The 57,671-nt window shown below is 60.0% G+C and carries 48 protein-coding genes and 2 tRNA genes (2 of these 50 cut by a window edge); 34 read left to right on the top strand and 16 right to left on the bottom strand.

Translation table 11 applies throughout. From position 1 onward, the window contains the following. From hpnA to DTI93_RS02055, 12 genes are all read left to right on the top strand, one after another. On the top strand, positions 1–902 hold the 3' portion of the coding sequence (gene hpnA, locus DTI93_RS02000) for a hopanoid-associated sugar epimerase (RefSeq protein WP_043560468.1). It extends 106 nt beyond the left edge of the window; only the last 902 of its 1,008 coding nucleotides appear in the window; the start codon falls outside the window, past its left edge; its stop codon occupies positions 900–902. A 25-nt stretch (positions 903–927) separates the two neighbouring features. Beyond that, complete coding sequence (locus DTI93_RS02005; protein ID WP_249079730.1) at positions 928–2,082, top strand: glycosyltransferase; 1,155 nt, start codon at positions 928–930, stop codon at positions 2,080–2,082. Further along, the gene (gene hpnC / locus DTI93_RS02010; protein ID WP_232317223.1) at positions 2,079–2,969 is read left to right on the top strand and encodes a squalene synthase HpnC; all 891 of its coding nucleotides are present in this window, start codon (positions 2,079–2,081) and stop codon (positions 2,967–2,969) included. Before DTI93_RS02005 ends, hpnC begins: the two co-directional genes overlap by 4 nt. A gap of 117 nt (positions 2,970–3,086) precedes the next feature. Then, positions 3,087–3,971 carry a presqualene diphosphate synthase HpnD gene (hpnD, locus tag DTI93_RS02015; protein WP_081563073.1) on the top strand — a complete coding sequence of 295 codons (885 nt, stop codon included), beginning with the start codon at positions 3,087–3,089 and terminating at the stop codon, positions 3,969–3,971. Then, on the top strand, positions 3,968–5,272 hold the full coding sequence (gene hpnE / locus DTI93_RS02020) for a hydroxysqualene dehydroxylase HpnE (RefSeq protein WP_249079494.1): 1,305 nt from the start codon (positions 3,968–3,970) through the stop codon (positions 5,270–5,272). Before hpnD ends, hpnE begins: the two co-directional genes overlap by 4 nt. Before the next feature lie 101 nt (positions 5,273–5,373). Beyond that, entirely contained in the window at positions 5,374–7,302 is a 1,929-nt protein-coding gene (shc, locus tag DTI93_RS02025; protein ID WP_249079732.1) for a squalene--hopene cyclase, read from the top strand. Then, positions 7,302–7,940 carry a hypothetical protein gene (locus DTI93_RS02030; protein ID WP_154981556.1) on the top strand — a complete coding sequence of 213 codons (639 nt, stop codon included), beginning with the start codon at positions 7,302–7,304 and terminating at the stop codon, positions 7,938–7,940. Before shc ends, DTI93_RS02030 begins: the two co-directional genes overlap by 1 nt. A gap of 179 nt (positions 7,941–8,119) precedes the next feature. Continuing rightward, entirely contained in the window at positions 8,120–8,887 is a 768-nt protein-coding gene (gene rpsB, locus DTI93_RS02035; protein ID WP_043560449.1) for a 30S ribosomal protein S2, read from the top strand. A gap of 148 nt (positions 8,888–9,035) precedes the next feature. Further along, a complete protein-coding gene (gene tsf, locus DTI93_RS02040; protein ID WP_043560447.1) occupies positions 9,036–9,947 on the top strand; it encodes a translation elongation factor Ts in 912 nt (303 codons plus the stop codon). Between the two features lie 42 nt (positions 9,948–9,989). Continuing rightward, positions 9,990–10,796 (top strand): DNA repair protein RecO, encoded by an 807-nt coding sequence (gene recO, locus DTI93_RS02045; RefSeq protein ID WP_249079496.1) that lies wholly within the window; start codon positions 9,990–9,992, stop codon positions 10,794–10,796. 41 nt (positions 10,797–10,837) lie between these two features. Continuing rightward, complete coding sequence (parC, locus tag DTI93_RS02050) at positions 10,838–13,048, top strand: DNA topoisomerase IV subunit A (RefSeq protein WP_249079498.1); 2,211 nt, start codon at positions 10,838–10,840, stop codon at positions 13,046–13,048. Positions 13,049–13,133: 85 nt separating this feature from the next. Next, complete coding sequence (locus DTI93_RS02055) at positions 13,134–14,555, top strand: phospholipase D-like domain-containing protein (RefSeq protein WP_249079500.1); 1,422 nt, start codon at positions 13,134–13,136, stop codon at positions 14,553–14,555. Here the strand turns inward: DTI93_RS02055 and DTI93_RS02060 are convergent. Further along, positions 14,546–15,265 (bottom strand): endonuclease/exonuclease/phosphatase family protein, encoded by a 720-nt coding sequence (locus tag DTI93_RS02060; RefSeq protein ID WP_227431353.1) that lies wholly within the window; start codon positions 15,263–15,265, stop codon positions 14,546–14,548. The two genes, DTI93_RS02055 and DTI93_RS02060, sit on opposite strands and share 10 nt — an antisense overlap. A 196-nt stretch (positions 15,266–15,461) precedes the next feature. Here DTI93_RS02060 and metC point away from each other — a divergent pair, with 196 nt between their 5' ends. After that, complete coding sequence (gene metC / locus DTI93_RS02065; protein WP_086431046.1) at positions 15,462–16,688, top strand: cystathionine beta-lyase; 1,227 nt, start codon at positions 15,462–15,464, stop codon at positions 16,686–16,688. Positions 16,689–16,691: 3 nt separating this feature from the next. Here the strand turns inward: metC and DTI93_RS02070 are convergent, their stop codons facing one another. From DTI93_RS02070 to DTI93_RS02080, 3 genes are all read right to left on the bottom strand, one after another. Then, on the bottom strand, positions 16,692–18,188 hold the full coding sequence (locus DTI93_RS02070; RefSeq protein WP_249079501.1) for a YifB family Mg chelatase-like AAA ATPase: 1,497 nt from the start codon (positions 18,186–18,188) through the stop codon (positions 16,692–16,694). A 94-nt stretch (positions 18,189–18,282) separates the two neighbouring features. Further along, positions 18,283–19,548, bottom strand: coding sequence for a phosphoglycerate dehydrogenase (gene serA, locus DTI93_RS02075; RefSeq protein ID WP_043560435.1), 1,266 nt, complete (start codon positions 19,546–19,548; stop codon positions 18,283–18,285). A gap of 82 nt (positions 19,549–19,630) precedes the next feature. Continuing rightward, the gene (locus tag DTI93_RS02080) at positions 19,631–20,425 is read right to left on the bottom strand and encodes an inositol monophosphatase family protein (RefSeq protein ID WP_249079503.1); all 795 of its coding nucleotides are present in this window, start codon (positions 20,423–20,425) and stop codon (positions 19,631–19,633) included. Between the two features lie 65 nt (positions 20,426–20,490). On the opposite strand from DTI93_RS02080, the gene DTI93_RS02085 reads away from it, so the two are divergent. The 4 genes from DTI93_RS02085 (at position 20,491) to smpB (ending at position 23,586) form a co-directional block, all read left to right on the top strand. Continuing rightward, entirely contained in the window at positions 20,491–21,240 is a 750-nt protein-coding gene (locus tag DTI93_RS02085; protein ID WP_249079505.1) for a 3-deoxy-manno-octulosonate cytidylyltransferase, read from the top strand. Then, the gene (locus DTI93_RS02090) at positions 21,231–22,070 is read left to right on the top strand and encodes a prephenate dehydratase (protein ID WP_043560427.1); all 840 of its coding nucleotides are present in this window, start codon (positions 21,231–21,233) and stop codon (positions 22,068–22,070) included. Before DTI93_RS02085 ends, DTI93_RS02090 begins: the two co-directional genes overlap by 10 nt. Positions 22,071–22,174: 104 nt before the next feature. Further along, complete coding sequence (dapA, locus tag DTI93_RS02095) at positions 22,175–23,074, top strand: 4-hydroxy-tetrahydrodipicolinate synthase (protein WP_043560424.1); 900 nt, start codon at positions 22,175–22,177, stop codon at positions 23,072–23,074. Between the two features lie 8 nt (positions 23,075–23,082). Further along, entirely contained in the window at positions 23,083–23,586 is a 504-nt protein-coding gene (gene smpB, locus DTI93_RS02100) for an SsrA-binding protein SmpB (protein ID WP_081563081.1), read from the top strand. 143 nt (positions 23,587–23,729) lie between these two features. On the opposite strand, the gene DTI93_RS09480 is transcribed toward smpB, so the two are convergent. Both DTI93_RS09480 and recG read right to left on the bottom strand, forming a co-directional pair. Continuing rightward, positions 23,730–24,416 carry a cold-shock protein gene (locus tag DTI93_RS09480; RefSeq protein ID WP_081563082.1) on the bottom strand — a complete coding sequence of 229 codons (687 nt, stop codon included), beginning with the start codon at positions 24,414–24,416 and terminating at the stop codon, positions 23,730–23,732. Positions 24,417–24,695: 279 nt separating this feature from the next. Then, positions 24,696–26,798: an ATP-dependent DNA helicase RecG gene (gene recG / locus DTI93_RS02115; RefSeq protein WP_249079507.1), complete on the bottom strand. Its 2,103-nt coding sequence runs from the start codon at positions 26,796–26,798 to the stop codon at positions 24,696–24,698. A 106-nt stretch (positions 26,799–26,904) separates the two neighbouring features. Between recG and mfd the strand changes: the two genes are divergently transcribed. Next, complete coding sequence (mfd, locus tag DTI93_RS02120; protein WP_249079508.1) at positions 26,905–30,399, top strand: transcription-repair coupling factor; 3,495 nt, start codon at positions 26,905–26,907, stop codon at positions 30,397–30,399. Positions 30,400–30,484: 85 nt separating this feature from the next. Here the strand turns inward: mfd and hmpA are convergent, their stop codons facing one another. Beyond that, positions 30,485–31,699, bottom strand: coding sequence for an NO-inducible flavohemoprotein (gene hmpA / locus DTI93_RS02125; protein WP_249079510.1), 1,215 nt, complete (start codon positions 31,697–31,699; stop codon positions 30,485–30,487). Positions 31,700–31,919: 220 nt separating this feature from the next. Between hmpA and DTI93_RS02130 the strand changes: the two genes are divergently transcribed. After that, a complete protein-coding gene (locus DTI93_RS02130; protein WP_081563464.1) occupies positions 31,920–32,384 on the top strand; it encodes an Rrf2 family transcriptional regulator in 465 nt (154 codons plus the stop codon). 19 nt (positions 32,385–32,403) lie between these two features. On the opposite strand, the gene DTI93_RS02135 is transcribed toward DTI93_RS02130, so the two are convergent. Together DTI93_RS02135 and DTI93_RS02140 are read right to left on the bottom strand one after the other, a co-directional pair. After that, positions 32,404–33,267: a glycosyltransferase gene (locus DTI93_RS02135; RefSeq protein WP_249079513.1), complete on the bottom strand. Its 864-nt coding sequence runs from the start codon at positions 33,265–33,267 to the stop codon at positions 32,404–32,406. Then, entirely contained in the window at positions 33,257–34,048 is a 792-nt protein-coding gene (locus DTI93_RS02140; RefSeq protein ID WP_043560413.1) for an RlmE family RNA methyltransferase, read from the bottom strand. The genes DTI93_RS02135 and DTI93_RS02140 overlap by 11 nt, the downstream gene beginning before the upstream one ends. Before the next feature lie 85 nt (positions 34,049–34,133). Here DTI93_RS02140 and DTI93_RS02145 point away from each other — a divergent pair, with 85 nt between their 5' ends. The 8 genes from DTI93_RS02145 to DTI93_RS02180 all read left to right on the top strand — a co-directional run bounded on the left by DTI93_RS02145 (position 34,134) and on the right by DTI93_RS02180 (position 42,793). After that, positions 34,134–35,198: a DUF475 domain-containing protein gene (locus DTI93_RS02145; protein WP_249079515.1), complete on the top strand. Its 1,065-nt coding sequence runs from the start codon at positions 34,134–34,136 to the stop codon at positions 35,196–35,198. Between the two features lie 69 nt (positions 35,199–35,267). Further along, a tRNA-Gln gene (locus DTI93_RS02150) sits at positions 35,268–35,341 on the top strand. Positions 35,342–35,382: 41 nt separating this feature from the next. Continuing rightward, positions 35,383–35,456, top strand: a tRNA-Gln gene (locus DTI93_RS02155). A 115-nt stretch (positions 35,457–35,571) separates the two neighbouring features. Further along, positions 35,572–36,960, top strand: coding sequence for an oxygen-independent coproporphyrinogen III oxidase (gene hemN, locus DTI93_RS02160; RefSeq protein ID WP_086431037.1), 1,389 nt, complete (start codon positions 35,572–35,574; stop codon positions 36,958–36,960). Positions 36,961–37,104: 144 nt separating this feature from the next. Next, positions 37,105–38,589, top strand: coding sequence for an IMP dehydrogenase (gene guaB / locus DTI93_RS02165; protein ID WP_081563087.1), 1,485 nt, complete (start codon positions 37,105–37,107; stop codon positions 38,587–38,589). Positions 38,590–38,649: 60 nt separating this feature from the next. Continuing rightward, positions 38,650–39,963, top strand: coding sequence for an RsmB/NOP family class I SAM-dependent RNA methyltransferase (locus DTI93_RS02170; protein ID WP_249079517.1), 1,314 nt, complete (start codon positions 38,650–38,652; stop codon positions 39,961–39,963). Between the two features lie 152 nt (positions 39,964–40,115). Beyond that, positions 40,116–41,966 carry a sodium:proton antiporter gene (locus tag DTI93_RS02175; protein WP_086431035.1) on the top strand — a complete coding sequence of 617 codons (1,851 nt, stop codon included), beginning with the start codon at positions 40,116–40,118 and terminating at the stop codon, positions 41,964–41,966. A 122-nt stretch (positions 41,967–42,088) separates the two neighbouring features. Then, positions 42,089–42,793, top strand: coding sequence for a response regulator transcription factor (locus DTI93_RS02180; protein WP_043560399.1), 705 nt, complete (start codon positions 42,089–42,091; stop codon positions 42,791–42,793). A gap of 82 nt (positions 42,794–42,875) precedes the next feature. On the opposite strand, the gene DTI93_RS02185 is transcribed toward DTI93_RS02180, so the two are convergent. Next, the gene (locus DTI93_RS02185; RefSeq protein WP_081563089.1) at positions 42,876–43,670 is read right to left on the bottom strand and encodes an exodeoxyribonuclease III; all 795 of its coding nucleotides are present in this window, start codon (positions 43,668–43,670) and stop codon (positions 42,876–42,878) included. A 102-nt stretch (positions 43,671–43,772) separates the two neighbouring features. On the opposite strand from DTI93_RS02185, the gene DTI93_RS02190 reads away from it, so the two are divergent. The 5 genes from DTI93_RS02190 (at position 43,773) to rpmG (ending at position 49,490) form a co-directional block, all read left to right on the top strand. Beyond that, positions 43,773–44,801 (top strand): dipeptidase, encoded by a 1,029-nt coding sequence (locus tag DTI93_RS02190; RefSeq protein WP_249079519.1) that lies wholly within the window; start codon positions 43,773–43,775, stop codon positions 44,799–44,801. Positions 44,802–45,107: 306 nt separating this feature from the next. Then, positions 45,108–46,985, top strand: a complete 1,878-nt coding sequence (uvrC, locus tag DTI93_RS02195) for an excinuclease ABC subunit UvrC (protein ID WP_103765482.1) — start codon at positions 45,108–45,110, stop codon at positions 46,983–46,985. A gap of 44 nt (positions 46,986–47,029) precedes the next feature. Continuing rightward, positions 47,030–47,593 (top strand): CDP-diacylglycerol--glycerol-3-phosphate 3-phosphatidyltransferase, encoded by a 564-nt coding sequence (gene pgsA / locus DTI93_RS02200; RefSeq protein ID WP_043560391.1) that lies wholly within the window; start codon positions 47,030–47,032, stop codon positions 47,591–47,593. Between the two features lie 138 nt (positions 47,594–47,731). Then, positions 47,732–49,150 (top strand): hypothetical protein, encoded by a 1,419-nt coding sequence (locus tag DTI93_RS02205; RefSeq protein WP_249079521.1) that lies wholly within the window; start codon positions 47,732–47,734, stop codon positions 49,148–49,150. Positions 49,151–49,322: 172 nt separating this feature from the next. Further along, positions 49,323–49,490: a 50S ribosomal protein L33 gene (gene rpmG, locus DTI93_RS02210; RefSeq protein ID WP_043561310.1), complete on the top strand. Its 168-nt coding sequence runs from the start codon at positions 49,323–49,325 to the stop codon at positions 49,488–49,490. Between the two features lie 144 nt (positions 49,491–49,634). Here rpmG and DTI93_RS02215 read toward each other — a convergent pair whose 3' ends face one another. Beyond that, positions 49,635–49,958, bottom strand: coding sequence for a septum formation initiator family protein (locus DTI93_RS02215; protein WP_043560387.1), 324 nt, complete (start codon positions 49,956–49,958; stop codon positions 49,635–49,637). Between the two features lie 198 nt (positions 49,959–50,156). Then, a complete protein-coding gene (gene eno / locus DTI93_RS02220) occupies positions 50,157–51,443 on the bottom strand; it encodes a phosphopyruvate hydratase (protein ID WP_043560384.1) in 1,287 nt (428 codons plus the stop codon). A 113-nt stretch (positions 51,444–51,556) separates the two neighbouring features. Here eno and DTI93_RS02225 point away from each other — a divergent pair, with 113 nt between their 5' ends. Next, a complete protein-coding gene (locus tag DTI93_RS02225) occupies positions 51,557–52,039 on the top strand; it encodes a DUF3429 domain-containing protein (RefSeq protein ID WP_086431032.1) in 483 nt (160 codons plus the stop codon). A gap of 20 nt (positions 52,040–52,059) precedes the next feature. On the opposite strand, the gene kdsA is transcribed toward DTI93_RS02225, so the two are convergent. The 4 genes from kdsA to tpiA form a co-directional block, all read right to left on the bottom strand. After that, positions 52,060–52,884 carry a 3-deoxy-8-phosphooctulonate synthase gene (gene kdsA / locus DTI93_RS02230; protein ID WP_103765486.1) on the bottom strand — a complete coding sequence of 275 codons (825 nt, stop codon included), beginning with the start codon at positions 52,882–52,884 and terminating at the stop codon, positions 52,060–52,062. Continuing rightward, a complete protein-coding gene (locus DTI93_RS02235; RefSeq protein WP_043560366.1) occupies positions 52,881–54,524 on the bottom strand; it encodes a CTP synthase in 1,644 nt (547 codons plus the stop codon). The genes kdsA and DTI93_RS02235 overlap by 4 nt, the downstream gene beginning before the upstream one ends. A 73-nt stretch (positions 54,525–54,597) precedes the next feature. Then, the gene (gene secG, locus DTI93_RS02240; protein WP_043560365.1) at positions 54,598–54,927 is read right to left on the bottom strand and encodes a preprotein translocase subunit SecG; all 330 of its coding nucleotides are present in this window, start codon (positions 54,925–54,927) and stop codon (positions 54,598–54,600) included. Between the two features lie 18 nt (positions 54,928–54,945). Beyond that, on the bottom strand, positions 54,946–55,740 hold the full coding sequence (gene tpiA, locus DTI93_RS02245; RefSeq protein ID WP_043560363.1) for a triose-phosphate isomerase: 795 nt from the start codon (positions 55,738–55,740) through the stop codon (positions 54,946–54,948). A 158-nt stretch (positions 55,741–55,898) separates the two neighbouring features. Here tpiA and DTI93_RS02250 point away from each other — a divergent pair, with 158 nt between their 5' ends. After that, positions 55,899–57,671, top strand: the 5' portion of a protein-coding gene (locus DTI93_RS02250) for a peptidylprolyl isomerase (RefSeq protein ID WP_283162702.1). It continues 195 nt past the right edge of the window; only the first 1,773 of its 1,968 coding nucleotides appear in the window; its start codon is at positions 55,899–55,901; its stop codon lies off the right edge, out of view.

The raw sequence follows: 57,671 nt of genomic DNA on the forward strand, positions 1-57,671 counted from the left end.
AGACATCGGATCGCCGCAACGTGGCCGACCTGCCCGTGGAATTTGTTGTCGGAGATCTGGCAGACCCTCAGAGCCTGGCTGAGGCGCTGGAGGGCGTGACCTATCTTTTCCATGTAGCGGCGGATTATCGCCTTTGGGTACCAAACCCTGAAGTGATGATGAAGGCCAATGTCGAGGGAACCCGGCGCCTGATGCTCGCCGCCATGAAGGCGGGTGTAAAGCGTATCGTGTATTGTTCCTCCGTTGCGGCATTGGCCACGGCCCATGATGGCATTCCGGCCACGGAGTCTTCCCCCGTGACGGAGGATCAGATCGTGGGCGTTTACAAGCGGTCCAAATATCGGGCGGAGCAGGAAGTTCTGCGCCTTGTCCGGGAGGAGGGCCTGCCGGCTGTCATTGTGAATCCATCGACTCCGGTGGGACCACGGGACATCAAGCCGACACCGACCGGGCAGATGATTCTGGACTGTGCGACAGGCCGTATGCCGGCTTATGTCGAGACTGGGCTGAATATTGTCCATGTTGATGATGTGGCAGAAGGCCATGTGCTTGCTTTTGAGCATGGTACGATTGGCGAAAAATATATTCTGGGCGGCGAAAATCTCATGCTGGGTGATCTTTTTCGCATGGTGGCGGAGGTCGCCCATCGCCGTCCGCCCCGTATCCAGCTCAGGCAGTCATGGCTTTATCCGGTAGCCTATCTTTCCGAACTGTTGGCAAAAGGCTTTGGAATTCAGCCTCGTGTCACGAAAGAGATGCTGGACATGTCCAAAAAGTTGATGTTTTTTTCTTCGGCCAAGGCGGAGCAGGAGCTGGGGTACCGCCCCCGTCCGGCCCGTCAGGCCGTTGCCGATTCCGTGGCCTGGTTCCGCCAGCATGGGCGGGGACATTTTTTATCTTGAGAGGTAGTAGCAGGCTGGCACGGTGATGGTTTTTGTGATGGCGTTGTTTTCCTTGTTGGCCTGGCTGGGGCTGACATTTTTTCATGGTCAGTTCTGGATTGGTGGCCCCTGGCTCAGGAGGGGGCTGAAGGCCAGACGTTGGAAGAATGGCCTTCCAGCCGTGGCTGTCATCGTTCCAGCCCGTGATGAAGCAGCCTCCATCAGTGCCTGCCTGTCTTCCCTGCTGGGGCAGGATTATCAGGGGCGCTATCATGTTTTCCTTGTGGATGATGAAAGTACTGATGGTACGGGGGATATTGCCCGCCGTGTGCCAGACCCGCAAGGACGCCTGACCGTTCTGGATGGGAAGCCCCACCCGGCGGGGTGGAGCGGCAAACTCTGGGCCGTTGGGCAGGGGCAGGAAGAGGCTCTGGAGTTCCTTCCTGCTGATGGCTATGTCCTTCTGACAGATGCCGATATTGTCCATAAGGAAGACCATGTTTCCTCTCTGGTGGAGAGAGCCCAGAGCGAAAATATCGACATGGTTTCCGAGATGGTGAAGCTGAACTGCGCCTGTTTCTGGGAAAAGGTTTTTGTTCCGGCCTTCGTCTATTTCTTTGCCATGCTCTATCCTTTTCGAAGGATCGCTGACCCGCAGTCTCCAGTGGCTGGAGCTGCCGGGGGGACGGTGCTGATCCGCCGCAAGATGCTGGAGATGATAGGGGGAATACAGACCCTCAGGGATGCCTTGATCGACGACTGTACGCTCGGTGCCCGTGTCAAGGAGGCCGGAGGGCGGCTTTATCTTGGGTGCAGCGAACAGGCATGGTCCATCCGCACCTATCAGACCTTGGGCGAGATATGGCACATGATCGCCCGCAACGCTTATGTCCAGCTCGAATTCTCCCCCTGGAACCTTCTGAAAGCCTTGGCCGGCATGGTTCTGATATGGTTTCTGCCGGTTCGCCTTCTTCTGTTCGGCCGTGGTAAAAACCGCGTGGTGGGTGGCTGTGCATATGCGCTCAGCTGCATTACGTTCATGCCGACCCTGCGCTGGTTCAACCTGTCATGGTGGCGCATCCTCTCATTGCCGCTGGTGGCTGCCTTCTACATGATGGCAACCGTCGGCTCCGCAGTGAATCATTATCGGGGCAAAGGTGTCAGCTGGCGCGGGCGGTCGTATGAAGGAGCAGAATCATGATGCCACAGTCTGGTGGGGCCATGGCGCAGGAGGATGCCCAGATCTGGGGAAAACAGGACGTTTCTTCCAGCAAGGGCATGAAGGATGAGAACTTCCCCGTCGGGTCTTTCCTGATATCTCCGGGACACAGGCCCGCCGTCCATGCCTATTACAGGTTTGCCCGTGTGGCGGACGACATGGTGGACAATACCCGGCTGTCTCCCGCTCAGAAGGTGGTCCGGCTGAAAGCCCTGCGTGAGGTCCTGCACGGCGAGCGGAAGCCCCCGCCTGGCCGGGCTGATGCCTGGAGTGCGGTCATCCTCCGGACGGTTCTTCAGGAGCGCAACCTGCCGTTGGAGCTGGGAAGCGACCTGATAACGGCCTTCATCATGGATGCGGAAAAGACACGCTATGAACACTGGTCGGAGCTGCTGCATTACTGCCGCTATTCGGCCAATCCAGTAGGGCGCTTCCTGCTGATGTTGCATGGTGAAGGGGAAGAGACCTTCGGTCCGTCGGATGCGCTCTGCACGGCATTGCAGATTGTCAATCACATGCAGGATGTCAGCAGTGATCTGAAGCAGCTGAACCGCTGTTATGTGCCTCTCCCGTGGTTGCAGGAAGAGAATGTCCGCCTGAAGGACCTCATCCTTGCCCGCAGCAAGCCGGGTGTACGGCGCGTGTTCGATCGCATGCTGGCTCATGTTGATGCCCTGAATGAGGAGGCCGCACGTCTTCCCGCACTTGTGAAAGACCGTCGCATGAGGCTGGAGGCCGCCGTGATCGTGGCACTCTGCCGCCGCCTGACAGAGCGTCTGCACCGGCAGGACCCGATAGCCGAACGGGTGGCGCTGACAAAGTCTGATGGTCTGCGGGCGTTGGGCTGGGCCATGCGTTACCTGCGCTGAGGCGGGTTTCATGCTGGCCCTTTGCCACGGCAGACTTTGCCGCTAGAAGAGGGCAGGCTGTGATCGGCCTGTGGTTACGGTTCTGGCTGCGGCCATTGAAGGGATATGAGGAAGGTTATGGTCTCTGTTCGTCACAATACGTCTCAGGGTCTGCCATGTGCTCCGTCTGACCTGAGACAGGTGGAAGAGATCGTCAACCGGTCAGGGACGTCGTTTGGACGGGGGATGAAAATCCTGCCTCCCGGGCGGCGGGATGGCATGTTTGCCATTTATGCCTTCTGTCGTGTCGTGGATGACATCGCCGATGGCGACACCCCTCATGATGACCCTGCTTCCGCCCTGGAGAGCTGGAAAGGTCGTATCGCCGCCCTGTATGAGGGGCAGGCCGATACGGCGCTGGAGCGTGTCCTGCTTGAGGCCATCAGGCAGTTCGGGCTCAGGCAGGATGATTTCATCGCCATCATTGATGGGATGCTCATGGATTGTGGTGAACCGGTCGTGGCTCCTGATGAGGCTACGCTGGACCTGTACTGCGACCGGGTGGCGTCTGCTGTGGGCAGGTTGTCCGTGCGCATCTTCGGCACGCCGGAGGAGCAGGGAGACAGGCTTGCCTACCATCTGGGCCGTGCCCTTCAGTTGACGAACATCCTGCGTGACATTGCCGAAGATGCAGCCCGTGGACGGCTGTACCTGCCAGCCGAACTGCTGCGGCGTTACAGCGTGCCGGCTGATCCCGCCGAGGCTCTCTATGCCGTTGGGCTGGATGGGCTGTGCCGTATCCTCGCAGGACGGGCAAAAGATCATTTCCGCCGGGCTACGGCCCTGATGAAACAGTGCCCGGCAGCCACGGTGCGCCCGGCCCGGATCATGGCGGCCTCCTATCGGGTCACGCTGGCCGCTCTCTGCCGCCGTGGCTGGCGCAACCCGGAGGCCCCCCTGCGGGTTTGTTCCGTCCGCAAGAAGCTGGCCATGCTGCTGGCGGCGGCTGGAGTGTCATTGTGAGCCATGTTCATGTCATTGGTGGAGGACTTGCGGGTCTTTCCGCTGCTGTGGAGCTGGCACCCCAGGCGCAGGTGACCGTCTATGAGGCTGGTCCGGCCTGTGGGGGGCGGGCCCGGTCCTTTCATGACAGGGCGCTGGACACGGTCATCGATAACGGCAATCATCTGCTCCTTTCCGCCAATCCTGCCACGTTCCGCTATCTCGACCGTCTGGGTGCCCGGGATACGTTGCAGGGGCCGGGGGCTCCCGTTTTTCCGTGGCATGATCTGGAGGCGGGCCTTTCCTGGACGTTGCGCCTCTCGCCGGGGCGTCTGCCTTTCTGGCTGCTGCGGCGGGGCAGCCGTGTGCCCGGTATGCGCCTTGGGGAGGTGAGGGCTCTGTTCCGCCTGATGAAGGCTGGTGATCAGGCCAGCGTGGCAGACTGTCTCCTGCCGGGGCAGTTTGCCCGGCGCCTGCTGGAGCCGCTGGCTGTCTCCGGCCTCAATACGGGCATAGACCGGGGAAGTGCCCGTCTGCTGGGTAACATCGTACGGCGGACGCTGGCCAAAGGGGGACAGGCCTGTTGCCCGTGGATGGCCGCCAGAGGGCTTTCGGAAAGTTTTGTGACCCCCGCACTGCATTACTTGGAGCAGTTTCATGCTCAGGTGCTTACGGGTACGCGCGTCTCTGCCCTTGCGTTTGAGGATGGATCAGGGCGTGTGAGTGCGCTGGAGACATCCAGTGGCCCTGTGAGACTGGGGGCAGAAGATGCGGTCATCCTGGCCGTTCCGTCACCGGTGGCGGTCGGGCTGCTGCCGGGGCTGGAAGGGCCGGATGAGTTCGAGAGCATTGCCAATGCCCATTATCGCCTCCAGCAGCCTCTGCGGCCTCGTAGTGCTCTGAAGCAGACTGGTTTTCTTGGGCTTGTTGGTGGTGTGGCGGAGTGGGTCTTCCTGCATGATGAGGTCCTGTCCGTCACGGTCAGTGCGGCCAACCGCTATGCGGACTGGCGCCAGGACGAGATGCTGGCGCACATATGGGCGGAACTGCATCAGGCCCTGGACCCGCTGGTTGAGACCCCGCTGCCGCAGGACATGCCGGCTGCCCGGTTGATCCGGGAGAAGCGGGCCACCTTTGCAGCCACACCGGAACAGGATAAAAAGCGGCCGGGAGCAAAAACGGCTCATCCCAATCTTGCTCTTGCCGGGGACTGGACGGATACTGGTCTGCCTTCCACGATCGAGGGTGCCATACAGTCCGGGCTGGTGGCGGTGGGAGCGCTTGGTTTTCGCACGGCGTCTGCCGGAGCGGCGTGTACCTGAAGAACTGGTTTATGGTCTCCGCACATGTGGACAGGCACAAGCCCTGCTGTGCGAGGATTTTGGAGGAGAGGTCAGTGAACAAGACGTTGTTCCGTCATAACATGGATGCCACGGTGGTGGAGCAGGCTGTCAGGGCTTCCCATACTGCCTTGGGCAAGCGTCAGAAGAGTGACGGTCATTGGGTCTTTGAACTGGAAGCCGATGCAACCATCCCGTCGGAATATGTTCTGCTGCGCCATTTCCTTGACTGCATTGATGTGGAGCTTGAGCAGAAGATCGGAGTCTATCTGCGACGGACACAGGGTGAGCATGGGGGCTGGTCTCTCTATACGGATGGCCGGTTTGATCTTTCCGCCAGCGTGAAGGCCTATTTCGCCCTGAAGATGATCGGGGATGATCCGGAAGCCCCCCACATGCGCAAGGCCCGTGCGGCCATCCTGCATCATGGCGGGGCAGAGCGGAGCAACGTCTTCACCCGCATCCAGCTGGCCCTGTACGGGGAAGTTCCGTGGGATGCCGTGCCCGTCATGCCAGTGGAGCTCATGCTGCTGCCCCGCAAGGCGTTTTTCTCGGTCTGGAACATGTCCTACTGGTCCAGGGCGGTCATAGCGCCGCTGCTCATTCTGGCAGCTTACAGGCCGTTGGCCCTGAATCCCCGTGGCGTGCGGGTGCAGGAGCTGTTCAGGAGACCGCCAGCCACCATCAGGGACTGGATACGCGGTCCGTACCGGTCGGTCTGGGGGCGGGTATTTACCGGTCTGGACAAGCTCATCCGGCCGCTGGTTCCATTCATTCCCCGTTCCGTTCATGAGAAGGCCATCCGTGTCACGATCGATTTTATCGAGAAGCGGCTGAGTGGCGGTGGACTGGGTGCCATTTATCCTGCCATGGCGAATGTGATCATGATGTACCGGACCCTGGGGGTGCCGGATGATGATCCACGGGTTGTCCAGGCATGGGAGGCGGTACAGGGCCTGCTGGTAGTGAAGGATGATGAGGCCTATTGCCAGCCCTGCGTGTCGCCTGTGTGGGATACGGGGCTTTCCGGTCTTGCCATGCTGGAGGCTTCGACCGGTGCCAGGGGCGTGATGCCGGCCGAGACGGCGATTGCCCTGAAGAAGGCCGCTGCCTGGCTCAGGGAGCGCCAGATTCTGGATGTCAGAGGGGACTGGGCCATCAATGCGCCGACCCTGCGTCCGGGAGGTTGGGCTTTCCAGTACGAGAATGATTATTATCCGGACGTGGATGATACGGCTGTTGTCGGCATGTTGCTGCACAGGATCGACCCTGAAGAGAACCGTACGGCCATTGAGCGTGCCCGGGAATGGATCATTGGCATGCAGAGCAGCAATGGTGGTTGGGGTGCCTTCGACATCGATAACAACATGGAGGTGCTGAACCACATTCCATTCTCCGACCACGGTGCGTTGCTGGACCCACCGACGGTGGATGTCTCCGCACGCTGCATTTCGTTCCTCTCCCAGTTGGGTCATCCGGAAGATCGTGAGGTGATCCGCAAGGGGCTGGATTATATCCGCTCCGAGCAGGAAAAATCCGGCAGCTGGTTCGGCCGCTGGGGGACGAATTACATTTACGGCACGTGGTCCGTTCTCTGTGCCCTGAACATTGCTGGCATCAGTCATGATGACCCGATGGTGCGTCGGGCCGTTGCCTGGCTGGAGAGCGTACAGAATGATGATGGCGGCTGGGGTGAGGACTGCGCCAGCTATGAGGGGGCCCCACAGGGCCTCTACAAGGAGAGCCTGCCGACCCAGACGGCCTGGGCAACGTTGGGGCTGATGGCTGTTGGTCGCCACGATAGTGAGGCTGTCCGCCGTGGCATGGCCTATCTGATGCAGGCGCAGGATGATCAGGGTGAATGGCACGAGGCGCCGTATAATGCCGTTGGTTTCCCCAAGGTTTTTTACCTGCGCTATCATGGCTACAAGCAGTTCTTCCCGCTCATGGCGCTGTCCCGGTACCGCAATCTGGCTGATAGCAATTCCGGGCAGGTGGAGTTCGGTTTCTGATGCTGGGGGTCCTGGCAGGGCTCAGGCAGGAAGCACGGCTGGCCCGCCGTTTTTTCCCCGGGGCGAAGATCGCCCTGAGCCATGCCTGTGAGACCGGGGCACGGCAGGCTCTTCAGGCTCTTCAGGATGAAGGTGTGACGGCATTGCTGTCTTTTGGCTGCTCCGGGGCGCTGGATGCCGTCCTGCCACCGGGGAGTGTGCAGGTGGCTGAATATGTGCAGGCTGATGGTGAGCATTACAGGGCTGATCCCGCCCTGAGTGCCCGTTTCGGTGCGGCCCAGGCGGCTGTCCGGGGTGGCATCCTGCACAGCCCGGTCATGATCGGCACGGCCAGGGAGAAAGCTGACCTTTTTTCCCGGACGGGGTGCCACGCCGTGGATATGGAGAGTGGTCTCGTAGCCCGGTCTGGCCTGCCCTTTGCGGTTCTGCGGGTGATCTGTGACGATGCGGGCAGGGACCTTCCCCCCGCTGCCCGGGAAGGCCTGAAGGACGGGCGGGTCCACGTGCCGGCTTTGCTGGGGTCCATCCTGAGGCATCCCGTGCAGATTGGCGCCTTGATCGGCCTGGGGCGTGATGCTGCCCGTGCCCATCAGGCCATGGCTGATTTTCTGGAAACACTTCCGCTCGCACGGGTCTGAAAGGCGTCGTCGGAGTACTTGCGTTTCCGTCCGGCCTGTTCTAGAGAAGGGCCGTATTTGCCGCTTCCATGTGGGGCGGGAGGTATATTTCGCACGCATGGCCCGGATTGCCTGGTGTCCCTTGCCACCAAGGGGCGTTGCCATGCGGAGGACAAACCAGAGAAAGAAAGTTTCAGACTATGGCAATGCCACAGTTCACGATGCGCCAGCTGCTTGAGGCTGGTGTTCATTTCGGTCATCACACACGTCGCTGGAACCCGGCCATGGCACCGTACCTGTTCGGTGTCCGCAACCAGGTGCACATCATCGACCTTCAGCAGACCGTTCCGCTGCTGGACCGCGCCCTGAAGCAGGTGCGTGACACCGTGGCTTCCGGTGGCCGTGTTCTGTTCGTCGGCACGAAGCGCTCCGCTGCCGATCTGGTGGCTGATGCAGCACAGCGTTGCGGCCAGTACTACGTCAATCACCGTTGGCTCGGTGGGATGCTGACGAACTGGAAGACCATCACCGGCTCCATCAAGCGTCTGCGTGGCATTGACGAAATGCTGGCTGGCGACACGACCGGCCTGACCAAGAAGGAAGTCCTCGACATCACCCGTGACCGCGAAAAGCTGGAACGCTCCCTCGGCGGCATCAAGGATATGGGTGGCCTGCCGGACCTGCTGTTCGTGATCGACACGAACAAGGAGAAGCTGGCTGTTGAGGAAGCCAACAAGCTGGGCATCCCCGTGATTGCCGTGCTGGACAGCAACTCCGACCCGAAGGGTGTCACTTTCCCGATCCCGGGCAATGATGATGCCATCCGTGCCATCGCCACATATTGCGACCTGGTCTCCGGTGCCGTGCTGGATGGCATTTCTGCCGAGCTGGCTGCGTCCGGGCAGGACATTGGCGCTTCCGCAGAGCTGCCGGTTGAGGAAACCGTTGTGGCAGAGAAGGCTGAATAAGCCTCTCCGGCTTTTGGCCACAGGGCCATGCGGACAGTCCGGCCCGTCTTTCATGGAGTGGCCGGACAGTGGATATTGTGACATGAACAGCTCATGCAGCCGTGGAGACTTTCCGGCTGCATGGGTGTTTTATCGGGGATGAAGAGATATGGCAGAAGTTACTGCTGCAATGGTGCGCGAGCTGCGCGATACAACAAGCGCAGGCATGATGGACTGTAAAAAGGCCCTGACGGAAGCCAATGGCGACATGCAGGCTGCCATCGACTGGCTGCGCAAGAAGGGTCTGTCCCAGGCTGCCAAGAAGTCTGGCCGCGTTGCGGCTGAAGGTCTGGTGGGTGTGGCCGTTGATGGCAAGAAGGCTGCCATGGTTGAGGTCAATGCCGAGACGGACTTCGTGGCTCGCAATGATGCCTTCCAGCAGGCTGTGGAAGACATCGCCAAGGTGGCTCTGCAGGTTGGTGGTGATCTGGAGGCCGTCAAGGCTGCCAAGATGCCGTCTGGCCGTACTGTTGCTGATGAGCTGACCCATCTGGTCGCTACCATTGGTGAGAACATGAGCCTGCGTCGCGTGGACGTGCTGAGCGTGCCGTCTGGTGTCGTGGCCAGCTACGTTCACGGTGCCCTGCGCCCCGGCGTAGGCCGTATCGGTGTGCTGGCTGCTGTCGAGGCTCCTTCCGAGAGTGAAGCTCTGCTGACACTGGGCCGCCAGATTGGTATGCACGTTGCTGCCACCAGCCCGACGGCTCTGGATGTGGATGGCGTGGACGCTGCGTCCGTTGCTCACGAGCGCAAGGTGCTGGAAGACCAGGCCCGTGCCTCCGGCAAGCCGGAAGCCATCATCGAGAAGATGGTGGAAGGCCGTATCCGCAAGTTCTACGAGGAAGTGGTTCTGCTGGAGCAGGTCTGGGTGCATGACGGTGAGAGCCGCGTGAAGGAAGTCGTCAAGAAGGCTGGTGCCAAGCTGGTTGGTTTTGCCCGCTACAAGCTGGGTGAAGGCATCGAGAAGGCTGAGACGGACTTTGCTGCCGAGGTGGCTGCGGCTTCTGGCCAGAAGAAATAAGCCTTTAACGGTTTCTTGCTAGAAGAAAGGGGCTTCGCCAATATGGCGGGCCCCTTTTTCTGTCTTGAGGGTAACGGTATGGAGTGGGAAGACCCGGCCATCATCCTGCGGCTTTCTCCTCATGGGGAAAGCAGTCTGCTGGTCCGTGCACTGACCCGGCATCGGGGGGTTTTTCATGCTCTGGTGCGTGGCGGGCAGTCCCGGCGGCAGGCGGCGCTCTGGCAGGAGGGCAGTCTGGTCGTGGCCCGCTGGAAGGCCCGCCTGCCAGAACAGTTGGGTTACATGACAGCGGAGCTTGTGCGGCCCACAGCGTCTTTCCTCCTCGACCATCCTCTATCTCTGTCCCTGCTCGGGAGTGCCTGTGGCCTGTGTAGTGAAGCCCTGCCAGAGAGGGAGCCACATGAGGCGCTGTTTGCGTCTCTGGCCCATTTCATGGGGGTGATGAGCGTGTCCGCCGCCCTGCCACCCGTGGCGCTTTATCTGCGCTGGGAACTGCTTCTTCTGGAGCAGCTGGGGTATGGCCTGACGTTGGACCAATGTGCCGTTACGGGCGTGCGGGAGGGGCTGGCCTATGTGTCTCCCCGCACGGGGCGTGCCGTAAGTGAGGAGGGAGCTGGGGAGTGGAAGGATCGTCTTCTTCCTCTGCCGTCCTGTCTTCTGGATGATGAAGAGGAAGGAAAGCCGGCAGACTGGCTTGCTGGGGCAAGGCTGAGTGGCCATTTTCTTCAGCGGGCTGTTTTTGCTGCCTGCCATCGTCCTTTGCCCGCTGCACGGGACCGGCTGATGACAGCCCTGTACCGACTGGCTGAGGATGCGGCCTCTGGACAGGAGGAAGAAGAGCGTGTCTAACCTGTCTCCATCAGAGAGGCGAACATGAAGCAGGAGACCTTATGACGGGCGATCTCGCCGGGCATATCGAAGATACACGGCTGGCTGAGGCGCTGAGTGAGCGTTATCTGGCCTACGCCATGTCCACCATCACGTCACGCTCTCTGCCGGATGTACGGGATGGGCTCAAACCGGTGCATCGCCGTTTGCTCTATGCCATGCAGCAGCTCAAGCTGGACCCGAGTTCCGGCTTCAAGAAATGTGCCCGTGTGGTGGGTGATGTCATCGGTAAGTTCCATCCCCATGGGGATGCGTCCGTCTATGATGCGCTGGTGCGTCTGGCGCAGGATTTTGCCGTGCGTTATCCGCTGGTGGAAGGACAGGGCAATTTCGGGTCCATTGATGGCGATGGTGCGGCTGCCATGCGGTACACCGAAAGCCGCATGACCGAAACGGCCCGCATCATGCTGGAAGGAATCAGCGATGATGCGGTCGATTTCCGTCCGACCTACGACAATGAGGATCAGGAACCGGTCGTCCTGCCGGGGCTTTTCCCCAATCTTCTGGCCAATGGAGCGGCCGGGATTGCCGTGGGTATGGCCACCAGCATCCCTCCTCATAATGCCGCCGAACTCTATCAGGCGGCCCGGTTACTGATCGAGAAGCCGGACTGTAGCACGGAGGAGCTGCTGGATGTCGTGCCGGGGCCGGATTTCCCCACCGGTGGCCTGCTGGTTGAGGACCGCCAGACGCTCGTCCAGGCCTATGAGACAGGGCGTGGCAGCTTCCGCATCCGGGCACGCTGGGAGGTCGAGAAGGGCCGTGGTGGCGCATGGACCATCATCGTCTCGGAAATTCCCTATCAGGTGCAGAAGGGTAAACTGATCGAAGATATCGCTAGGAAGATGGAAGAGAAGAAACTTCCTCTCCTGGCTGATGTACGGGATGAAAGCACAACGGATATCCGGTTGGTTCTGGAACCCAGAACCCGCAGTTGCGAGCCTGATGTGCTGATGGAAACGCTCTTCCGGCACACCATGCTGGAAAGCCGCTTCAGCCTGAACATGAACGTTCTCAGCCAGGGGAAAATCCCCGGCGTGCTGTCTCTCAAGGATGTTCTGAAGGCATGGCTGGAGCATGTGCATGATGTACTGGTCCGCCGCACGCAGCACCGTCTGGATGCCGTCCTGAAAAGGCTGGAAATTCTGGATGGTTTCCTGAAGGTCTATCTCAATCTTGATGAGGTCATCCGCATCATCCGGGAAGAGGATGAGCCGAAGCCTGCCCTCATGAAAGCGTTCTCCTTGAGTGAGCTTCAGGCGGATCATGTGCTGAACATGCGTCTGCGGTCCCTTCGACGGCTGGAAGAAATGGAAATCCGCAAGGAATGGGACGGTCTGGGCAAAGAGCAGGCGTCACTGGAGGCTCTGCTGGGGTCTGAAAAGCGGCGCTGGAGCCGGATCGGGAAAGATCTCCAGAAGATGCAGGCCCTGTTTGAAGGTGGACCCTATGGCCAGCGTCGCACGGTCATGGGTGAGGCCCCGGTCAGCATTGATACCTCTGCCGCTCTGGCGGTGGAACGGGAACCTGTCACGGTGCTTCTTTCACAGGAGGGCTGGGTTCGTGCCGTCAAGGGGCATGGGCATGATGTGGAGAACCATCGCTTCAAGGAAGGGGACGGACTGGCCTGGCATGTCGAGTGTCAGAGTACGGACCGTCTCTGTCTGATGGCAGCCGGGGGGCGGGCTTTCACGCTGAAGGTGGCGGACCTGCCCCGGGGGCGTGGCTTTGGTCAGCCGGTGCGGACACTGGCTGATCTGGCGCAGGATGATCAGGCTGTGGCCCTGTTTGTTCTTGGTGAGGATGATGCCCGGTATTTTCTGGCCAGTACCGATGGCCGGGGGATGCAGGTGGCCGCCAGCAATCTTGCAGCGGAGAAGAGAACAGGGCGGCAGGTGTTCAACGTGCGGGATGGAGCGCAGGTATGGCTTGCCCTGCCCGCTGAGGGGACGCATGTTCTCTGCCTGACAACAGCCAGACGTGCGCTCATCTTCCCGCTGGAGCAGGTGGCCGAAGTGGCGAAGGGAGGGGGTGTCAGCCTCCAGAAACTGGCTGATGGCGTGGCGATCAGCCATATCCGTCTCTTCTCTCTGGAAGAGGGCCTCGTCTGGCAGGAGGGGCAGAAGGTCCGGTCCCCGGCTGATCTGGCCCCGCTGGTTGGGCGCCGGGGCGCTGTCGGGCGGGCAGCACCACAATGGATGCTGCGCCGATAGGCGGGACAAGCCTGAAACAGCCTGTCGCCCGTCTCCGCCTGCAGGTGGGGTCGGGCTGATTATGGGACCATGCTGAGGAGAGGACATGGCAGCGCTTTTTTCATACACCTTCCTGCTGGGGCTGCTGCATGTCAGTCTTTCCCTTCTGGTAACAGGCCATATCCTGCTCACCAAACGGGATACGGCTGCTGCCGCTGGCTGGATAGGTTTCTGCTGGGTCATGCCCTATCTGGGGTCGCTGCTTTATCTCTGCCTGGGGATCAATCGTGTCCATCGCCGGGCGCAGAAGCTGCGGGAAGATGTCAGCCCGGAGGAGACGGCCTTTCTGGCGACATGGACCCATGATGCTGCCGACAGTTTCATGGCACCTCTGGTAAAGATGCTGGATGGACTGACTGGCCTGCCCCTGCTCAAGGGGAACAGCGTGACCTGCCTGCATGATGGCGACCATGCGTATCCGAGGATGCTGGAAAGCATTGCCCGGTCAAAGCACTCCATTCTGCTCTGTTCCTACATTTTTCGGGATGATGGAATCGGCAGGAAATTCGTGGCAGCTCTGGCGGAGGCCCGGCAGCGTGGGGTCGAGGTCCGTGTACTGGTGGATGGTATCGGCAGTGGCTATCTCTACAGCCCGATCATCCAGAGGTTGAAGCGGGAGAACATACCCTGTGCCCGGTTCATGCATTCTCTCTGGCCGTGGCGGATGCCGTTCATCAATCTGCGGGACCATCGCAAGATATTGGTGGTGGATGGCCGGACAGGCTTCATGGGTGGGTTGAATATTGGAGCGGAAAATCTGCTCAACCAGCCCAGAGGGCGGCGCATCCCGGTGGCGGATACGCATTTCCAGCTGGAAGGCCCCGTGGTCCAGCAGCTTTCCGAGGTCTTCGTGAGGGACTGGGCCTTCACGACTGGGGAAACCCTGGAAGGGGAGCGTTATTTTCCGGTGCCCGTGGCGGGTGGCAGCATTCCGGCCCGTGTCGTGACGTCAGGGCCGGACATGGATGTTGAGAAGATTGAATATACCATTCTTCAGGCTGTCATTCTGGCCCGCAGCCATGTCTGCTTCATGACCCCTTATTTCATCCCGGATAACCGGTTTGCCACAGAGCTTGGGCTGGCTGCCCTGCGTGGGGTGCGGGTGGATATTGTTGTTCCCCGTCACAGCAACCATCCGGTGACGGATTATGCCCGCAATGCCCGCCTCAGGAACCTGGTGCTGGCGGGTTGCCGGGTCTGGCTGGGGGATCCGCCTTTCAACCACTCCAAGCTCATGACAGTGGACCGGGCCTGGAGCCTTGTTGGCAGTGCCAATCTGGACCGACGGTCCCTGCGTCTCAATTTCGAATGCAATCTGACCCTGCATGGTGCGGAGACGGCAGGTCATCTGGAAGAGTTCATCCTTGGCCATTGCAGCCATCAGCTGACGCTTGCTGAAATTGATTCATGGTCCCTGCCGGTCCGCCTGCGGAATGCGGCCTGCTGTCTCTTCCTGCCTTATCTCTGATCAGGAAGGGTGAGGCTGCTGCTTACGGCCTCTGGTTGCAGGGTGACGGCAATGGGGCGATGGTCTGATCCGAAACGGGGATAGACCCGCCGTTCCATCAGGGAGAAACCGCGGACAAGGCAGCGGTCCAGCCGCAGGGGCACCCTGTCGAGCATCCGGTGGGTCTGCTCCCGTGGTCCCACATCCCTGAAACCCCGCAGCATGGCGGGGCCTACCTGATTGAAGTCTCCGATGATGATGGCCCGTTCCGGCAGTTCCTCCCGGATGAGCCGCAGCTGACGCCGGTTGAGGATGGGACCGTGGGAGAGATGGACATTGGCGAGGCCGAACGGCCCAAACCCTGTATCAAATTCCAGCAGCTGGGCAGAACGGTGGGCAGCCAGACCGGGCGGCAGCATGTGCAGCCGTGGGGAGGAGAGAAAGGGATGGCGGCTCCAGCAGGCGGTGCCATGGACCCGTCCCTCTGAAGCCAGACGGCTGAAATGCCCCCCTATGAGGTCGGGCAGACGGTTGATGAAGGGGCGGCATTCCTGCATGAGCAGTATGTCGGGCTTCGTAACCCGCAGCAGGAGGCGGATATCCTCCAGCGTGGCACCATCCTCATGAAAAAGGTTCCAGCTCACCAGCCGGAGGGCATGGGGGACTGCAAACGGCAATGTCGGGTCCTGCATTGTTGTAATGACCTGATAATCAACAGAAACAAGACCCATCTGCACAGGCCTGAAAGGGAGAAGGCAGTCTATACCGTTTTGGCGGTAAAGAACATCATGGAACCTTCATGCCAGATACCGGCCTTCTTTACAGGAGAAAGCTGTACGGCAGGGGGCTTCATGAAGGGGGGTTGCGTCTCTTCGTGAAGAAGGGAAAATGTCTGTCCGACCCGCATGGATAGCAGGAGTGACAGGTATGAAGAGCAGGAGCAGGACCATAGGGGCAGGGTCTGTCATTGGTGAGGGCTGGCAGAAATTTGCAACGTTTCTGACCCACGCCGGGCGTCAGCAGCCGGGTCGGGAAGGCGGATTTGTCAACATGCCGGTTGAGCGTGGTTCAACGGTCGTGTTCCCGACGGTTGAGGACATGGAGGCCCAGGGCGTTCATGCCTACGATCACAGGCTTGTTTATGGCGCCATGGGCAACCCCGTCCAGCACAGGCTGGAACAGGTGATTGCAGCCCTGGAAGGCGGAAGCCATACGCAGGTTGTCAATTCCGGTCTGGCAGCCTGTAGCGTGGCTCTGCTGGCGTTCCTGAAGAGCGGGGACCATCTGCTTCTGCCAGATTCCGTCTATGGTCCGACACGGCGTTTTGCGTTGGGAATGTTGGCCCGTTTTGGGGTTGAGACCGGCTTTTATCCGCCCCGTGCGGATGAAGCCACCCTGCGGGCGCATCTCCGGCCCAACACGGCCGTGGTTTTTGCCGAAAGCCCGGGCAGTCATACGTTCGAGGTGCAGGACGTTCCCCGGATCGCCCGTCTGGCACACGGAGCCGGGGCACGGCTGCTGCTGGACAATACATGGGGGATCGGGGCGTTCCAGCCCTTCACGCATGGGGTGGATGTATCCATTCAGGCCCTGACGAAATATCCCAGCGGCCATGCGGATGTGATTCTCGGGTCCATCACGGTCCAGCGGCAGGAACACTGGCAGGCCCTGCGCCGTGCCGCCATCGAGCTGGGAGCCTGCGGTGCCCCGGATGACTGCTGGCTGACCCTGCGGGGCCTGAAGACCATGGCTGTCCGTCTGGCCCAGCAGGCCCGCTCCGCTTATGAGCTGGCCCTCTGGCTGGAGAGTCGCCCGGAGGTCGCCCATGTGCGGCATCCAGCCCTGCCGGGCTGTCCGGGGCATGAGATATGGAAGCGTGATTTCACGGATGCCAGTGGTCTGTTCGGTGTGGAGCTGGTTGAAGGGATCACGCAGGAAGCCATGGTCGCCATGCTGAACGGACTGAACCTCTTCAGCATTGGAGCCAGTTGGGGGGGGTATGAAAGTCTTGTCCTGCCGACATCCGGGGGACTGACACGACATCATGAAGAGGGTTTGCCGAAGGGCGCAGCCTTCCGTATTCAGGTCGGGCTGGAGGACGTGGCGGATTTGAAGGCTGATCTGGCCCGTGGGCTGGATGGACTGTCTTCCTGATCTTCAGAGCGGGGTGCGGTAGGAGAGAGCTTCTGCCGCATGGTGTTTCTGCACGGTTTCCGTGCCGTCCAGATCGGCAATCGTGCGGGCGACACGGAACATGCGTGTGATGCCACGGTGTGAAAGTTTCATCCGCAGGGCTGCCTGTTCTGCAAGAGCCAGGGCGTCCGCTTCGAAGAGGAACCCATCGGGGGGCATGGTGCTGTTGCAGGTTCCCTGTCGTTCCATCTGCCGATCATAGGCCTTTTGCACTCTGGCCCGTACCTCTGCGCTGCTTTCCCCTGTGGGGGCACGGCTGATGGCCAGAGGTGAAAGGGAGTGGATATGAACGCACAGATCCATGCGGTCCAGCATCGGGCCGGAGATGCGGGCCGTATAATCCTGTGCGCAGCGTGGTGCCCGGTTGCAGGAACGCTCGGCATCATGGACATACCCGCAGCGGCAGGGGTTCATGGCGGCAACAAGCTGGAAACGGGCCGGATAGTGTGTATGCCGTGCGGCACGGGAGATGGTGACCTCACCTGATTCGACAGGCTGGCGCAGTCCTTCAAGACAGTTGCGGGGAAATTCAGGGAGTTCATCCAGAAACAGGACGCCATTATGGGCGAGGCTGACCTCGCCGGGCATGGCTTTTGGGCCGCCACCGACCAGAGCAGGCAGTGTCGTATTGTGGTGTGGCGCCCGATAGGGGGGACGGTTGACAAGCTGCCCGGCAGGCAACAGGCCACCAATGCTGTGGATGCGGCTGGTCTCCAGGATTTCCGTCGCAGAGAGATCAGGCAGGATACCGGGCAGACGGCTGGCCAGCATGGATTTTCCAGACCCGGGCGGGCCAGACATGAGCAGGGAGTGACGACCTGCGGCGGCAATTTCCAGCACACGACGGGCCTGCATCATGCCCTTCACCTCCCGGAGGTCGAGGCCATAATCGGGAGGCTGGGGGGTAGGAGGGGGTTCATCCGGCAGGGGCTGTTCTTTGCGGAGATGGCCGATCAATGCCGTGAGGGATGGCGTGGCGATGATCTCAAGGGCCGGATGGCCCCAGCGTGCCTCTGCCCCCTGCGATGCTGGGCAGATCAGCCCTTGGCCCTGGGTCGATGCTGTCAGGGCGGCGCAGAGGATGCCGTTTACAGGGGTGACCGTTCCATCAAGGGCGATTTCACCCAAAGCGGTCAGGGCCGTGATGGAGTCGGCCGGGATGACACCCATGGCGGCAAGCAGGCCCAGAGCGATGGGGAGGTCGAAATGGGCTCCTTCCTTGGGGAGGTCGGCCGGGGTGAGATTGACGAGGATCCGTTTCGGAGGGAGGGCCAGCCCCATGGCGGAGAGTGCCGCACGGACACGCTCCCGGGATTCGGCAATGGCCCGGGCGGGCATCCCGACAATGATGAAGGATGGCAGCCCGCTGGAAATCTGAACTTCCACCATGACAGGCAAGGCATCGATTCCAGAGAAGGTGACGCTCTGGATGCGGGCAAGAGCGGGCGGGGTGGTGGCCATGATCAGAAGTCCTTGTGGGTCGGATATGAAACCGCCCGACAGTGGACCTGCCGGGCGATTGTCAGAAGCAGACCGGACAGGGCAGCAGGACGGCTCAGTCTTCAGCCGGGACCGGACGGATGGAGCGGGCCCGCAGGGTTCCTTTCAGGCTACGGAGCTGTTCCAGAAGCTCTTTTTCCAGCTCGGCGACATTCTGGCCTTCCTGTGCTTCGGCTTCGGTCACGACGTAGCCAAGCTCACCATCTGTCTGGAGGAACTGGGCCGTCAGGTTGCAGGCGGCTTTGGCAAAAATGTCGTTGATCTGCCCAAGGATGCCCGGTTGGTTGGAGTGGACATGCATGAAGCGCATCCCGCCGGGGCGCTCACCCAGCTGAACCTGTGGGAAGTTGACAGCCCCGATGGTGGAGCCGACATCAGAATAATCCACCAGCTTCTGGGCGACTTCGACACCGATGCGCTCCTGTGCTTCCATGGTGGAGCCACCGATGTGTGGGGTCAGCAGTACGTTTTCCAGCCCCTGGAGCGGAGAGGTGAAGCGTTCCTGACTGCTCTTCGGTTCCACGGGGAAGACGTCGATGGCCGCACCCATCAGGTGGCCGTCCTTCAGGGCACGGGCCAGGGCTTCAATATCCACCACCGTGCCACGGGCGTTGTTGAGCAGAATGGAGTTCGGCTTCATGGCCCGGATTTCAGCCTCGCCGATCATGTTCTGCGTTTCCGGTGTTTCAGGAACATGCAGCGTCACGATGTCGGACTGGCCCAGCAGCTCTTCCAGAGAGCTGACGGCAATGGCGTTGCCGTGTGGCAGGCGGGGGGCGATGTCGTAAAAGAGCACCCGCAGGCCGAAGGATTCGGCCAGAACGGACAGCTGGGACCCGATGGAGCCGTAGCCCACGATGCCGACCGTCTTGCCGCGGACTTCCCACGCATTGTTGGCGGATTTTTCCCAGCCCCCCTTGTGGCAGGCCTCCGAGCGGGACGGAATGCGGCGCAGCAGCATCACGATCTCGCCCATGACCAGCTCGGCCACGGAACGGGTGTTGCTGAAAGGCGCATTGAAGACGGGAATCCCGGCCATCCGGGCAGCCTTGAGGTCCACCTGGTTGGTGCCGATGCAGAAGCACCCAATGGCCATGAGGCGGTTGGCAGAGTTGATGATATCGGCTGTCAGCTGCGTCCGGCTGCGAATGCCGACCATATGGACACCCTGAAGGGCTTCCTTGAGGGCATCGCCTTCCAGGGCGCCTTTCAGCCGGGTGACAGAGGCGTAGCCCTGCTGTTCCAGATAGTTGACGGCACTGTCATGGATGCCTTCCAGCAGAAGAATGTTGATTCTGTCTTTGGCGAGGGAGAGGGGCATGGCGGGTAACCTTCATCGTGGGAACCGGGTCAGCAGGCGTGACCTCGTGAAGAATCGTTATCTATGTGTAATGGACAGATCGTCAGGTGGAAAGGGCTTCCATGGCCTCATCACGCAGGGGTGTGCTGGCACAGGCCAGTACGGTGCCGTCACTTTCCAGTGTCAGCGGGGCGCCGGACCAGTCCGTCAGGCTGCCACCGGCCCCCCTGATGATGGGGGCCAGTGGTCCCCAGTCCCATGGTTTGAGCGTATCTTCCGCAATGAGGTCGATCTGTCCCAGAGCCAACAGTCCGTAAGCGTAGGCATCTCCTCCCCATGAGGTCCGGCGGACTTTTTGCTGAAGTGCATGAAACTGCCGGAACTGGGCAGGACGGAAGATTTCCGGTGCCGTGCAGGAAAGCTCAGCCTCTTTGAGGCGGACAGTCTGCCGGGTGCCGATGGTGCCGGGCATGTGCGGGGCGACATAGCGGCTGGATTCACCATCCAGCCCGAGCCAGCGTTCATTGGTGACGGGCTGGTCGATCAGGCCCAGTACGGGACGGCCTTCATGAAACAGTGAGATCAGTGTCGTGAAGCTTGGTCGGCCCGTTACGAAGGAGCGTGTGCCGTCAATGGGGTCCAGCACCCAGAGCCAGTCTTTCCCCGGAGTGCCAGAGGCACCGGCCTCTTCGCCCAGGATGGCATGATGGGGAACATGCTTTTCCAGAATGGCCCTCATGGCAGATTCGGCTTCCCGGTCGGCCAGGGTGACGGGGCTGTCATCGGCCTTGGAGATGATGGTGAGGGACTGGCGGAAATACGGCAGGATGACCTGTCGGGCAGCATCGGCGCAGCGCTGGGCAAGGGCCAGATGGGAGGAAAGATCAGACTGACGCATGAGGATTGTGCCTTTTTCCTGCTGGGTTGATTGACGTGGACAGGACCGCACGGCAATCAGGGATCATGCAACCGATTATTGTCATTCCCTCCAGAATTGCCTCCACAAGGCTTCCACGCAAGGCTCTGGCCGAGATTGATGGCGAGCCCATGATCGTTCATGTCGCCCGCCGGGCTGTGGCGGCCGGGTTGGGGCCTGTCCTCGTGGCGGCCGGAGATGAGGAAATCCGGGACGCTGTGGCAGGCATGGCGGGGGTGAAGGCCATTCTGACAGACCCGGCCCTGCCAAGCGGATCGGACAGGGTGCAGGCGGCGATTGAAGCTCACGACCCGCAGAGGCGGCATGACTGCGTGATCAACCTTCAGGGTGACCTCCCTCTTGTGGAACCGGAGACCCTCCAGCAGGCCTTGCGCCCACTGGCAGAAGGGCGGTTCGACATCGGGACACTGGTTGCCCCGGTGCAGGGTCCCGAGGAGCGTGACGCCGAGTCGGTCGTGAAGGTGGCCTGTAGTTTCCAGAGTGACGATGACGTGGCCCGGGCACTCTATTTTTCCCGGTCCGTGATTCCGTGGGGTGAGGGCATGTACTGGCATCATGTGGGTGTCTATGCGTGGCGTCGTGAGGCCTTGGCCCGGTTCGTTACCCTGCCGCCCTCCGGGCTGGAAGAGCGGGAAAAGCTGGAGCAGCTCCGTGCGCTGGAGGCGGGCATGACGATTGGCTGTGCCCGGATTGCCACGGCTCCCTTGGGGGTGGATACGCCGGAAGACCTTGCGAGAGTCCGGGCCAGAGTAGGGGAGCAGCCATCATGCCGGTAATTGCGTTTCAGGGGCGGCCGGGAGCTTATTCCGATCTGGCCTGCCGGGCCACACGTCCGGGCTGGGCCACGCTGCCCTGTCGCAGCTTTGCCGAGACGATCGAGGCCGTGCGGGATGGTCTGGCGGATGAGGCCCTTCTGCCATGCGAGAATTCCCTTGCCGGTCGTGTGGCAGAGATACATGCGCTGCTGCCGGAAGCGGGATTGAAGATCGTGGGGGAGCATTTCCAGCGGGTGGAACACTGTCTGTTGGGTGTGAAGGGGGCACGGCTTGAAGATGTGAAGCGTGTCCATACGCACCCTGTGGCGATGGCGCAGGTCCGGGGTCTTCTGGCACGGTATGATCTGGAGCCAGTAACAGAGTTTGACACGGCGGGAGCCGCCGAGCTTGTGGCAGGCTGGGGGCGCAGGGAAGAGGCGGCGGTGGCGTCCTCCCTTGCTGGAGAGCTGAACGGGCTCGAAGTTCTTCTGCGCAATGTGGAAGATGCCGCCCACAATACCACCCGTTTCTACCGTGTGGCCCCTCCGGACGCTGTGGTGGAATCCGTGGCAGGCCAGCCGATGATGACGACGCTGATCGTTCATGTCCGGCATGTGCCGGGGGCATTGTGTGATGTTCTGGCCTGTTTTGCACGGCATGGGGTCAACATGACACGGATTGAAAGCTACATGCTGGGAGGCTCTTTTGAGGCATCCCGTTTTCTGATGGACATTGAGGGGGCGCCGGATGACAGGGGAGTTCGGGAGGCTCTTCTGGAGCTGGCAGGGGTGAGCCAGGATCATCATGTGCTGGGCACCTACCGGCGGAGTTCGTTTCGGGATGAGATGTGACCTTTCTCCAGCGGAGAGGTCTCACTATAATGGCAGCAGAATGTCGGCTGGCGAGGTCAGCCCACGGATTTTTATGAGCAGGGACAAGGGTGGAGAGTAAAGAGATGGCACAGAATATCAATGAACGGTACCACAGCTCGCTGACCGCCCTGATCACCCCCATGAAGAAGGACGGCACGCTGGACGAGCAGGCCGCTACCAGGCTGATCGAGCGTCAGATCCAGGGCGGGACGACAGGCCTCATTCCGTCCGGGACAACGGGGGAAAGCCCGACGCTCTCCCATGCGGAACATGGCCGTGTCGTGGAGCATTGTGTGGAGGTGGCTGCTGGCCGTGCGCTCGTGATGGCCGGAGCAGGCTCCAACAGCACACATGAGGCTGTGGGTATGGCTCGTCATGCTCACAAGGTGGGGGCCGATGCCCTGCTGGTGGTCGTTCCCTATTACAACAAGCCGACGCAGGAAGGGCTGTACCGCCACTTCATGACGGTGGCTGACGCCACGCCGCTGCCGCTCTGGCTGTACTGCATCCCGGGCCGTTCCGTTGTGGACCTGACGCCGGAGACCCTGGGGCGTCTGGCCAAGCACCCGAACATTGTCGGTACGAAGGATGCTACGGCCAATCTTTCCCGTCCGCTGGCCGTGCGGCGGGAGGCTGGGGCGGACTTCAACCAGCTTTCTGGTGAGGATGGGACCATCCTGTCCTTTCTGGCCGCCGGAGGGCACGGCTGCATCAGTGTGACGTCCAACGTGGTACCGGATCTCTGCTCCCAGCTCCACCGTCTCTGGCGGGAAGGGAAGGTGCAGGAGGCCATTGCTCTTCAGGACAGGCTGCTGCCGCTGCATGATGCCCTGTTTGCCGAGACCAGCCCAGCCCCGGCAAAGTACGCCATGTCCCGTCTCGGGTTGTGCGAATCCACGCTGCGCCTGCCAATGGTGGAGCCGACGGAAGGAACGAAAAAGCGTGTGGACGAGGCTCTGCGTTTGCTTGGCCTTCTGGATTAAGACGGACCATGGCAGCCAGCAAGAAAAAAACAAAAGGTGGGCTCATTTCCCATGGCATCGCTGCGCAGAACAGGAAGGGCCGTTTCAACTATACCATTCTGGAAACGGTTGAAGCGGGTCTTGTTCTCAAGGGGCCGGAGGTCAAGAGCCTTCGCATGGGCCGAGCAACACTGACCGAGGCCTACGCCGTAGAACGGAATGGTGAGCTGTGGCTCATCAATTCCTATATTCCGGAATATCAGGGAGGGGTGCTGTCCCGGTTTGATACACGGGCTCCTCGCAAGCTGCTGCTGCACCGCAAACAGCTGGCCAAATATATTGGAGAGGTCACCAGAGCCGGGGCTTCACTGGTCCCGCTGGACATTCACTTCAATGCCCGTGGTGTAGCCAAAGTGACACTTGGTCTTGGTAAGGGGCGCAAGAAGGAAGACAAACGCCACGCCATTGCAGACCGTGACTGGCAGCGAGACAAGGCCCGTCTGCTCCGTAACAAAGGGCGTGGAGATTATTGAGGGGAATTCCCCGTTAAAGCTGCCCCGGGCCAGTAGTAGCAGGATGGGATGCCCGTTTCTGCTGGTTGTGGGCAGAGGATACAGAAAACCCCACGTTCCTTACGGGCCGTGGGGTTTTTCTTCAGCGGATGCGGAAGACTGTCTTATTCGGCTGTAATCTCTACAGCCTCAGGGCCTTTGTGTCCCTGAACAACCTTCATGCCGATCTGCTGGCCATCAGCCAGACCATGCAGGCCAGAGCGCTCCAGAGCAGAGGCGTGGACGAACACATCCTTGCCACCTGTCTCAGGCGTAATGAAACCGAAGCCCTTCGTGGTGTTGTACCACTTGACGATTCCACGCATTTCCTCGGCCTGGGACAGGTCCGGAGCAGGATGGAAACGTTCCTGGCGCATGGGGGCAGGGCGACGGGGGGCTTCTGCTGTGGCCGTGCTGGCATCGACAGAAATCACCTCAGCCACCTGGCGACCTTTCGGCCCCTGGCCGACACGGACAACAACGGTCGTGCCCGGTGCAGGCTCAGCATGGCCGAGGGCGCTGATCGTGTTGGCATGGAGGAAAACATCGCCACTGCCATCGCTCAGGCCAACGAAGCCAAAGCCACGCTCGGTGTTGAACCATTTGACGGTACCGGTGATCTCCGGACCTGTCGGGGTGATCTGCGGGCCACCACGGCCACCGCCACGGCGGGCGCCACCGCCAAAACCACCGCCACGCGGGGCATCGTAACTGCCGCGATCATCAAAATAGGAAGGCTGGGTCATGAAATCGCGGTCAAAACCGCCGCGGCGAGAGGAAAAGGAGCTGCGGTCGGATCTATTATTTCTCAAGGGTCTCGTCCCGTACTGGGGTCATCAGGGAGGAAGCGGTCGATCCGCTCCCTCAGGGTCATTATGTTGGAAACATGCCTGCATGTTCCACTTCTGACGGTAGCATGTTTTTTCAATTAAGCCACAAGGAAAAAGATGAAATTACGATAATTTTTTCTGCCGTTATTATGCTGCGTCGTCTGGAAGTCTAATTGTAGGCCACTCCTTCGTAGAGATGACAATAATGTAAGTTTATGGCTGAACAAATATTGTTAACAATTTCTGTGACAGTCTTTTATTTCAGCCAGATACAAGCAGTCTGTCCGGTATGGCCCGGTCGAACAGATGCAGGAGGTCCTGGAGGGCCTCTCCCCTTGGCCCTGTCAGGTCGGGGGTGCGGGTGAGTTCACGCTGGCTGTCCTGCCGCATGGCTGTCAGAAGCAGGGAGAGGCGGGTCGGGTCGGCCAGCCGGAAGCCCGGCAGGCCGGACTGTCGGTTGCCTGTCAGGTCGCCACCACCACGGATGCGGAAATCTTCATCGGCAATCAGGAAGCCATCCTCCGTATCCCGCAGGAGGTGGAGGCGACGCTGGGCTGTGAAGCTGGTGCCTTCACTGTGCAGCAGCAGGCAGAAGGATTTCTGTGCCCCCCGGCCGACACGGCCACGCAGCTGATGCAGCTGGGCCAGACCAAAGCGTTCGGCCTGTTCGATGACCATGATGGTGGCATTGGGAATGTCCACGCCGACCTCGATGACCGTGGTGGCGACCAGCAGGCGGGTCTGGCCTTTCTGGAAGGACGTCAGGGCGTTCTGCCTCGTGTCGATGTCCTGCCTGCCATGAGCCAGCCCGATGATGGGGCCGAAACGTTTTGTGAGCTCCGCCCAGCGTTCTTCTGCCGCTGCGGCACTCTGCGTTTCACTCTCCTCGATGAGGGGGCAGACCCAGAAGATCTGCTTCCCCTGGTCCAGGGCCCGTTTCATGCCGGCAAAGATGTCGTCCAGCTTGCCCATGTTGTGCACGGTCGTATGGATGGGCTGGCGGCCGGCTGGCTTGCTGTCCAGCCGGCTCACGCCCATTTCGCCCCATTCCGTCAGTTGCAGGGTGCGGGGGATGGGGGTGGCGGTCATGACGAGAAGGTCGGTGGCTGCCCCCTTGCTGGCCAGCCTCATGCGCTGCTCCACGCCGAAGCGGTGCTGCTCGTCGATGACGGCCAGGCCGAGGTCGGCAAAGGTGACGCCATCCTGAAAGAGTGCATGGGTGCCTATGGCGATCTTCGCATGGCCATCGGCCAGTTTCGCCAGTGCGACCCGCCGTGCTTTCCCCTTGACGGAGCCGCTGAGAAACACGAACGGCACCGGGCACAGGGCTTCGCACGTGCTGGCATGCTGCTGGGCAAGGATCTCCGTCGGGGCCATGAAGGCGGCCTGTGTTCCGGCCTCGACGGCCTGGAGCATGGCCGTCAGGGCGACAAGCGTTTTTCCGGCGCCGACATCACCCTGGAGCAGGCGCATCATGGGGGCGGGACGCTCCATGTCAGCTGCGATTTCGGCCATGACACGCCGCTGCGCCGGTGTGGGTTCATGGCCGAAACGCTCAAGCAGGGTACGGCGCAGGGAGCCATCGCCCACCAGCGGGCGGCCCGTGCGTGTCCGGGCCTGCATCCGGGCCAGCCCCAGGCAGAGCTGGTCCGCCAGAACTTCATCGGCTGCCAGCCGGGCACGGGCACGCTCCAGAATGGGAGTAGGGTCGTCGTCGGAAGGCAGCGTCTCGGGGAAGTGCATCAGCCCAAGAGCCGTGGCGAAGCTGGGCCAGTTCCGTTTTTTCACCAGGGGCGGGTCCAGCCATTCCGGGAGGTCGGGCGGGATCAGGGCCAGGGCGGCCTGCATGGCTTTCCGCACGGTGGAGGGAAACAGCCCGGCCGTGAGAGGCCAGACCGGTTCCAGCCACGGGAATCTGTCCTTCTTTTCCCAGGCCATGATGTGGTCCGGGCGGGAGAGGGTCAGCCGGTCATGGTAATGCCCGACCTTGCCGGAAACGAGGATTTCTGCCCCCTCTGGGGGGAGGAAGAGCCGCCCCTTCTGGAAGAAGGTGATCTCCAGCGTGCCGGTGCTGTCTCTGGTGGTCAGGATGGTGGGCTGGGAGGAGCGGACGGGGCGGCGGATGCCTGTCACACGGACACGGCTTGTCAGGATGTCGCCCGCTGGCAGTTTCCGCCCCTCGGCGACGCTCATGAGCCTGCGCCGGTCGATCAGCTTTTCTGGCAGGGTGAAGAGCAGGTCGATGATCCGCCTGCCGCCGCTGATCCGGCCCAGCATCGTGGCGTGGCGGGGGCCTGTGCCCGGCAGGCTGCTGATGGGAGCCAGAAGTGGCGCAATCCGTGCGGAAGGGGGAGCTAGGGGCATGGCATCGGGGGCGGGTGGCTTCCGGGCTGACAGGGGGGCTGTGGAGGGCTATAGGGTAGCAGAACCGGCCGATAATAAAAATGTCCTTAGTGGAGAGCCCGCCCTGATGCCTGTTGATCGTTCTGCCGTTGCGTCCTTTGGTCCGACAGTCTGGGGGGTGCCTGATGGGGCGGTGGCATTCCTGCTCCGTCAGCGTCTGGCGGAACATGAGGGGACGCTTGTTCATGTGGCACATGATGACGCTGCCCTGGCGTCTCTGGCGGACATGCTGGGCTGGCTGATGCCGGAAGTCACCGTCCTGCGCTTTCCGGCATGGGACTGTCTGCCTTATGACCGGATTTCCCCCAATCCTTCCATCGTGGCCGAGCGTGCCGCCACGCTGAGCCACCTTCTGGAGCCACGGCCCAAGACGGGCCGCATCGTGCTGACGACCATCCATGCCATGCTCCAGCGTGTGCCGCCCCGTGCGGCCTTTGCGGGGCAGACCATCCATGTGAAGGTCGGTGATACGCTGGATGCGACCAGTCTGGCGGAACGGCTCGTGGGCAACGGCTACAGCCGTGTGGATACGGTGATGGAACGTGGCGAGTTCGCCATGAGGGGCAGCATTTTCGATCTTTACCCCGCTGATTCCGGGGAGCCTGTCCGGCTGGACCTCTTCGGGGATGAGGTGGACAATATCCGCAGTTTTGATGCCGCCACCCAGCGGTCCACGGACCAGCGGACGGAGTTCAGCCTGACGCCGGTTTCGGAATATGCGCTGGACAAGCCCAGCCTGAGCCGCTTCCAGACGGGCTGGCGGGATGTGTTCGGCGTGGGAGCGATGGAGGATGTTCTCTACCGCCAGCTTCTGGAAGGACGCAGGGCCAGTGGAGCAGAGCATTATCTGCCACTGTTTCATGACGGCGACGGCCAGCATATGGAAACCCTGCTGGATTACCTGCCGGATGCCGCCCTGAGTTTCGAACGGGACACGCCGGAAATTCTGACGGCACGGCTGGACATGATCGCCGACCATTATCAGGCCCGCTGTGCCGCCGGGCATGAGGGGGAGCTGCCCTATCGGCCCCTGCCACCGCACCGGCTCTATCTGAACCGTCATGGCTGGGACGGGATGCTGAAGGGTCACCCCACCGTCCTGCTGTCACCTTTCGTCCAGCCCGATGGCGCAGAAGGCGTGGATGCCGGGTACAGGCCGGGTCCGGTCTTTGCCAGCATGGGCGGTGCCGGACGGGAAGGGGTCTTCCACCAGTTCTCCACCCATGTGCAGGACTGGGCGAAGCAGGGACGGCGGACCTATCTGACGGCCTGGAGCAACGGCTCCCGGGAGCGGATCAGCAGCCTGCTGCGGGACCATGATATTCCCTGCGAGAGTTTCGATGACTGGGTGCAGGCGGCGGGCATGGCCCGTGGGGCTGTCGGGCTTGTCGTGCTGGGCATGGAACGGGGCTTCACCGGGGAGCGTCTGGCCTTCGTGTCCGAACAGGACCTGCTGGGGGAACGTCTGGCCCGTCCGCCCCGGCGCAGGCGCAAGGGCAATGACTTCATCACGCAGATCGGCGAGATTTCAGAGGGGGATCTCGTCGTGCATGAGGAATACGGCATTGGCCGTTATGTCGGGTTGGAGACGGTGCGGGAAGGGCGTGTGGCCCATGATTATCTCTCCATCCTGTATGATGGTGAGCAGCGGCTTCTTCTGCCCGTGGAAAATATTGATCTGCTGAGCCGTTTCGGCTCCGAGCAGGGGGCGGTGCAGCTCGACCGTCTGGGCGGCAGCTCGTGGCAGGCCCGCAAGGCGAAGATGAAGACCCGCCTGAGGGAAATGGCCGGAGAGCTGATCCGCACGGCGGCGGCCCGTGCCATGAAGGAAGCTCCCATCATGGCCCCGGCTGAAGGGATGTGGGATGAATTCTGCGCCCGTTTCCCCTTCATGGAGACGGAAGACCAGTCACGGGCCATTGCGGACGTTCTGGAGGACCTGAGCAGTGGCAAGCCGATGGACCGGCTCGTCTGTGGTGATGTGGGCTTCGGCAAGACGGAAGTGGCCCTGCGGGCGGCCTTCGTGGCGGCCATGTCCGGGATGCAGGTGGCGGTGGTCGTACCCACGACCCTTCTGGCCCGGCAGCATTATATCGGCTTCAGGAAGCGGTTCGAGGGGCTGCCCGTGAAGGTGGAGCAGCTTTCCCGCATGGTCACGGCCAAGGAAGCCACGAAGGTGCGGGAAGGGCTGGCCGATGGAACGGTGGACATTGTCATCGGCACCCATGCGCTGCTCTCGAAAGCCGTGTCGTTCGAACGGCTGGGAATGCTCATCATTGACGAGGAACAGCATTTCGGCGTGTCCCACAAGGAGAAGCTGAAGGCCCTGCGGGAAGACGTGCATGTGCTGACGCTGTCCGCCACGCCCCTGCCACGGACGCTTCAGCTGTCCCTTTCCGGCGTGCGGGAAATGAGCCTGATCGCCACCCCGCCGACGGACCGTCTGTCCGTACGCACCTTCATCACGCCTTTTGACAGGGTGATGATTCATGAGGCCATCCAGCGGGAACGCTTCCGGGGAGGGCAGGTCTTCTGCGTGGTGCCCCGTCTGACGGACATGCGGCACATGGCCGACCGGCTGCGGGAGATCGTGCCCGATGCCCGCATCACGGAGGCTCATGGCCGCCTTACTCCCACCGAGCTGGAAACGGTGATGACGGAGTTCTCGGAGGGGAAATACGACATCCTGCTTTCCACCAACATCGTGGAGAGTGGGCTGGACATGCCCCGGGTCAACACGATCATCATTCATCGGGCGGACATGTTCGGCCTTGGGCAGCTTTACCAGCTGCGGGGCCGTGTGGGGCGGGCCAAGCAGCGGGGCTATGCCTATCTGACCTGGCCGCAGACGCATGTCCTGTCGGCTTCATCCGTCAAGCGGCTGGAGATCATGCAGACGCTTGATTCCCTCGGGGCGGGCTTCACGCTGGCTTCTCATGACCTTGACCTGCGAGGGGCAGGAAATCTGCTGGGAGATGAGCAGTCCGGTCACATCAAGGAGGTGGGAATCGAGCTGTACCAGCAGATGCTTCAGGACGCCGTGACGGACCTGCGCCGGATGAGGAACGAAGGCGAGGAGGAAGATACGGGCTGGACGCCGAACATCATCCTCGGCCTGCCGGTGCTGCTGCCGGAGGACTATGTGAAGGACCTGCCCGTCCGTCTTGGCCTGTACCGCCGCATTGCCGCCCTGAAGGATGAGGCGGATGTGGACGCCATGCGGGTTGAACTGGTGGACCGTTTCGGTCCTCTGCCGCAGGAGGTGGAGAATCTTCTGGATGTCGTGATGATCAAGAAGCTCTGCCGTGAGACGGGCGTGGAGCGGCTGGAGGCAGGCCCGAAAGGCATGGTCCTCCAGTTCCGCAGGAACAGGTTCGGCAACCCTGATGGTTTGATCCGCTGGGTTGCCCGCAATGAGAAGGCCGGTGTGAAGATACGGCCTGACCACAAGCTGGCCATGGTGCGGGAAATGACCAATGCCGTGCGCATCAGCATGGCCCGGAAGATTCTGGCTTCTCTGACCAAGCTGCTGGAGAAGGTTCGCCCGGCCGAGGCAGGCTGAAGGTTGCTTTCAACCCGCAAAGCAGGAATGGGGCGGCAATAATGGTGCCGCCCCATTTTTCATGTTGTTGCGGTGTCGGACAGGTTCAGGCCTGTGTGACGAGATAGGGGGTGGATGCAGAGCCGAACATTTCATAATGGATGCGATCCATGGGAATATCCTGCTCCCGCAGGGTGTGGATCATGCTGACCATGAACTCTGTCGGGCCACAGATATAGAAATCAGCCTGTCTGTCCTTATGCGCTTTCAGCCATGAGGGTGTGAGGCGTCCAGTATGGCAGTTCAGGCCATCTGTCCGTTGTGGAAGGCTGTTCATCTGGCTGTAGAACAGGTCTGCCGTAATGGCTCCGCAGGCAGCCAGCCCATGGGTTTTGCGGGCAAAAATTTCGTTGTCTGCTGTCTGGGTGCCATGAATGAAATGGATGGCCGGATGTGAAGTGCGGGTGGTCAGTGCTTCCATCATGGACATGACAGGCGTGATGCCTGCACCGGCAGAGATGAAGCACAGTGGTCTTTCGGAGGAAGATTGCAGGAAGAAATCACCGGCTGGAGCAGAGACATCCAGAGTATCACCTGCCCGGACATCGTCATGGAACCAGCGGGACACGACGCCGTCTTCCTGTTTCCTGACAGTGATGCGGTAATGGTCATCTGCCGGGGCTGACGAAATGCTGTAATTGCGGCGCTCCGGGCCATGGCCAGGGATGTCCAGCCGGAAGCTGAGATACTGGCCCGGCTGGTGCTGCATGACGGGCTGGCCATCCACCGGCTGAAGGATGAAGGAGACGGTGTCAGCCGTTTCCTCATGCCGATCGGCGATGCGGAAGGCACGCCATCCTGTCCAGCCGCCTTTTCTGGCGGCGTGGTCCTCATATATCTGCCGTTCCCGGTTGATCAATACGTCAGCCAGAAACCCATAAGCCTCTTTCCATGCCTCCATGATTTCAGGTGTGGCCTGCTCTCCCAGGACATGGGCAATGGCCCCAAGCAGCGCTGTGCCAGCATGGGGGTAATGTTCTGGCAGGATGTTCAGCCCGACATGTTTCTCGGCAATACGCTCGATCATGTCTTTCAGGGCCGTGGGATCGTCAATATGGCGGGCATAAGCGAGGACGGCATAGGCCAGGGCCCTGGGTTGGTCGCCATTTTTCTGATGGGAGATGTTGAAGAGGTCTCGGATGTTTTCATCACTCAGAAGGCGGCGATACATCTCTCTGGTGATGTCGACGCCATGAGCCTCCAGGGCAGGAATACAGGCTTTGACGATGGTACGGGTCTGTGGGGTGAGGGAAATGGACAAGGATCACACTCTCCAAAAGATGCATATAAAATACATCTTTAAAATAGGTCGATACCAGCCGTTGTCAAGCCGGAAGAGACGAGGCAAGGAAACAGGTTGGCAGATGTCATCTTTCTGTTAGTTTCGGAGAAGGAGCCACTGCCACCACGTCTCCTCTTTTGCATGCAGGCTTGGAGTGACGCCGGATCATCTGAAACACGACCGGAAGGAAGCTCCCGGAATGCGTCTGACCCTCTATACCGACTATGCCTTCAGGTCCCTGATCTATCTGGAGACACAGAAGGAGCGTCTCGTCTCCATTGGCGAGATTGCCCGCGTGTACGGCATATCAGAGAATCATCTGGTCAAGGTCGTGCACAGGCTGGGGCGGCACGGCTTCATCAAGACGCTGCGTGGCCGCAATGGTGGGCTGCGTTTGGGCAGGAATGCTGAGGAGATCTATCTGGGAGACATTGTCCGCTGCACGGAGGATGATCTCGCCCTTGTCGGCTGCATGGGCAAGGAGGAGGGAGCCTCTGGCTGCATTCTGGTTGGTGGCTGCCGTCTGAAACAGACGCTGCTGAAAGCCCGATTCGCTTTCATGGATGTGCTGGATGAAGTCACGCTGGCCGATGTCACGGCCCCTCATGAGCGAAGTGTCCTGATGCAGGCCGTGCAGGAAATGATGACTGGAGCGGAACGGTGATGGATGCTGCTGTCAGGGATCAGGGGGTGTTGCTGTCAGGCCACTTCATGAATTTTCGCCAGTTGGCATTGGTGCTCTGGTAGGCAAAGTGTGAGCAGGTATCGAGTGTCTGCTCGACCTGACGATGGGCAACAAAGGCGATTCCTGCTGCCATCAGGAACTGGCTGACCTCATGGAATGGAACTTTCTGGTTTTTCAGGGTGTGGGCGATCCAGCTCATCGTGCCGACAACCATGGCGCCGGGGCCGGTCGAGACCCAGACATTTTCAAAATAGCCGGTTTCCAGAATGTGCCGGACCCGTTGGAACATGGTTTCCATGATATGCTGCATGAGAGGGTTGCCAGCCTCCTGGATGAGCACGTCATTGTCGAGGCACCATGGTTCGCCGACAGAATAAGGTAAAAGCGTCCTGAAATGTGTGCCTCTGGTTATGTCTGTCAGAGGGGCACGGCTTGTTACATCCGCATCAATATAGACGCCGCCTTTTACATGCAGGTAGCAGAGCCGCCAGAAGTCCGACCGCATGGCCGGGTGAGGGCAGACGTCATAGAGGGCGGTGACGCTGGCGCCATAGTGGTCATGGATGAACGCCCGGGCGGAGGCATCACATTCCAGATGGTAGGAGAAAGCCGGGTTGTCATTCCGGATGCCTTTCATGGCATCCCGGACGTCTTCCGGCGGTTCAGGGCTGTCCCAGAACTGGGCAATGTGCTTCGGAATGTTCCGGGAGAATTCCTGTGGAACGCAGCGGGACAGGATCGGAAACAGGGACTGCTCCAGACCGATCGGCAGAAGGGCAAAGCAGGCGTCCTGATGGCCGCAGAGCGCCCTTATAAATAGGTTCCGAATCGGTTCTGGATAGTCGTTGAACTCACGGCTCACCACGGAAACCCGTGGCAATGACGTAAAGCTCGCTCGATTCCTTGCGGGAGGCAGGGGGTTTGACGTGCTTGACGACGGCAAAATTGCGTTTCATCAGGTCCAGCATGTCTTTTTCGGACCCTCCCTGAAAGACCTTGGCGATGAAGGCTCCGTCCTCGGCCAATATTTTCAGGGCGAAATCCAGGGCGTTTTCGGCCAGGGCCATGATGCGGATATGATCGGTTGCGGCATGGCCGGTCGTGTTCGGTGCCATGTCGGACATGACGAGATCAGCCCGCCCGCCCAGCATGGCCTGGAGCCGCTCCGGCATGTCGGCCTCCATGAAGTCACCCTCGATGATCTCGGCCCCCGGCACCGGGTCCACCGGCAGCAGGTCCACGCCGATCACCTTGGCAGCTCCACGCTTGACGGCAATCTGTGCCCAGCCTCCCGGGGCAGCTCCGAGGTCCACCACCCGGCTTCCGGGCCTGATGAAGTGGAAGCGGTCATCCATTTCCAGCAGCTTGAAGGCGGCACGGGAGCGCCAGCCCTGCTGTCGTGCCGCCGTCACGTAGGGGTCGTTCAGCTGGCGGTTCAGCCAGCGCTGCTGCGCTGGCGTGCGACCCCGTGCCTTGCGGAGTTTTACGGTCTGGGTTCGCAGTGTCTGGGAGGTGGCGGCGTCATCCGCCGTATCCCGGGTGCCGGGCGTGCGGGAGTGGCGCAGGGGTTTGCCGGGGATGCGGGGTGGCGTGGCACCGCCCTTTGGCCGACGGGAGGAAGGAGGCGTGTGTTTCGGACTCATGGAGGGAAAGATAGGCTCTTCCTGTCGCCCTGCAAAGCCTGTCCGTTGCTGCCTGCCCCTTTTTGCCTGTAAGGGATGAGGGATCATGAGCAGAAAGGCTCATCATCTTGAGAAACAGGTACAGCTCTTGAGACAGTTTTACGCCGCTTTTGTTCTGGCCGCTCTGGCCCTGTGTGTTGGTGCCGCTCTGGGGTACGGACATACGCCCAGCCTGTACGGTGCTCTCATGGGTGTGGAGGGCGTGGCCATTCTTGCCCTGATGGAAACGGCTGAATCCATGGATAATGCCATCGTGGATTATGGCATCCTCAAAACCATGTCGCCACGCTGGCAGAAGCGGTACATCAGCTGGGGGATGCCTCTTTCCGTACTGGGGATGCGGTTCCTGTTCCCTGTGCTTCTGGTCGCTCTGGTGGCCGGGCTGTCACCATGGCAGGCGGCCCGTCTCGCCATCATGGAGCCGCAGCGTTATGCCGCCATCATGCTGGGGGCAAAGGACATGATTTCCGCTTTTGGTGGGTCGTTCCTTCTGCTGATTGCGCTGAACTATTTTCTGGATGATGACAAGACGCATCACTGGCTCTCATGGCTGGAGCGTCCGGCAGCCCGTCTGGGCGGAGTGTCAGCCCTGCCGGTCGGGCTGACGCTGGCAGTTCTCATGCTCATCACCCGCCTGATAGGGCAGGGGCATGACCCGATGGCCTTCCTGTTCTGGGGCTGCGGGGGGATTGCGGCCTATATTCTGGGCAAGGAAACGCTGGTCTGGCTGATAGGCGAGCCGGGGGCGTCCCGCATGGCGGCTGGCGGGGGGCTGCTGACCTTTCTGTATCTGGAATTCATTGATGCCAGTTTTTCCTTTGATGGTGTCATCTCGGCCTTTGCGATCACGACGGACCCAGTTGTCATTGCGCTGGGGCTGGGCGTGGGGGCGATGTTTGTCCGTTCCATGACACTCTCCATGCTGAAAACGAATGCTCTGGCCGAGTATGTCTATGTGGAGCATGGGGCGTTTTACACCATTTTCATCCTTTCCCTCCTGATGCTGGTCAGCGTGCTGGTGGAGGTGCCGGAGTGGGTGACGGGGCTTGTCGGGCTTGTCCTGATTGGTGGAGCATTTCTGGCCAGCGCACTCCGGCGTCCGGTAAAATAAGGAAAAACTTTCCCATCCCCCTTGCGTCGTGGGGGGAATGGGGCTAGAACCCCTCCAGCAAACGCCGCTTGGGAGATAGTTTAGCGGTAGAACTACCGGCTCTGACCCGGTCAGCCCTGGTTCGAATCCAGGTCTCCCAGCCAGTCATGTGGTGTGTTTGCTCCAGGGGGAAGCCCCGACCGCTTGGGAGATAGTTTAGCGGTAGAACTACCGGCTCTGACCCGGTCAGCCCTGGTTCGAATCCAGGTCTCCCAGCCATTTTTCTCAGACAGGTTAATCGTTCCGTTACATTCTGCCCATGGGGTGGTTTGCGTAACAGGGTGCGCCGCTGTAAGCAGAAGCTCCCTGACCGAGACTGGATTATGGTGAGACTGTGGCTGCAAATATTTCTCCTGACCTGATCGCCCGTTATGGCGGCAACCTGCCACGCTATACCAGCTATCCTACGGCGGTCAGTTTTTCTGATGCCATCGGGCCGCAGGAGGTGGCAGACTGGCTGAAGGCCCTGCCGCCAGAGCAGTCCGTCTCCCTGTATTTCCACGTCCCGTTTTGTGACGAGCTGTGCCGCTTCTGTGCCTGCAACACGGCAGTGATGCGGCAGGAAGAGGCACGGGCAGCCTATGGTGACCTTCTCTTAGAGGAGATGCACCGTATCGTTGCACTGGTTGGGCAAGGGCGTGTGGTCCGGCATCTCCATTTTGGTGGCGGCACACCGACAACCCTGCCAGAAACGGCCCTGCGTAACGTAATGTCCGCAGTGCGGGAACAGTTCCGGCTGGCTGATGATGCTGAAATCGCCATGGAGATGGATCCCCGTCATGTGCCGGAGGGCATGCTGCCCCTGTTGGCCGAGCTGGGCTTCAACCGCATCAGTTTCGGTGTGCAGGACCTTGATCGTATTGTGCAGGAGACCTGTGGGCGTGTGCAGTCTTACGAGCAGACGCTGGCCTGTGTGGAGCAGGCCCGTGCGGCAGGGGTGAATGGGGTGAATATCGACCTGATCTATGGCCTGCCCTATCAGACAGTCGAGAGCGTACAGGACACGGCCCGGCGTGTTGCTGGAATGAGGCCAGACCGTCTGGCTGTTTTCGGCTATGCCCATGTCCCGTGGAAACAGAAACGCCAGCAGCTCATCCCGCAAGACTCTCTCCCATCTTCGGAAGAGCGGTTGCAGCAGGCGGACAGGATCGACCGTGTTCTGGTTGAGGAAGGCTACAAGCCCATCGGGCTGGACCATTATGCCCATCCTGAAGATGCCATGGCCCATGCCTATGAGGCCGGTACACTGCATCGCAATTTTCAGGGCTATACGATCGATTCATCACCCGTCCTGCTGGGGATGGGAGCATCGGCCATTTCCATGACACCTGACGGATTCTACCAGAACATTCCGTCTACGGCGGCTTATATCCGGGCATTGAAGGAGCATGATGGCCTTCCCGTTGCCCGGGGGGTGTTCCGTACGGAGGAGGACCGCTGGCGGGGGAAGGTGATCGAGACCGTCATGTGCCTTTCGGGCGTGGACCTGACACCCTACATCCCGTCAGGACAGGGTCTGGAACAGGCTTTTGCAGAAGAGCTGGAAGCCCTGCGTCCTTTCGAGGAGGACGGGCTGATCCGCTGGGAGGGCAACCGGGTGAGCCTGACAGAAAAGGGCGGCCCCTTCCTGCGGCATCTGGCGGCCGTATTCGATACACGGCGCAAGGAACTGGCCGCAGCAGGCGAGGGGAAACCAGTCCCCCGTTTTTCTTCCTCCCTGTGAGGAGAGCAGGCTGCAGTCTGTTTTCCTTTGCCTATGGTTACAGAGTGCGTTATGAGACCCTGCCAACAGCTTAATTACCCTTTCAGTGGTGGTAGGCTGACCTAGTTGTATTGAACAGGACGCACGAGCGAGGGCGTAGGCATCATGACCAATTTCCAGAATGACAAACTTTACAGCCGTGTGCGTGATGCCCTGGCCTTTGATGACGTGCTGATCGAGCCGGTTGAATCATCGGTTCTTCCCGGTCAGGTCAGCACGAAGACACGTCTTACCCGCAAGCTGGAGCTGAACATTCCGCTGCTCTCTTCCGCCATGGATACGGTGACGGAAGAGGAAATGGCCATCTCCATGGCGCAGCAGGGCGGCATGGGTGTCATCCACAAGAATCTGACGCTGGAAGGACAGGCCGAGCAGGTCCGTCGTGTGAAGCGTTTTGAGGCTGGCATGGTGGTCAATCCCGTTACGGTGGGGCCGGACCAGACGCTGAGCGATGTTCATGAGATCATGGCCCACCATGGCATTTCCGGCCTCCCGGTCGTGGAGAAGGATGGCAGGCTGGTTGGTATTCTGACCAACCGTGACATGCGCTTTACCGAAGATAAAAATACCCGTGTGCGGGACCTGATGACGCATGAGGGGCTGGTCACGGTCCGGCACGGGGCATCCCCGGATCAGGCCCGCCAGCTGCTGCATGATCATCGGATCGAGAAACTGCTGGTCGTGGACGATGCGGAACGCTGCATCGGTCTGATCACCGTCAAGGACATGGACAAGGCCATGACCCATCCGCTGGCCGTGAAGGATGCGGAGGGGCGTCTGCTCTGCGCTGCGGCCATCGGCGTTGGGGAGGATGGTCTCCGCCGTGGGGCGGCTCTTGTCGAGGCGGGCGTGGATGTGCTGGTGGTCGACACGGCCCACGGTCATTCCCGTGGCGTGCTGGAGACCGTGGCCCGCCTGCGTGACAGATATGCCGACGTGCAGCTGATCGCCGGCAACGTGGCCACGCCAGAAGCTGCCAGGGCGCTGATCGAATCCGGTGCAGACTGTGTGAAGGTCGGCATTGGTCCGGGGTCCATCTGCACGACCCGTGTCGTGGCCGGTGTGGGTGTGCCGCAGTTCTCCGCCGTGCTGGAAACGGCAGCCGCCTGTCATGAGCTGGACATTCCTGCCATCGCCGATGGTGGCATCCGCACGTCCGGTGACATTGTCAAGGCCATCGGGGCCGGTGCTGATGTCGTGATGGTCGGCTCCATGCTGGCCGGGTGTGAGGAAAGCCCCGGCGAGAGCTTCCTGTATCAGGGGCGGACCTACAAGGCTTATCGTGGCATGGGGTCCATGGGGGCCATGGCTCGTGGTTCGGCAGACCGTTACTTCCAGGGTGAGGTGAGGGACACGCTGAAGCTGGTGCCGGAAGGGATTGAAGGGCAGGTGCCGTACAAGGGGCCGATGGCGGCTGTCGTACACCAGCTGATCGGTGGCCTGCGGGCTGGCATGGGCTATACCGGCTCCGCCACGATTGCCGATCTTCAGGCCCGTGCCCGCTTCCGCAAGATCACCAATGCGGGTCTGCGGGAAAGCCACGTGCATGATGTGACCATCACCCGGGAAGCTCCCAACTATCGGCTTTAATTGGCTTTGAAAGGTCATTTTTTCCTTTCCTGATGAAAGGAAACGGAGTAGGCGGGGGCCATGACCCCCGCTGCTCGTCTTTCTGGTGCGATTGATCTGCTTTGTGCGATCCAGAACGCACCGCACCGTCCGGCTGATGCCGTTGCCAACAATTTCTTCCGTGAACGCCGCTATATCGGTGGTGGTGACCGCCGGGCCATTTCCACCCTTGCGTGGGACGTGCTGCGGGCATGGCGTCGGCTGCACTGGCATCTGCGGGCGGACCTGCGCTACCGGCATGAGGATGTTTCCCCGAGGCTGCTCTGTGCGGCCATGCTGCATTTTGTCGGGCAGCCCCTTTCATCCATCCAGTCCCTTTTCAGCGGGGAGCGTTACGCTCCAGCTCCGCTGAGCGAGCGTGAAATGGTCATGCTGGAGGCTCTGGAAGGGCAGGACATCAGCAGCGAAAAGCAGCCACTGCCGGTCCGGCTGGAATATCCCGACTGGCTGCACCCTTATCTGGTGGAAGATTTTGGTGACAGGCTGGAGGAGGAAATGCGGGCCCTCATGGGGGCACCCTCCCTGGACCTGCGGGTCAATCTTCTGAAGGGAACACGGGAGGAGGCCCTGCGCCGTCTCCGGCGGGAAGGTTTTCAGGGGGAGCCGACGGCTCTCTCTCCGTGGGGCATCCGGCTTGAAGGACGTCAGCCCGTTACGGCGGCGGCTCTTTTCCGGGAAGGGCTGGTAGAGATACAGGATGAAGGCAGCCAGCTGATCGCAGCTGCCGTGGATGCCAGACCGGGGCAGAGGCTGCTGGATTATTGCGCCGGTGCTGCCGGAAAGACGCTGGCTCTGGCCATGACGATGGAGAATAAAGGGCAGATCGTGGCCTGTGATGTCTCCCGGGTCCGGTTGGATGGTGCCACGAAGCGTCTGCGCCGGGCGGATGTCCATAACGTGACACGGCATCTGTTGAGTGAAGGCGACAAATGGGCGAAACGGCGGGAAGGCCAGTTTGACACGGTACTGGTGGATGCCCCCTGTTCCGGTACCGGGACATGGCGGCGCAATCCTGATGCCCGCCTGCGTTTGACAGAGGAGGACATCAAGGAACTCTGCGCCAAGCAGGCAGCCATTCTGGACATTGCAGCCCGTCTCGTCCGGCCGGGCGGGAAGCTGGTCTATGCCACCTGTTCCCTTCTGGGGGCGGAGAACGGAAAGCAGATTGAAGCCTTCCTGAAGAGGCAGGAGGCCTACACCCTGCTGCCTGCGGAGAAACGTTCCACCCTTTTGCCGGAAGAACTGCGGCAGGAGGCACTTTTCTCCCTGACGCCTCATGGTTTCGGGACGGATGGTTTCTTCGTGGCGGCCATGGCAAAAATGTCCCAGGGCTGAGACGCATGCAGGGACGGGCTATCCGGTCTCCTGTCTGTCCCTGCGGCGGATTTGTGCATCTGTCATGAAAATGGCTAATATTTGGACAATGGCCAGCCTGTTCCTGCTACGGGGCCGGGCGGTCCTGTCTGACTGGAGGAAACAGATCCCCTATGGCCTATGATGTTCTCTTCGGTGTGGTGCTGACATTCGGGGCAGGGATGCTGGCACAATGGGTTTCCTGGCGCCTGCGGCTCCCAGCCATTGTTCTGCTCTTTGCCATGGGGCTGCTTTTTGGCCCTGTTCTGGGGTGGTTGCATCCATCAGAAACATTGGGTCATGCATTCCGTCCACTGGTCTCCATGCTGGTGGCCCTGATCGTCTTTGAGGGTGGAATGGTGCTGGATATCCGCCAGCTCCGGGAGGCCGGGCAGGGCGTTGCCCGCCTGACGATGGTGGCCCTGCCAATCAACTGGATACTGGGAGCTCTGGCAGCCCATTATGTTGCCCATCTGGAATGGGGAACATCCTTTCTCTTCGGGGCCATCATTGTGGTGACGGGGCCGACGGTCATCCTGCCCCTGTTGCGGAGTGCCAAACTCCAGCCCCGTGTGGCGGCCTTCCTGCGGTGGGAGGCCATCGTCAACGACCCGCTGGGGGCCATTCTGGCTGCCGTCGTCATGCAGATCATGCTGTTGCATGTGGACCTGCACAAGCAGATTTTCTTCGTCCATACCTTGCCGGACATGCTTCTGGCTGGGGCTGTTTCCGTGGCGGCGGGCATTTTGCCTGCCTATCTGCTGCGTTACCTTTTTACCCGGGACCTGATGCCGGAGCTGTTGAAGGTACCCATCATGGTCACGCTGGCGCTGATCATTTTCGAGGCCTGCACGCTGGTGATGGAAGGGGCCGGCCTGATTGCCGTGACAGTCTTCGGCATGATGCTGACCAACCTGCATATCCCGGGCCTGAATGAACTGAAACGGACCAAGGAATCTCTGGTGGTCCTGATGGTATCCGTTCTGTTCATCCTGCTGACGGCCGACCTGCACCGTGCCGTGCTGGCCAGACTGTCCATTCCCATCCTGCTTCTCACGCTGGTTGTGCTGTTTGTCGTTCGCCCCCTGTGCATTTTCCTGGCCACGCTGGGGACAAGCATCAGCTGGCAGGAACGGATTTTTGTCGGATGGATCGCTCCACGAGGGATTGTTGCGGCGGCTGTGGCTGGTGCGGCGGGGATCAAGCTTTCGGAGGCGGGGTACGCCTCTGCCGATCTTGTCATGCCGGCCGTGTTCTGCGTGATTGCCGTTACGATGATCTGCCACGGTTTTTCACTCGGCCCGCTGGCACGAAGGCTGCATCTGACTCTCTCCAATGAGCCTGCTCTGGTCATTCTTGGTGGTAATGCCTGGTCGACCGATCTGGCGGCCTGCCTGAATGAGGAGAAGGTACCTGTTCTGCTGGTGGATACGACAGCGCAGGAACTCATGCCCGCAGCCCGGCGTGGGGTGCCGGTCCTCAAGGCGGAACTTCTCTCCGCAGCGGGGCAGGAGGCTCTGGAGGAGCGCCCGGCGGACTACCTGATCGCCACGACCGGGGATGCCATCTATAACGGGATGGTCTGCGGGCACATGGCTCCGCATATGGGGCGGGAGAGGGTCTATCAGGTCAGTCCCGGTGTGGCCCGGCTGGACCTGTATCGTGGCCTCTCACGTGATGCCCGGGGGAAGGTGCTGGGAGAACCGGGCTGGAACTATACGTTCTTTGATACCCTGTTCAGTCGTGGCTGGCGTTTTGTCTGTCAGAGCGTGACGGATGCCACGGTGGATCTTTTCGGGAAAGAAGAAAACCGGTTGGATCTGCTCATCGTTCGCCGGGGTACGGGCATCTTCATTCGCTCGGCAGAAGATCGGGCCTGGACCATGCCTAGCATGGGGGATCTTGTCATTTCCATGAGGGCGCCGGAAAGCCGTGATGAGGGGGCAGATGTAAAAGAGGAAGCAGAACTGCGTGCAGGGGCGTAGTGCTTGGCCGTCATTCGGGCTAGTGTAGTGCCCTATCAGAAAGACAGGTCCTCCCTGTCTGCCCATCCGGCATGGGCGGAGAGGCGGGGTTTTGAGTGCATTACGGACGGGATTTTTGGGATATGAATGCTCATCACTCAATACTGATTGTTGACGATGATGATGCCTTGCGCCTTCTGCTGGCTGAACAGCTGGGAGAGGAGGAAGCGTACCGCGTTGAACAGGCTGCCACCATTGCGGCTGCACGGGAGGTGATGGATCACTCTTCTGGAGGCAGGACAGACATTCTTCTGCTGGATGTGAACCTGCCAGATGGTGACGGGCGGGATTTCTGTGCCGGGCTGCGGGAGAGGGGCATTCATATCCCCATCATCATGATGACGGGGTCGCATGATGAAGATGACGTGATTCGTGGTCTGGATGCTGGAGCGAATGACTACGTGGCCAAACCGTTCCGCATGGGCGAGCTGAAGGCCCGTCTGCGGGCGCAGCTGCGTCTTTTCGAGAACAGTGAGGATGTTGTTTTTGATATCGGTCCCTATGTTTTCCATCCGGCCAGGAAGCAGCTGGTGGACCAGAAAAAGGGGCAGCGCATCCATCTGACGGAAAAGGAAACGGCAATCCTGAAATATCTCTACCGTGCCGGTGGGCAGCCAGTGGAGCGGGACGTGCTGCTGCATGAGGTCTGGGGCTATCACGCCTCGGTGACGACCCACACGCTGGAAACGCACATCTACCGTCTGCGGCAGAAGATCGAGCCTGATCATGGCCGGGCCGGGATTCTGCTGACGGAAGGTGGTGGGTACTGCCTGAATCCTGATCTCTGACGGATGGTGCCCTGAGGGCGGATAGAAGAAAGGCTGGCAGGAGGAAGTCCTGCCAGCCTTTCTGCCATCTGGTCCAGTCTGGTCAGACGGCCAGATCCATCATGACGGGAACGTGGTCGGAAGGGGAGGTCCAGTCCCGCATGGGGCTGAGGACATTGATTGTCTTCAGGCCGGGGAGAAGGTCCGGTGTTGTCCAGATATGGTCCAGACGGCGCCCCCGGTTGGATTTTTTCCAGTCACGATTGCGGTATGACCACCATGTGAAGAGCTTTTCCGGTTCTGGAATGGCCTTCCGCATGGCGTCTTCAAATCCGGCATGAAGCCATTCGGTCAGGCGTGTCGTTTCCGGTGGCGTATGGCTGACGATTTTCAGAAGCTGACGGTGGCTCCAGACATCATGCTCCAGCGGAGCGATGTTGAGATCACCGACCAGAATGCTCCGCTGTGGCGGATTGGCCCGGAACCATGCTGTAGCCTCCTCAAGGAAGGCGAGTTTATGGGCGAATTTTTCATTTTCCTGCGGGTCGGGAATATCGCCACCGGCGGGCACGTAGAAATTGTGGAGCGTCACCGGCCCGGTTTCTGTCTGGATGCTGGCAGCCACATGGCGGCAATCCTCCCGGCCACACCAGTCCGGCGTGCCGGTAATGGGCTCCAGCGGTGTGCGGGAGAGAATGGTGACCCCATTATAGCTCTTCATTCCACGATAGAGCTGATGGGGAAAACCCAGCTCTGCCAGTGCATCACGGGGGTAGAGAGGGTCCGGCACTTTGGTTTCCTGAAGGCAGATGACATCAGGGGCCTGTTCCTCAATCAGACGCTGGAGCAGGGGTAGCCGGAGGCGGAGTGAATTGATGTTCCATGTAATGAGACGCATGTTTTCTGATCTCCTCTGGAGCGGGAAATTTCAACGGATGATCTTGCGATGAACAGGGTTTACCCCAATCTGGGGGGAATGAATAAGGAAAGTCTCCCGCATATGCCCATCCTGATGATCGACAGCCATATTGATATTCCATGGAACGAAAAAACGGCGGAAGGTCTGCCCTGCTGGCATAAGCGGGACCAGGCGGATGTTGCCATGCGGGATGTGGAACGCCGGTTTACCGTTCCGAAGGCGCAGGCCGGTAGGATGGGGGTGGCCTGTCTGGCTGCCTATACACCGCAGGCTGGTCTGGATGACGCAGGGCATGAGGCAGCGTGGCAAAGAGCACGGGCCATGCTGGAGGCGATGGAAGAGATGGTTCCGCTTCATCTTTCCGGGCAGGCTGTGCTGTGCCGGAGAGTTCCGGATATCCGGCGGGCTACGGAGGCCGGGCAGGTGGCTTTGGTGCCTGTCATGGAAAATGGCTACCCCTTGGCGGATGACCCGGCCCGGATCGGCTATCTCGCCCGGCGGCATGGCGTGCGTTACATGACCCTGACCCATAATGGCCATAACCTTCTGGCGGATTCGGCGGTTGTCCGGCAGGGGCCGGCAGAAGTGCATGGCGGTCTGTCCGCTCTGGGGCGGGAGGTTATTGGTGAGATGAACCGGCATGGTGTGCTGGTGGATGTTTCCCATGCATCCCGCAAGACCATGATGCAGGCGGTGGATGCATCCTCAGTTCCTGTTTTTGCCAGCCATTCCTGTGTGCGGGCTTTGTGTGATCATCCCCGCAATCTGGATGACGGACAGCTTGATGCACTGAAGGCCAGTGGTGGCCTGATCCAGATTACAGCCATGGGGCCATTCCTGCGCCGGGGTGGTGGTGGAACGCTGAAAGATTTTGTGGAGCATGTGCTGTATGTGGCCCGCAGGATTGGTGTCGAACATGTGGGAATTTCGTCCGACTTTGATGGCGGAGGCGGGATAGAGGGCTGGCAGGATGCCAGTGAGACTCACCATGTGTCCGAAGCGCTGGCTGTTGCTGGTCTGGATGCCGGGGAGATTCGGGCCATATGTGGAGAAAACATGCTGCGCCTGTTGCAGAGGGCAGAAGATAAAATTTCGGAATGTCAAACCTGATTTTTACTTTTTGAGAAAATTCGTGGTATTTTTTGCACAGTAATTTTTTCAGAAACGGGATTGACAGCCCACACCGCCATCAGGGGGCAGGAAAGGGGAGGATGCAGGGATAAAATCTTTTATAATTCCTTATTTTTCAGATGGTTATATTCTTTGCCTAAAAAATGGGCAATCTATGAAAAAAGAAGAGAAACCCTATGCTGTGTGCTTTTACCCTTGGAGTATTCACAGCTTTGTCCACAGGAATGGTGGATGAGTATGAAAGGCGCAGCATGATCATGAAAAACTGGCGGAAAACTAGGACATATGCCTGAAAGACCCCACGGCGCCCCTGCGATTCGGAAAGCCCTGAAGACGATTCCTGAAAGTCCCGGCGTGTATCGCATGATCGGTGCGAAGGGGGAGGTGCTGTATGTCGGCAAGGCGCTGAACCTGAAGAAGCGGGTCACGTCTTACACGCATGTCGCCCGTCTGCCGGACCGGTTGAAACTCATGGTCTCCCTGACGGCCAGCATGGAAATCGTCGTGACACGAACCGAGGCCGAGGCCCTGCTGCTGGAGGCCAACTACATCAAGCGGATGAAGCCCCGCTTCAACATCCTTCTGCGGGATGACAAGAGTTATCCGTGGCTTCTGCTGAGCGGGGATCACGCCTATCCCCGCCTGATGCGCCAACGGGGGAAGCCCGTCAAAGGGGCAACCTATTGGGGGCCTTTTGCGTCATCCAGAGCAGTGGACCAGACAATTCAGGTCATTCAGCGGGCCTTCATGCTGCGGACCTGTACGGACAGCGTTTTCGAATCCCGGACCCGCCCCTGCCTGCTGCACCAGATCAAGCGTTGCTCTGCTCCCTGCGTGGAGCGCATCAGCCCGCTGGAGTATCAGGGGCTGGTGGAACAGACGAAGGAATTCCTGAGTGGAGGCGGCCGGGAGCTGCAACAGCGCCTGACCCTGGAAATGGAACAGGCTTCCGAGGAGCTGGCTTTCGAACGGGCTGCTCTCATCCGTGACCGTATCCGGGGGTTTGCCAATCTACGGGCCTCAGGAGCCATCAATCCGGCCAGCATCCAGGAGGCCGATGTCGTTGCGCTCTGGCAGCAGGCGGGGCAGAGCTGCATCCAGGTCTTTTTCATCCGTGGTGGTCGCAACAATGGCAACAGGGCTTTCTATCCCCGGCATGAGGCAGATGAGCCTGCGGCTGATGTTCTTGCGGCGTTTCTGCTCCAGTTCTACGAGGACAAGCAGCCTCCTTTACAGGTGCTGACAAGTTCTGAGCCTGCTGAACAGCCTCTGTTGACTGAAGCGCTGAGCCTGCAACGGGGGCAGAAGGTGCAGATTCTCCAGCCGCAGCGGGGTGAAAAGAAGGCGGTGTTGGACCACGCCATTCTCAATGCTCGTGAAGCTCTGGAGCGTCGGCTTGCAGAAACGGCCGGGCAGGCCGTTCTGCTGGAAAAGGTGGCCGAGCTTTTCGACCTGCCCGAGCCACCGAAACGTATTGAAGTTTATGACAATTCTCATCTGATGGGACAGGCTCCCTATGGCGCCATGATTGTGGGCGGCCCGGAAGGTTTCGTGAAGCGGGCTTACAGGAAATTTGCCATCCGTGGTCCTGTCGCTCCGGGTGATGATTTTGGCATGATGAAGGAGGTCATGACCCGTCGCTTTGCCCAGCTGACACCGGATGATTCAGGGAGTGAAAACTGGCCGGACCTGCTGCTGATTGACGGCGGCAAAGGGCAGGTACGAGTCGTCCGGGAGATTCTGGCGGAGAGGGGCCTGTCCTCCATTCCTGTTGTGGGTATTGCCAAGGGGGTGGACCGCAATGCAGGGAGGGAATGGTTCTTTGTGGAGGGGAAGGAACCGTTCCAGCTGCCCGTCAATGATGCTGTCCTCTACTATCTTCAGCGGTTGCGGGATGAGGTCCACCGTTTTGTCATCACGACACACAGGGCAGGACGTTCCAGAGCGTTGACCCGTTCCGGCCTCGACGAGATTCCCGGTGTTGGCCCAGCTCGCAAGAAGGCTCTGCTGACCCGTTTCGGCTCTGCACGCCATGTCGGGCAGGCGGCTCTGGAAGAGCTGGAGCATGTACCGGGAATTAATCGCGAAATGGCACAGGTCATTTATGGATATTTCCATCCAGAATGGGTAAGAGAACAGAGTGACGTCCTCAAAAAACCCTGACTGAGCACCGTGTTGGGGGTGGCCTTCCATATTAGGGATATCAGGTGATCAATCTTCCCAACCTTCTCACTCTGTTCCGTATCCTTGTCATCCCGGTGCTGATCGGGTGTCTGGCAGGTGGTGGCCTGTGGGCTGATATGGCGTTTCTGCTGTATGTTGGCGCCTGTGTGACTGACTATCTCGATGGGGCTCTGGCCCGTCGGCAAGGCCTGACATCAGACCTTGGCAGGATGATGGATCCGATCGCCGACAAGCTCCTTGTCGGGGGGCTTCTCCTGGCACTTGCAGGGATGGGAGGGCTGCGGTTCTGCTCGTTGTATGCAGCCATTCTCATCATGCTTCGGGAAATCATGATCAGCGGGTTGCGGGAGTATATGGCCTCCCGCAATGAGACGATTCCGTCCACCCGTCTGGCCAAATGGAAGACAGGCACACAGATGGTGGCCATCGGTTTCCTGATTCTGGGGGAGGGGGCTTCTACCTCCTTTCATGACGTGACATGGTGCTTTGGCGTAATTGGCGCTGCGCTGCTCTGGCTGTCTGTCATTCCGACGCTTCTGACGGGGACAGGCTACCTCAAGGCGACCGTGGCACAGATGCGGAGATAGACTTGGTGTGAGGTATCTGGCAGCTCGAGATGATGGTGGCAGAAGGTGGGCTGAGCCTTCCTGGGGACAGGTTGCGATGATTGTAAAGGGTAGGGAATGAAAAGCAGGGAAGGAAAGCTAAAGAGGGTAGGCGCTGTCATGTCCTTCTTTGCGGTGGGGTGTACCAGTTTTTCGGTCAGCTGCACGGGTCTGGACAGGCATCTGGGCAGTACGATCAATCCTTTTGGCAATCCGAACATGCCAGATGCCCGGAGCGAGACTGCGCAGCGTGTCCGGGGAGTGAAGCTGAGCACAATGCCTGTTCTTCCCGAGGAGGGGGATGTCTGGCCGGGTCAGCCGGAGCCTGTGCCCAGCCTTCAGGATGTCAGCCGGTCTGACAGGAATTTTGTTGAGAAATGGCAGAAGGCGCGACCACAGCTTGATGCGGATCTCCGGCAGCAGCTCAATGATGGCCAGGGCATGAGTGTCGGGGAAGATGTCGGGCAGCGTTATGGGTCCGGTAAGGGCGTGATGCCCATAGGCAAACCCATTCCATCCCATGTCAAGGATAATGCGCGGCCTTACATGGAGCCCGCAGGGCGGGGTGTGGTTAGCATTCCCAATGGTGATGGAACGGATACGCTCATCGCTCCTGATGGCAGCGTGAAGGTTGTCAGTGCGGGCAAGGCGTCCTTGTACGCACATGCCAGAACATTCGGGCATGTTCATTCTTCTGAGGAATCGCGGCAGGAGGCTCAGGCCGAGCTCCAGAAGGCACCGCCGGCAGAACCGCTTTCCCATCTGGAGCGCAGGGCTGGCGGGGGTGCCGTATCCCGGCAGCCAGCCTACAGGGAGCCGACGATTACGGAAGCGCCCCGTCCGCAGCCCAGGGTCGAGGTTCTTCCCGAACCGCAGCGTCCTGTACGTCAGGCGCCAGCCGTTACGGAAGCGCCCCGTCCGCAGCCCAGGGTCGAGGTTCTTCCCGAACCGCAGCGTCCTGTACGTCAGGCGCCAGCCGTTACGGAAGCGCCCCGTCCGCAGCTCAGGGTCGAGGTTCCTTCCGAACCGCAGCGTCCTGTACGTCAGGCGCCAGCCGTTACGGAAGCGCCCCGTCCGCAGCCCAGGGTCGAGGTTCCTTCCGAACCGCAGCGTCCTGTACGTCAGGTACCAGCCGTTACGGAAGCACCCCGTCCGCAGCCTGAGACTGGTGTCGTAGCAGCTCCTCTTCCACAACAGTCTGGAGCTGATGAAGAGATGGGCAGACAGCACAGGTCCAAGGGCAAGGCTGGAGCACATCACAGGCATGAGGCTGCAGTGGTGGATGCAGCACAGCCGGTGGTGGAGCCGCATCGGACGCATAGGCATAAGCAGGCCCGTCAGCATGAGGTGGTGGTTATCGAGAGGGAGCATCACACGGTCGCCGGGCAGCATGTGGAAGCACATGCCCAGAAGGAGCGTCATCATCCGAGCAGAAAACGTGATGATGATTACGTGGATGCTCTGGGCTTTGAGGCTCCTGCGAGGTCCCATCGTTCTCATAAGAGTGAAAGGGTTTATCAGTTTGACTGGGACAAATGAGACCAATCTTGTGAGAAAAAGAGCATAATCTGTCTCAATGAGGGTATCGTGGGCTGGAAAGGGCTTGACCTGAAAGGCTCAAGGTATCATTGTCCCGCTCAGGTATAGGGGATGTGCTGCTCCGACACTGATGAAGCAGCGTCCCATCATGCGGCAGCAGTCCGAGGGTAGTATGGCCAAGACAAACGTAATCATGATCCGTCTCGTTTCTTCTGCAGATACGGGTTATTTCTATGTCACGAAGAAGAATGCCCGTACGGCAACGGGGAAGATGGAAGTACGCAAGTACGACCCGGTCGTGCGCAAGCACGTTGTCTTCCGTGAAGCGAAGATCAAGTAATCGTCATTCCATTTGACGAAAAAGAAAGGCGGCCTTTTGGGGCCGCTTTTTTTATGTGTCATTGCCCCCAAGAGGGGAGAAACGACCTGATAGTTTACAGGGAAACGTGAGGTGAGCGGGGGCAGAGCCCGGTCATTCTGTCTGTCAATAAAGAGAGTTTTTCTCACCGTAGGGAATGACCAGATCGCCCTTGCGGCTGCTGTTGAGCATCACTCGGCTCCGTTCATCCAGCATGTCCGGGTCCAGGGCTCTTTCATTCAGCGCCATGACGCGCCGACGCCAGATGTCCTGCTCCTTATGGGCATCCAGCAGGGCGGACTGTGCCTCTGCCTGAAGTTTCTTCTGTCGTTGATAGGCCTCAATACCAAGAGTCCCATGCAGGGCATTCCAGATGAAATAGGCTGTCAGAAGCAGAAAGAGGAGCGGAGCGAATACAGCACCCAGTCCACGCCGTAGCAGAGCGATCATGCAATGGCTCCTCGGTCTTCATGTTGATCAGGTTGAAACGGTTATCACCTTATAAGCGGTTGGCGGGAGAGGCAAGGTATCTGCCGGCCATGCCAGAGAGAAATCTGAAGGGGAGGTATAAAAAAAGCCCCCACCCGTTTCCAGGTGGAGGCCTTTCCGCAAGTTCAGCCGGGAGAACCGGCTAAACTGCTCCCGTAATTACTTGCGGGCTTTTTTCAGGATGCTGTGACCAGCATACTTGGCGCTCTTGCCCAGCTGCTGCTCAATGCGGATCAGCTGGTTGTACTTGGCCATGCGATCGGAGCGGGAGAGGGACCCGGTCTTGATCTGCCCCGTGTTCACGGCGACGGCGAGGTCGGCAATGGTGCTGTCCTCTGTCTCACCAGAACGGTGGCTCATGACAGTGGTGTAGCCAGCGCGCTGGGCCATTTCCACAGCGTGCAGTGTCTCTGTCAGGGAGCCGATCTGGTTCACCTTCACGAGCAGGGAGTTGGCAACACCCTTCTCGATGCCTTCCTTCAGGCGGGCCGGGTTGGTCACGAAGAGATCGTCACCGACCAGCTGGATGCGGTCACCCAGACGCTCTGTCAGCTCTTTCCAGCCTTCCCAGTCATCTTCAGCCAGACCATCCTCGATGGAGACGATCGGGAACTTCTTGGTCAGTTCCTCAAGGTAGGAGACCATCTCGCTGGAGGAGAAGCTCTTGCCTTCGCCCTTCATCTCGTAACGGCCGTTCTTGTAGAACTCGGTGGAGGCACAGTCGAGAGCGATGGTGATGTCCGTACCGAACTTGTAGCCGGCATCGGCAACGGCCTTCTCGATGTACTTCAGGCCTTCCTCTGTGGACTTCAGGTTCGGAGCAAAACCACCTTCATCACCAACGTTGGTGTTCAGGCCGTTCTTGTGCAGCTCTTTCTTCAGACAGGCGAAGATTTCGGAGCCCATGCGGATGGCTTCAGCAACGGAAGAAGCCCCGACCGGCTGGATCATGAATTCCTGGAAGTCGATGGCGTTGTCCGCATGCTCACCACCGTTGATGATGTTCATCATCGGGACCGGCAGAACATGGGCGAATGTGCCGCCAACATAGCGATACAGCGGCAGGTCCAGCTCTTCAGCTGTAGCACGGGCCACGGCGAGGGACACACCGAGAATGGCATTGGCGCCAAGGCGGCCTTTGTTCGGTGTACCATCAAGGTCGATCATGGCCTGGTCGATGGCGATCTGGTCTTCAGATTCCATGCCACGCAGCTTGTCGGCGATCTCCGTGTTCACGGCGTTGACGGCCTTCAGGACACCCTTGCCGTGGAAGCGTTTTTTGTCGCCATCACGCAGTTCTACAGCTTCGTGGGCACCGGTGGAGGCACCGGAAGGAACAGCGGCACGACCGGTAACACCGGAGGCCAGTTCAACATCTACCTCAACAGTCGGGTTACCACGGCTGTCCAGAATTTCGCGGGCAATAATATCAACAATAGCGCTCAAGGGACTTCTCCTGACTCTATGCGGCGGACCCCGAACGGCCTATTATCAGCTCGCAGACCGGATCCGCTTTCGCTCTATTTCAGTCTCAAAATCCGCGCCCGAGGTCAATTAAGATGCGACAATTTCCTGTCACGGCTGCCATGCTTGTTGCGCTTGGCGGCGTTTTTCCCTTTCTGGTGGGGGGCTGGCTGTTTCTGGCGGGTGTGCTGACATCCCTGCCACATCTCAGCCAGATCCTTCTGGCCTATGGGGGATGCCTCCTGCCTTTTTATGGGGCTGTACAGTGGGGGTTGCTGGCCAGCAAACCCACGATCATTCCGCCAAAGGGAGAGAGCCTGCGGGACAGGCGGGCGCTTCTTTCAGGGACGTTTGCGTTTCTCTGGGGGTGGCTTGCCCTCTGCGTAGGCCTGCTGGGAAATCTGCGCACAGGCTTCGGGCTGGAGGCAATCGGCTTTGCAGGAATTTTTGCTCTGGAACGAATCGCCAACCGGCATGGTGACCTGCCGCAGGGATATATCATGGTCCGGGCCATCAGCACCGGTCTGTGCGTGATTGGCTTCCTGTTTGCCCTTCTCTCACCGCAAGGCCAGTTTTGAGAGGGAGGAAGGGCCTCTGATCAGAGGCCCTCAGCTTTCACGAGTTCGTCAATCTTTTTGAGTGGGGTCAGCAATGACCGCATTTCAGCAAGGGGGATCATGGTCGGGCCATCACTGGGGGCCGTATCCGGTTCCTGATGGGTCTCGATAAACAGGGCGCTGACACCTGTCGCCAGGGCGGCCCGGGCCAACGGAGCAACGAATTCACGCTGCCCTCCGGTGGCTGTACCCAATCCGCCCGGTTGCTGCACGGAGTGGGTGGCATCGAAGACGACGGGATAGCCGGTGCGCGCCATGATGGGGAGGGCCCGCATGTCGTTGATGAGTGTATTGTAGCCGAAGCAGGTGCCACGTTCGCAGAGCAGGATACGCTCATTGCCGGTAGATTTCAGCTTGTCGACAATGTTCTGCATGTCCTGCGGAGCGAGGAACTGCCCTTTTTTGACATTGATGGCCCGTCCTGTCCGTCCAGCGGCCAGAAGAAGGTCTGTCTGACGGCAGAGAAAAGCCGGAATCTGTAGAACATCCACAGCTTCAGCTGCAGGAGCACACTGTTCCGGTGCGTGAACATCCGTCAGCACAGGAATATTGAAGCGGGACCGGATGTCGGAGAGGATTTTCAACCCTTCCTCCATACCGACACCACGGGCAGCATGGACGGAACTGCGGTTGGCCTTGTCGAAACTGCTTTTGTAAATCAGCTTGATATCCAGCTCCTGACAGAGCCCATGCAGGGCTTCGGCCATGAAGAAGGCGTGATCACGGGATTCGATCTGGCACGGGCCAGCGATCAGCCGGAAGGGCTGATCCTGACCAATGATAAATTTGCCCAGAGGGACGCTCATACATCCTGTTCCCGTGACAGATGTTCTTTTTTTGCCGCGCCGACAAACCCTACGAAAAGCGGGTGCGGGTCGAACGGCTTGGAAAGCAGCTCTGGATGGTACTGCACACCGATAAACCAGGGATGGTCTGGATATTCCACCACCTCGGGCAGAACGCCATCGGGAGACATGCCAGAGAAGCGCAGGGACGTTTTTTCCAGCACGTCACGGTAATGGACGTTGACTTCCCAGCGATGGCGGTGGCGCTCACGGATGTCCGTCCGGCCGTAGACCTCTGCAACACGGGAGCCTTCAACCAGTTTGGCCGGATAGGCACCGACACGCATGGTTCCGCCAAGGTCGCCTCCTTCACGGCGGCGCAGCAGTTCCGTGCCACGGGCCCATTCGGTCATCAGGCCGACCAGTGGCTCATCTGTCGGGCCGAACTCCGTGGAGGAGGCCTTCTTCAGGCCTGCGAGGGAGCGGGCACATTCAATAACGGCCATCTGCATCCCGAAGCAGATTCCAAGGAACGGAATCCGGTTTTCACGGGCATAACGGACAGCGTTGATCTTGCCTTCAGACCCACGTTCGCCAAAGCCGCCCGGCACGAGGATGCCATCCATGCCACGCAGCTGCTCTTCAAGACTGGAGGGGTCTTCCAGTTCTTCTGCATCAATCCAGTTCATATGGACACGGACATCCTGCGAGATGCCACCATGCAGAAGGGCCTCGGCAAGGGACTTGTAGCTGTCCAGCAGGGCCGTATATTTGCCGACGATGCCGATGCGGACTTCGCCTTTCGGCTCCCGAACGCCACGGACGATTTTCTCCCAGCGGGAGAGGTCTGGCGCTGTTTCGAACGGCAGGCCGAAATAACGCAGAACTTCACGATCCATGCCCTGCTCGTGATAGGCGATAGGGCAGGCGTAGATTGTATCGACATCCAGCGCTGCAATTACGGCTTCGGGACGGACATTGCAGAAGCTGGCAATTTTCTGCCGCTCTGTCTGCGGAATGGGACGGTCGGAGCGGCAGAGCAGAATCTGCGGCTGGAGGCCGACATTCTGGAGTTCCTTGACGGAATGCTGGGTCGGCTTGGTTTTCAGCTCACCAGCGGAGGGAATGTAAGGCAGGAGGGTCAGGTGAACACACATGGTGTTCTCATGCCCCAGATCATTGCGGAGCTGGCGGATGGCTTCCAGGAAAGGAAGACTCTCAATGTCGCCAACCGTGCCGCCGATTTCAACCAGGACAAAATCGTAGCCATCCGTATCGGTAACCACGGCTTCCTTGATGGCATCCGTGATGTGCGGAATGACCTGGACCGTAGCCCCGAGGTAATCGCCCCGGCGTTCCCGGGCGATGACATCGGAGTAAATACGGCCGGTCGTGGTGTTGTCGGAGCGACGGGCATGAACACCCGTAAAACGCTCGTAATGACCGAGATCGAGGTCGGTCTCGGCACCGTCATCAGTGATGAACACCTCACCATGCTGATACGGGCTCATCGTGCCCGGATCAACATTCAGATAAGGGTCCAGCTTCCTGATGCGGACCTTGTGCCCACGAGCCTGGAGGAGGGCAGCCAGAGCCGCCGAAGCGATACCTTTACCGAGGGAGGATACAACCCCACCCGTCACAAAAACAAAGCGCGTCATGGGAGGCCCTTATATAGTGAAGAGGGGGGGAAGGGGAAGCAGATTATGTGCTCCGCTTCCCCCAAAAATGGCCTCAGGGATGCTGTGGCTGGGACGGTGCTGTCGGAGCCGCTGGAGCTGCTGGTTGGCTGGCAGGAGGATGGGCCAGAATGTCCCGCGTGTTGCCACCGCTGGAGGCCCCACGGTTCAGCACGGCCAGACACAGGCAGAGAATCATGAAAATGGCAGCCAGAACGGCTGTACCGCGGGTCAGCAGGGTGGCTGTCCCCCGGCCGGACATGAAGGAGCCAAGTCCCTGACTGCTACCAACGCCGAGACCACCGCCTTCGCTACGCTGGATCAGGATAATGCCGATGAGGGCCAGGGCAACCAGAACAGTGAGGATAAGCAGTAATGTGGTCATGCAGTCAGGTCCAACAGGTTATGGGGAAGGCTGAGGCGTTGTTGCTTCAGCCGCAGCGCCAATGATGTCCAGGAAGCTTCGTGCCTCGAGGCTGGCACTGCCGACAAGCACCCCATCCACTGCCTCTATGGACATGATGGAGGGAGCCTGCACGGAAGTTACAGACCCGCCATACAGGACCGGAACACGAATGTCATCCGTCATGAGTCTCATTGGCAGCAGGGCACGGATCAGCTGGAGCTTTCTCTGGAGCTCTTCCCGGGAGGGTGTGATACCACTGCCGATGGCCCAGACAGGCTCATAGGCCACGATTCCACGGAAGCCCCGTGTCAGGGAGCCCTCAATCTGTGTGGAAAGTACGCTGGCGGCCCGACCTTCGTTCCGTTCGGCCAGATGTTCGCCAATGCAGACGATTGGCGTCAGTCCGGCTGCCGTGGCGGCCTTGACCTTCTGACGGATGACTGCGTCCGTCTCCCCATGGTTCTGGCGCCGTTCGGAATGCCCCAGGATGACATAGCGTGCTCCCATGTCCCGGATCATCGGGGCGGAAATATCCCCCGTGAAGGGCCCGGAGGAGGCCGGGTAACAGTCCTGTGCCCCCAGGGCCAGCTGCTCGTGGGGCAGGCAGACTTCCTTCAGGGCCTGATGGACACCATCGAGCTGCGTGAAAGGCGGACAGATGATGGTGTGAAGGTGGGCTGGCGGCGGGGCTTCTTTCATGCCATGGGCAATGTCCCGTGCGAGCTGTAGGCCGTGCTCGTGGCGAGCCTGCATTTTCCAGTTCCCAATGACGAATTTGGGTACGGTGGTCATTCTGCTCTCCCCGGTCGGCACGATGCATCCACTGCGCATGAGCAGAGAAGGGACACGCCGTGCTGGTCAATCTGTGTCGGCATCTCTATGCTGGGGCAGCTTAGCGGGTTTTCCCGGCTAATGCTATTCTGCCATCAGTAAAGTGATATGCGTCTTCGATGATTACTGCCCTGCGTCATTTCCTGGTTGACTCCTGGCTCGGCCGGGTGATCGCCTTAATGGTTTTCGTGTCTTTTGTTGTACTGGGAGGCACCTTTTTTGGGCTGGGCGGCGGCATGGCCGGTCTGGGCGGTGATACCGTGGTGCAGGTCGGAGCACACAAGATCACCCCTGCCGAGTTTCAGAAAGCCATCCAGAATCAGGTTGCCTCTGTCCTTCAGCAGACGGGTGGTTCGGCTGAATTCCTGAAGACCCCGCAGGGACGGCAGGAGATCGGCCATACGGCCCTGCGCAGTCTCATTCTGGTGCATGAGGGAGAACTGGCTGGCAGGCGGAATGGCCTCAATCCTGGGGATGAAACGATTCGTGGGGTTGTTTTTGCCATGCCGGATTTCCAGGATCCCAGTGGCCGCTTTGACCCGCAGAAGATGGAGGCGGTGCTCGGGCGTAACAATATGAGCCATCAGGATCTGACGCAGGAAGTACGGCGCATGCTTTATGGTAGTGCCACTCTGCTTGCATTCGGTAAAACCGTGCAGCCCCCGGCGCAGGAGCTGGATTGGCTGATGAACTACATCGGTCATGGCGCCGTGGTGGATATGGTGCGTCTGCCGTTCTCTCTGGGAGAGGTGTCTGCCCAACCGACTGATGGGCAGCTGAAGCGTTATTATCAGAACCATCTCTGGCAGTTCCGGCAGCCGGAGTACCGTCATGCCCGGATCGTGATCATGACGGCAGGCAGTGTCGCAAAAACGATCCAGATTTCTGATGAGGACCTCCAGGCGGCATACAGGATGAAGATGCAGGACCCCGCCGAGGCGGCCCGGCATAACAGTCCGGAACTGCGCTCCATTGAGGTGCTGGCCGTGACGGATGAGGCTACGGCAAAGAGTCTGGCGGCAGCATGGCGGGGAGGGCAGTCTTGGGCGGCTTTGCAGAAGCAGTACCCTAAAGCCATTCCTGCCACGTTGAATGACGCCCGTCTGACCGATCTGCCTGATGAGGCCTTGGGCAAGGCAGCGTTTGCCACGCCGGAGGGTCATGTTTCTGCGCCTGTTCATACGGCCGCTGGCTGGAGCGTGGTACATGTGCTGTCCGTCAAGCCTGCGAGACATGCCAGTTTTGAAAGCCTGAAGGACAGTCTCCGTGAGGATCTGGCCAATGAACGGGCGACGGCCATGCTGAAGGACCGTCAGAGAGCCTTTGAGGAGGCCGTGGCCGGGTCTGTCATGCTGGACAAGGTTCCGGCCGACATTGGTGCTTTCCCTCTGGAAGGCAGTCTGGATTCCCATGGCAATCTGCCGGGCGGGGAGCCTGCTCCTTTGCCGGGTGATGCTGCCCTGCGTCAGGCTCTGATAGAGCAGGTCTTCAGTCAGAAGAAAGATGAGCCGCCGCATGTCGTGACCGGACCGGATGGCAGTGCTTTTGCCGTGCTGGTGGATGGTGTCACGCCGGGCAGGCAGGAGCCGTACGAGGCCGTGCAGCAGGCCGTCAAGGATGCCTGGCTGGCGGATGCCCGGAAACACGCCACTGAGCAGAGGGTCACCGCCCTGTATCAGCAGGCGAAAAAAGAGGGGCTGCGTCAGGCTCTGGCAGGACAGAAAGAGGAAGCCATGCTCCAGAAGGATGAGCATTTTTCTCGCCTCCAGCTGCGGAACGATGTGCCCGCCCTCATTCTCAGGGCGGCGCTTGAGCAGAAACAGGGACAGACAGCCATGCTCCAGGAGGGAGATGGCTACTGGCTTGTCAATGTGACAGGGCAGTATGCGGAA

The organism is Parasaccharibacter sp. TMW 2.1884 (assembly GCF_023337695.1).
Taxonomy (GTDB): domain Bacteria; phylum Pseudomonadota; class Alphaproteobacteria; order Acetobacterales; family Acetobacteraceae; genus Bombella; species Bombella apis.

Coding starts and splice junctions, on each gene's coding strand:
- hpnC (WP_232317223.1), top strand. CDS start 2,079: ATGATGCCACAGTCTGGTGGGGCCATGGCGCAGGAGGATGCCCAGATC.
- DTI93_RS02235 (WP_043560366.1), bottom strand. CDS start 54,524: ATGACGCGCTTTGTTTTTGTGACGGGTGGGGTTGTATCCTCCCTCGGT.
- hpnD (WP_081563073.1), top strand. CDS start 3,087: ATGGTCTCTGTTCGTCACAATACGTCTCAGGGTCTGCCATGTGCTCCG.
- mfd (WP_249079508.1), top strand. CDS start 26,905: ATGCCTGTTGATCGTTCTGCCGTTGCGTCCTTTGGTCCGACAGTCTGG.
- DTI93_RS02055 (WP_249079500.1), top strand. CDS start 13,134: ATGGCAGCGCTTTTTTCATACACCTTCCTGCTGGGGCTGCTGCATGTC.
- secG (WP_043560365.1), bottom strand. CDS start 54,927: ATGACCACATTACTGCTTATCCTCACTGTTCTGGTTGCCCTGGCCCTC.
- recG (WP_249079507.1), bottom strand. CDS start 26,798: ATGCCCCTAGCTCCCCCTTCCGCACGGATTGCGCCACTTCTGGCTCCC.
- DTI93_RS02080 (WP_249079503.1), bottom strand. CDS start 20,425: ATGCGTCAGTCTGATCTTTCCTCCCATCTGGCCCTTGCCCAGCGCTGC.
- DTI93_RS02180 (WP_043560399.1), top strand. CDS start 42,089: ATGAATGCTCATCACTCAATACTGATTGTTGACGATGATGATGCCTTG.
- DTI93_RS02145 (WP_249079515.1), top strand. CDS start 34,134: ATGAGCAGAAAGGCTCATCATCTTGAGAAACAGGTACAGCTCTTGAGA.
- DTI93_RS02090 (WP_043560427.1), top strand. CDS start 21,231: ATGCCGGTAATTGCGTTTCAGGGGCGGCCGGGAGCTTATTCCGATCTG.
- DTI93_RS02140 (WP_043560413.1), bottom strand. CDS start 34,048: ATGAGTCCGAAACACACGCCTCCTTCCTCCCGTCGGCCAAAGGGCGGT.
- DTI93_RS02030 (WP_154981556.1), top strand. CDS start 7,302: ATGCTGGGGGTCCTGGCAGGGCTCAGGCAGGAAGCACGGCTGGCCCGC.
- tsf (WP_043560447.1), top strand. CDS start 9,036: ATGGCAGAAGTTACTGCTGCAATGGTGCGCGAGCTGCGCGATACAACA.
- DTI93_RS02085 (WP_249079505.1), top strand. CDS start 20,491: ATGCAACCGATTATTGTCATTCCCTCCAGAATTGCCTCCACAAGGCTT.
- DTI93_RS02005 (WP_249079730.1), top strand. CDS start 928: ATGGTTTTTGTGATGGCGTTGTTTTCCTTGTTGGCCTGGCTGGGGCTG.
- serA (WP_043560435.1), bottom strand. CDS start 19,548: ATGCCCCTCTCCCTCGCCAAAGACAGAATCAACATTCTTCTGCTGGAA.
- DTI93_RS02225 (WP_086431032.1), top strand. CDS start 51,557: ATGCGACAATTTCCTGTCACGGCTGCCATGCTTGTTGCGCTTGGCGGC.
- kdsA (WP_103765486.1), bottom strand. CDS start 52,884: ATGAGCGTCCCTCTGGGCAAATTTATCATTGGTCAGGATCAGCCCTTC.
- rpsB (WP_043560449.1), top strand. CDS start 8,120: ATGGCAATGCCACAGTTCACGATGCGCCAGCTGCTTGAGGCTGGTGTT.
- DTI93_RS02060 (WP_227431353.1), bottom strand. CDS start 15,265: ATGGGTCTTGTTTCTGTTGATTATCAGGTCATTACAACAATGCAGGAC.
- uvrC (WP_103765482.1), top strand. CDS start 45,108: ATGCCTGAAAGACCCCACGGCGCCCCTGCGATTCGGAAAGCCCTGAAG.
- metC (WP_086431046.1), top strand. CDS start 15,462: ATGAAGAGCAGGAGCAGGACCATAGGGGCAGGGTCTGTCATTGGTGAG.
- dapA (WP_043560424.1), top strand. CDS start 22,175: ATGGCACAGAATATCAATGAACGGTACCACAGCTCGCTGACCGCCCTG.
- smpB (WP_081563081.1), top strand. CDS start 23,083: ATGGCAGCCAGCAAGAAAAAAACAAAAGGTGGGCTCATTTCCCATGGC.
- guaB (WP_081563087.1), top strand. CDS start 37,105: ATGACCAATTTCCAGAATGACAAACTTTACAGCCGTGTGCGTGATGCC.
- DTI93_RS02130 (WP_081563464.1), top strand. CDS start 31,920: ATGCGTCTGACCCTCTATACCGACTATGCCTTCAGGTCCCTGATCTAT.
- DTI93_RS02190 (WP_249079519.1), top strand. CDS start 43,773: ATGCCCATCCTGATGATCGACAGCCATATTGATATTCCATGGAACGAA.
- DTI93_RS02205 (WP_249079521.1), top strand. CDS start 47,732: ATGTCCTTCTTTGCGGTGGGGTGTACCAGTTTTTCGGTCAGCTGCACG.
- DTI93_RS02185 (WP_081563089.1), bottom strand. CDS start 43,670: ATGCGTCTCATTACATGGAACATCAATTCACTCCGCCTCCGGCTACCC.
- shc (WP_249079732.1), top strand. CDS start 5,374: ATGGATGCCACGGTGGTGGAGCAGGCTGTCAGGGCTTCCCATACTGCC.
- DTI93_RS02070 (WP_249079501.1), bottom strand. CDS start 18,188: ATGGCCACCACCCCGCCCGCTCTTGCCCGCATCCAGAGCGTCACCTTC.
- rpmG (WP_043561310.1), top strand. CDS start 49,323: ATGGCCAAGACAAACGTAATCATGATCCGTCTCGTTTCTTCTGCAGAT.
- tpiA (WP_043560363.1), bottom strand. CDS start 55,740: ATGACCACCGTACCCAAATTCGTCATTGGGAACTGGAAAATGCAGGCT.
- parC (WP_249079498.1), top strand. CDS start 10,838: ATGACGGGCGATCTCGCCGGGCATATCGAAGATACACGGCTGGCTGAG.
- DTI93_RS02215 (WP_043560387.1), bottom strand. CDS start 49,958: ATGATCGCTCTGCTACGGCGTGGACTGGGTGCTGTATTCGCTCCGCTC.
- DTI93_RS02170 (WP_249079517.1), top strand. CDS start 38,650: ATGACCCCCGCTGCTCGTCTTTCTGGTGCGATTGATCTGCTTTGTGCG.
- recO (WP_249079496.1), top strand. CDS start 9,990: ATGGCGGGCCCCTTTTTCTGTCTTGAGGGTAACGGTATGGAGTGGGAA.
- DTI93_RS02175 (WP_086431035.1), top strand. CDS start 40,116: ATGGCCTATGATGTTCTCTTCGGTGTGGTGCTGACATTCGGGGCAGGG.